General features: G+C 70.3%; 50 protein-coding genes and 14 pseudogenes (1 of these 64 running past the window's edge). 30 read left to right on the top strand and 34 right to left on the bottom strand.

Annotated features, from left to right (window positions below; all coding sequences use genetic code 11):
- Both ACZ7KF_RS36645 and ACZ7KF_RS36640 read right to left on the bottom strand, forming a co-directional pair.
- Positions 1–1,382: the 5' portion of an AbfB domain-containing protein gene (locus ACZ7KF_RS36645; RefSeq protein ID WP_471085429.1), read on the bottom strand. The gene continues 910 nt to the left of window position 1, outside the view; 1,382 of the gene's 2,292 nt are visible here — the first part of the coding sequence; the start codon lies at positions 1,380–1,382; its stop codon lies beyond the left edge, outside the window.
- A 137-nt stretch (positions 1,383–1,519) separates the two neighbouring features.
- Positions 1,520–2,734, bottom strand: coding sequence for a S1 family peptidase (locus ACZ7KF_RS36640; protein ID WP_471085267.1), 1,215 nt, complete (start codon positions 2,732–2,734; stop codon positions 1,520–1,522).
- Positions 2,735–3,114: 380 nt separating this feature from the next.
- Here ACZ7KF_RS36640 and ACZ7KF_RS36635 point away from each other — a divergent pair, with 380 nt between their 5' ends.
- Positions 3,115–4,047 (top strand): LysR family transcriptional regulator, encoded by a 933-nt coding sequence (locus ACZ7KF_RS36635; protein WP_471085265.1) that lies wholly within the window; start codon positions 3,115–3,117, stop codon positions 4,045–4,047.
- 142 nt (positions 4,048–4,189) lie between these two features.
- Here the strand turns inward: ACZ7KF_RS36635 and ACZ7KF_RS36630 are convergent, their stop codons facing one another.
- From ACZ7KF_RS36630 to ACZ7KF_RS36605, 6 genes and pseudogenes are all read right to left on the bottom strand, one after another.
- Entirely contained in the window at positions 4,190–4,738 is a 549-nt protein-coding gene (locus ACZ7KF_RS36630; RefSeq protein ID WP_471085262.1) for an NIPSNAP family protein, read from the bottom strand.
- Complete coding sequence (locus tag ACZ7KF_RS36625) at positions 4,735–4,908, bottom strand: hypothetical protein (protein WP_471085260.1); 174 nt, start codon at positions 4,906–4,908, stop codon at positions 4,735–4,737. The genes ACZ7KF_RS36630 and ACZ7KF_RS36625 overlap by 4 nt, the downstream gene beginning before the upstream one ends.
- A gap of 105 nt (positions 4,909–5,013) precedes the next feature.
- Complete coding sequence (locus ACZ7KF_RS36620) at positions 5,014–6,003, bottom strand: aldo/keto reductase (RefSeq protein WP_471085426.1); 990 nt, start codon at positions 6,001–6,003, stop codon at positions 5,014–5,016.
- A gap of 119 nt (positions 6,004–6,122) precedes the next feature.
- Positions 6,123–6,299 (bottom strand): annotated as a pseudogene (locus ACZ7KF_RS36615) (IMP dehydrogenase); the annotation flags it as partial.
- A 39-nt stretch (positions 6,300–6,338) separates the two neighbouring features.
- Complete coding sequence (locus tag ACZ7KF_RS36610) at positions 6,339–6,740, bottom strand: (R)-mandelonitrile lyase (RefSeq protein WP_471085257.1); 402 nt, start codon at positions 6,738–6,740, stop codon at positions 6,339–6,341.
- Between the two features lie 31 nt (positions 6,741–6,771).
- Positions 6,772–7,095 carry a carboxymuconolactone decarboxylase family protein gene (locus ACZ7KF_RS36605; RefSeq protein ID WP_471085254.1) on the bottom strand — a complete coding sequence of 108 codons (324 nt, stop codon included), beginning with the start codon at positions 7,093–7,095 and terminating at the stop codon, positions 6,772–6,774.
- 224 nt (positions 7,096–7,319) lie between these two features.
- Here ACZ7KF_RS36605 and ACZ7KF_RS36600 point away from each other — a divergent pair, with 224 nt between their 5' ends.
- Positions 7,320–8,360 (top strand): helix-turn-helix transcriptional regulator, encoded by a 1,041-nt coding sequence (locus tag ACZ7KF_RS36600; RefSeq protein ID WP_471085251.1) that lies wholly within the window; start codon positions 7,320–7,322, stop codon positions 8,358–8,360.
- 82 nt (positions 8,361–8,442) lie between these two features.
- Positions 8,443–9,372: a helix-turn-helix transcriptional regulator gene (locus tag ACZ7KF_RS36595; RefSeq protein WP_471085248.1), complete on the top strand. Its 930-nt coding sequence runs from the start codon at positions 8,443–8,445 to the stop codon at positions 9,370–9,372.
- Positions 9,373–9,554: 182 nt separating this feature from the next.
- Here the strand turns inward: ACZ7KF_RS36595 and htpG are convergent, their stop codons facing one another.
- Positions 9,555–11,465: a molecular chaperone HtpG gene (htpG, locus tag ACZ7KF_RS36590; RefSeq protein ID WP_471085245.1), complete on the bottom strand. Its 1,911-nt coding sequence runs from the start codon at positions 11,463–11,465 to the stop codon at positions 9,555–9,557.
- Positions 11,466–11,698: 233 nt separating this feature from the next.
- Between htpG and ACZ7KF_RS36585 the strand changes: the two genes are divergently transcribed.
- From ACZ7KF_RS36585 to ACZ7KF_RS36565, 5 genes are all read left to right on the top strand, one after another.
- Positions 11,699–12,598, top strand: a complete 900-nt coding sequence (locus tag ACZ7KF_RS36585) for a DUF6424 family protein (protein WP_471085242.1) — start codon at positions 11,699–11,701, stop codon at positions 12,596–12,598.
- A gap of 9 nt (positions 12,599–12,607) precedes the next feature.
- On the top strand, positions 12,608–13,732 hold the full coding sequence (locus tag ACZ7KF_RS36580) for a DUF2235 domain-containing protein (RefSeq protein WP_471085239.1): 1,125 nt from the start codon (positions 12,608–12,610) through the stop codon (positions 13,730–13,732).
- A gap of 68 nt (positions 13,733–13,800) precedes the next feature.
- Positions 13,801–14,508 (top strand): hypothetical protein, encoded by a 708-nt coding sequence (locus ACZ7KF_RS36575; RefSeq protein WP_471085236.1) that lies wholly within the window; start codon positions 13,801–13,803, stop codon positions 14,506–14,508.
- On the top strand, positions 14,502–14,714 hold the full coding sequence (locus ACZ7KF_RS36570) for a hypothetical protein (protein WP_471085233.1): 213 nt from the start codon (positions 14,502–14,504) through the stop codon (positions 14,712–14,714). Before ACZ7KF_RS36575 ends, ACZ7KF_RS36570 begins: the two co-directional genes overlap by 7 nt.
- Before the next feature lie 284 nt (positions 14,715–14,998).
- Positions 14,999–15,505, top strand: coding sequence for a GNAT family N-acetyltransferase (locus ACZ7KF_RS36565; RefSeq protein ID WP_471085230.1), 507 nt, complete (start codon positions 14,999–15,001; stop codon positions 15,503–15,505).
- Between the two features lie 358 nt (positions 15,506–15,863).
- Here the strand turns inward: ACZ7KF_RS36565 and ACZ7KF_RS36560 are convergent, their stop codons facing one another.
- Positions 15,864–17,102 carry an alginate lyase family protein gene (locus ACZ7KF_RS36560; protein WP_471085227.1) on the bottom strand — a complete coding sequence of 413 codons (1,239 nt, stop codon included), beginning with the start codon at positions 17,100–17,102 and terminating at the stop codon, positions 15,864–15,866.
- A 355-nt stretch (positions 17,103–17,457) separates the two neighbouring features.
- Between ACZ7KF_RS36560 and ACZ7KF_RS36555 the strand changes: the two genes are divergently transcribed.
- The 3 genes and pseudogenes from ACZ7KF_RS36555 to ACZ7KF_RS36545 all read left to right on the top strand — a co-directional run bounded on the left by ACZ7KF_RS36555 (position 17,458) and on the right by ACZ7KF_RS36545 (position 20,185).
- Entirely contained in the window at positions 17,458–17,913 is a 456-nt protein-coding gene (locus ACZ7KF_RS36555; protein ID WP_471085224.1) for a septal ring lytic transglycosylase RlpA family protein, read from the top strand.
- Between the two features lie 5 nt (positions 17,914–17,918).
- Positions 17,919–18,005, top strand: a pseudogene (locus tag ACZ7KF_RS36550) (chitinase); the annotation flags it as partial.
- Between the two features lie 251 nt (positions 18,006–18,256).
- Positions 18,257–20,185, top strand: a complete 1,929-nt coding sequence (locus ACZ7KF_RS36545; RefSeq protein WP_471085221.1) for a glycoside hydrolase family 5 protein — start codon at positions 18,257–18,259, stop codon at positions 20,183–20,185.
- On the opposite strand, the gene ACZ7KF_RS36540 is transcribed toward ACZ7KF_RS36545, so the two are convergent.
- The 9 genes and pseudogenes from ACZ7KF_RS36540 to ACZ7KF_RS36500 all read right to left on the bottom strand — a co-directional run bounded on the left by ACZ7KF_RS36540 (position 20,124) and on the right by ACZ7KF_RS36500 (position 27,032).
- Entirely contained in the window at positions 20,124–20,465 is a 342-nt protein-coding gene (locus ACZ7KF_RS36540; RefSeq protein WP_471085218.1) for a hypothetical protein, read from the bottom strand. The genes ACZ7KF_RS36545 and ACZ7KF_RS36540 overlap by 62 nt on opposite strands.
- Positions 20,462–20,767: pseudogene (locus tag ACZ7KF_RS36535) on the bottom strand (gfo/Idh/MocA family oxidoreductase); the annotation flags it as partial. The pseudogene ACZ7KF_RS36535 and the gene ACZ7KF_RS36540, both read right to left, overlap by 4 nt.
- Positions 20,768–20,900: 133 nt before the next feature.
- On the bottom strand, positions 20,901–22,049 hold the full coding sequence (locus tag ACZ7KF_RS36530) for a MalY/PatB family protein (protein ID WP_471085215.1): 1,149 nt from the start codon (positions 22,047–22,049) through the stop codon (positions 20,901–20,903).
- Between the two features lie 24 nt (positions 22,050–22,073).
- The gene (locus ACZ7KF_RS36525) at positions 22,074–22,394 is read right to left on the bottom strand and encodes a hypothetical protein (RefSeq protein ID WP_471085212.1); all 321 of its coding nucleotides are present in this window, start codon (positions 22,392–22,394) and stop codon (positions 22,074–22,076) included.
- A 1-nt stretch (position 22,395) separates the two neighbouring features.
- Positions 22,396–23,637, bottom strand: a complete 1,242-nt coding sequence (locus tag ACZ7KF_RS36520; protein ID WP_471085209.1) for an MDR family MFS transporter — start codon at positions 23,635–23,637, stop codon at positions 22,396–22,398.
- On the bottom strand, positions 23,634–24,749 hold the full coding sequence (locus ACZ7KF_RS36515; protein WP_471085206.1) for a PLP-dependent cysteine synthase family protein: 1,116 nt from the start codon (positions 24,747–24,749) through the stop codon (positions 23,634–23,636). The genes ACZ7KF_RS36520 and ACZ7KF_RS36515 overlap by 4 nt, the downstream gene beginning before the upstream one ends.
- Positions 24,750–24,859: 110 nt before the next feature.
- Positions 24,860–25,291 carry a hypothetical protein gene (locus tag ACZ7KF_RS36510; protein WP_471085203.1) on the bottom strand — a complete coding sequence of 144 codons (432 nt, stop codon included), beginning with the start codon at positions 25,289–25,291 and terminating at the stop codon, positions 24,860–24,862.
- 234 nt (positions 25,292–25,525) lie between these two features.
- Positions 25,526–25,693: pseudogene (locus tag ACZ7KF_RS36505) on the bottom strand (fumarylacetoacetate hydrolase family protein); the annotation flags it as partial.
- A 382-nt stretch (positions 25,694–26,075) separates the two neighbouring features.
- The gene (locus ACZ7KF_RS36500; protein ID WP_471085200.1) at positions 26,076–27,032 is read right to left on the bottom strand and encodes a hypothetical protein; all 957 of its coding nucleotides are present in this window, start codon (positions 27,030–27,032) and stop codon (positions 26,076–26,078) included.
- Between the two features lie 460 nt (positions 27,033–27,492).
- Here ACZ7KF_RS36500 and ACZ7KF_RS36495 point away from each other — a divergent pair.
- Positions 27,493–27,732: pseudogene (locus ACZ7KF_RS36495) on the top strand (hypothetical protein); the annotation flags it as partial.
- 42 nt (positions 27,733–27,774) lie between these two features.
- Here the strand turns inward: ACZ7KF_RS36495 and ACZ7KF_RS36490 are convergent.
- A complete protein-coding gene (locus tag ACZ7KF_RS36490) occupies positions 27,775–29,901 on the bottom strand; it encodes a protein kinase domain-containing protein (RefSeq protein WP_471085197.1) in 2,127 nt (708 codons plus the stop codon).
- A 322-nt stretch (positions 29,902–30,223) separates the two neighbouring features.
- Between ACZ7KF_RS36490 and ACZ7KF_RS36485 the strand changes: the two are divergent.
- Positions 30,224–30,478 (top strand): annotated as a pseudogene (locus ACZ7KF_RS36485) (IS5/IS1182 family transposase); the annotation flags it as partial.
- A gap of 15 nt (positions 30,479–30,493) precedes the next feature.
- Here the strand turns inward: ACZ7KF_RS36485 and ACZ7KF_RS36480 are convergent.
- Positions 30,494–31,327 carry a transposase gene (locus ACZ7KF_RS36480; RefSeq protein ID WP_471085194.1) on the bottom strand — a complete coding sequence of 278 codons (834 nt, stop codon included), beginning with the start codon at positions 31,325–31,327 and terminating at the stop codon, positions 30,494–30,496.
- A 350-nt stretch (positions 31,328–31,677) separates the two neighbouring features.
- On the opposite strand from ACZ7KF_RS36480, the gene ACZ7KF_RS36475 reads away from it, so the two are divergent.
- Positions 31,678–32,058, top strand: coding sequence for a hypothetical protein (locus tag ACZ7KF_RS36475; RefSeq protein WP_471085191.1), 381 nt, complete (start codon positions 31,678–31,680; stop codon positions 32,056–32,058).
- A 310-nt stretch (positions 32,059–32,368) separates the two neighbouring features.
- Here the strand turns inward: ACZ7KF_RS36475 and ACZ7KF_RS36470 are convergent.
- A pseudogene (locus tag ACZ7KF_RS36470) lies at positions 32,369–32,494 on the bottom strand (IS5/IS1182 family transposase); the annotation flags it as partial.
- Between ACZ7KF_RS36470 and ACZ7KF_RS36465 the strand changes: the two are divergent.
- From ACZ7KF_RS36465 to ACZ7KF_RS36445, 5 genes are all read left to right on the top strand, one after another.
- Positions 32,490–32,879: a hypothetical protein gene (locus ACZ7KF_RS36465; RefSeq protein ID WP_471085188.1), complete on the top strand. Its 390-nt coding sequence runs from the start codon at positions 32,490–32,492 to the stop codon at positions 32,877–32,879. The pseudogene ACZ7KF_RS36470 and the gene ACZ7KF_RS36465 sit on opposite strands and share 5 nt — an antisense overlap.
- Positions 32,840–33,505 (top strand): hypothetical protein, encoded by a 666-nt coding sequence (locus ACZ7KF_RS36460; protein ID WP_471085185.1) that lies wholly within the window; start codon positions 32,840–32,842, stop codon positions 33,503–33,505. The genes ACZ7KF_RS36465 and ACZ7KF_RS36460 overlap by 40 nt, the downstream gene beginning before the upstream one ends.
- A complete protein-coding gene (locus tag ACZ7KF_RS36455; RefSeq protein ID WP_471085182.1) occupies positions 33,502–34,155 on the top strand; it encodes a hypothetical protein in 654 nt (217 codons plus the stop codon). The genes ACZ7KF_RS36460 and ACZ7KF_RS36455 overlap by 4 nt, the downstream gene beginning before the upstream one ends.
- A 415-nt stretch (positions 34,156–34,570) precedes the next feature.
- On the top strand, positions 34,571–34,816 hold the full coding sequence (locus tag ACZ7KF_RS36450; protein WP_471085179.1) for a hypothetical protein: 246 nt from the start codon (positions 34,571–34,573) through the stop codon (positions 34,814–34,816).
- Positions 34,817–34,861: 45 nt separating this feature from the next.
- Positions 34,862–36,616 carry a site-specific integrase gene (locus tag ACZ7KF_RS36445; RefSeq protein ID WP_471085176.1) on the top strand — a complete coding sequence of 585 codons (1,755 nt, stop codon included), beginning with the start codon at positions 34,862–34,864 and terminating at the stop codon, positions 36,614–36,616.
- On the opposite strand, the gene ACZ7KF_RS36440 is transcribed toward ACZ7KF_RS36445, so the two are convergent.
- Together ACZ7KF_RS36440 and ACZ7KF_RS36435 are read right to left on the bottom strand one after the other, a co-directional pair.
- The gene (locus tag ACZ7KF_RS36440) at positions 36,537–37,166 is read right to left on the bottom strand and encodes a class I SAM-dependent methyltransferase (RefSeq protein ID WP_283975017.1); all 630 of its coding nucleotides are present in this window, start codon (positions 37,164–37,166) and stop codon (positions 36,537–36,539) included. The genes ACZ7KF_RS36445 and ACZ7KF_RS36440 overlap by 80 nt on opposite strands.
- Before the next feature lie 271 nt (positions 37,167–37,437).
- Positions 37,438–38,163 carry a dienelactone hydrolase family protein gene (locus tag ACZ7KF_RS36435; RefSeq protein ID WP_471085172.1) on the bottom strand — a complete coding sequence of 242 codons (726 nt, stop codon included), beginning with the start codon at positions 38,161–38,163 and terminating at the stop codon, positions 37,438–37,440.
- A gap of 453 nt (positions 38,164–38,616) precedes the next feature.
- Here ACZ7KF_RS36435 and ACZ7KF_RS36430 point away from each other — a divergent pair.
- The 3 pseudogenes from ACZ7KF_RS36430 to ACZ7KF_RS36420 form a co-directional block, all read left to right on the top strand.
- Positions 38,617–38,842: pseudogene (locus tag ACZ7KF_RS36430) on the top strand (transposase); the annotation flags it as partial.
- A 17-nt stretch (positions 38,843–38,859) separates the two neighbouring features.
- A pseudogene (locus ACZ7KF_RS36425) lies at positions 38,860–39,097 on the top strand (transposase); the annotation flags it as partial.
- 950 nt (positions 39,098–40,047) lie between these two features.
- Positions 40,048–40,515, top strand: a pseudogene (locus ACZ7KF_RS36420) (IS5 family transposase); the annotation flags it as partial.
- Between the two features lie 107 nt (positions 40,516–40,622).
- Here ACZ7KF_RS36420 and ACZ7KF_RS36415 read toward each other — a convergent pair.
- Genes ACZ7KF_RS36415 through ACZ7KF_RS36405 form a run of 3 tightly spaced genes read right to left on the bottom strand, consistent with a single transcriptional unit; the run spans position 40,623 to position 43,536 of the window.
- Entirely contained in the window at positions 40,623–40,982 is a 360-nt protein-coding gene (locus ACZ7KF_RS36415) for a hypothetical protein (RefSeq protein WP_471085169.1), read from the bottom strand.
- Positions 40,983–42,143, bottom strand: a complete 1,161-nt coding sequence (locus tag ACZ7KF_RS36410) for an ImmA/IrrE family metallo-endopeptidase (RefSeq protein WP_471085166.1) — start codon at positions 42,141–42,143, stop codon at positions 40,983–40,985.
- Positions 42,136–43,536, bottom strand: a complete 1,401-nt coding sequence (locus tag ACZ7KF_RS36405; protein WP_471085161.1) for a hypothetical protein — start codon at positions 43,534–43,536, stop codon at positions 42,136–42,138. The genes ACZ7KF_RS36410 and ACZ7KF_RS36405 overlap by 8 nt, the downstream gene beginning before the upstream one ends.
- A 498-nt stretch (positions 43,537–44,034) precedes the next feature.
- Between ACZ7KF_RS36405 and ACZ7KF_RS36400 the strand changes: the two are divergent.
- The 5 genes and pseudogenes from ACZ7KF_RS36400 to ACZ7KF_RS36380 form a co-directional block, all read left to right on the top strand.
- Positions 44,035–44,819: pseudogene (locus ACZ7KF_RS36400) on the top strand (IS5 family transposase); the annotation flags it as partial.
- A gap of 64 nt (positions 44,820–44,883) precedes the next feature.
- Positions 44,884–45,561, top strand: a complete 678-nt coding sequence (locus ACZ7KF_RS36395; RefSeq protein WP_471085158.1) for a hypothetical protein — start codon at positions 44,884–44,886, stop codon at positions 45,559–45,561.
- A 167-nt stretch (positions 45,562–45,728) separates the two neighbouring features.
- Positions 45,729–46,232 (top strand): N-acetyltransferase, encoded by a 504-nt coding sequence (locus tag ACZ7KF_RS36390; protein WP_471085155.1) that lies wholly within the window; start codon positions 45,729–45,731, stop codon positions 46,230–46,232.
- A 269-nt stretch (positions 46,233–46,501) separates the two neighbouring features.
- Positions 46,502–46,762, top strand: coding sequence for a transposase (locus ACZ7KF_RS36385; RefSeq protein WP_471085423.1), 261 nt, complete (start codon positions 46,502–46,504; stop codon positions 46,760–46,762).
- Positions 46,680–47,158 (top strand): annotated as a pseudogene (locus ACZ7KF_RS36380) (transposase); the annotation flags it as partial. The gene ACZ7KF_RS36385 and the pseudogene ACZ7KF_RS36380, both read left to right, overlap by 83 nt.
- Before the next feature lie 69 nt (positions 47,159–47,227).
- Here ACZ7KF_RS36380 and ACZ7KF_RS36375 read toward each other — a convergent pair.
- The 3 genes and pseudogenes from ACZ7KF_RS36375 to ACZ7KF_RS36365 form a co-directional block, all read right to left on the bottom strand.
- A complete protein-coding gene (locus ACZ7KF_RS36375) occupies positions 47,228–47,833 on the bottom strand; it encodes a hypothetical protein (protein WP_471085152.1) in 606 nt (201 codons plus the stop codon).
- Between the two features lie 142 nt (positions 47,834–47,975).
- Positions 47,976–48,179, bottom strand: a complete 204-nt coding sequence (locus ACZ7KF_RS36370) for a hypothetical protein (RefSeq protein ID WP_471085149.1) — start codon at positions 48,177–48,179, stop codon at positions 47,976–47,978.
- A gap of 198 nt (positions 48,180–48,377) precedes the next feature.
- Positions 48,378–48,501, bottom strand: a pseudogene (locus ACZ7KF_RS36365) (transposase); the annotation flags it as partial.
- A gap of 117 nt (positions 48,502–48,618) precedes the next feature.
- Between ACZ7KF_RS36365 and ACZ7KF_RS36360 the strand changes: the two are divergent.
- Positions 48,619–49,359 carry a class I SAM-dependent methyltransferase gene (locus ACZ7KF_RS36360; protein ID WP_471085146.1) on the top strand — a complete coding sequence of 247 codons (741 nt, stop codon included), beginning with the start codon at positions 48,619–48,621 and terminating at the stop codon, positions 49,357–49,359.
- Positions 49,360–49,423: 64 nt separating this feature from the next.
- Here ACZ7KF_RS36360 and ACZ7KF_RS36355 read toward each other — a convergent pair.
- From ACZ7KF_RS36355 to ACZ7KF_RS36340, 4 genes and pseudogenes are all read right to left on the bottom strand, one after another.
- Positions 49,424–49,604 (bottom strand): annotated as a pseudogene (locus ACZ7KF_RS36355) (IS5/IS1182 family transposase); the annotation flags it as partial.
- Positions 49,605–49,847: 243 nt separating this feature from the next.
- Positions 49,848–51,365: a hypothetical protein gene (locus ACZ7KF_RS36350; RefSeq protein WP_471085143.1), complete on the bottom strand. Its 1,518-nt coding sequence runs from the start codon at positions 51,363–51,365 to the stop codon at positions 49,848–49,850.
- Between the two features lie 112 nt (positions 51,366–51,477).
- Positions 51,478–52,182, bottom strand: a complete 705-nt coding sequence (locus ACZ7KF_RS36345) for a hypothetical protein (protein WP_471085140.1) — start codon at positions 52,180–52,182, stop codon at positions 51,478–51,480.
- A gap of 194 nt (positions 52,183–52,376) precedes the next feature.
- Positions 52,377–52,787: a VOC family protein gene (locus ACZ7KF_RS36340; protein ID WP_471085137.1), complete on the bottom strand. Its 411-nt coding sequence runs from the start codon at positions 52,785–52,787 to the stop codon at positions 52,377–52,379.
- Between the two features lie 93 nt (positions 52,788–52,880).
- Here ACZ7KF_RS36340 and ACZ7KF_RS36335 point away from each other — a divergent pair, with 93 nt between their 5' ends.
- Both ACZ7KF_RS36335 and ACZ7KF_RS36330 read left to right on the top strand, forming a co-directional pair.
- Positions 52,881–53,870 (top strand): helix-turn-helix transcriptional regulator, encoded by a 990-nt coding sequence (locus ACZ7KF_RS36335; RefSeq protein WP_471085134.1) that lies wholly within the window; start codon positions 52,881–52,883, stop codon positions 53,868–53,870.
- Positions 53,871–54,172: 302 nt separating this feature from the next.
- Positions 54,173–54,520, top strand: coding sequence for a hypothetical protein (locus tag ACZ7KF_RS36330; protein ID WP_471085131.1), 348 nt, complete (start codon positions 54,173–54,175; stop codon positions 54,518–54,520).
- Positions 54,521–55,088: the final 568 nt, after the last annotated feature.

Raw genomic sequence — 55,088 nt, 5'->3', positions numbered from 1 at the left:
CGCGAGGGGTCGTACGCCTTGACCATGTCCGCGATGCGTGCCTGGTCGTACTGGCCCCAGCCCTCGTTCTGGTCGACCCACTGGACGAGCGCGGGCGAGCTGCGGTGCTGGTCGATGACGGCGCGGTACTCGCTCTCCCACTGGGTGCGGGAGGCGCCGGCCGGTGACGTGCCGCTGTCCATGGACGGCATGTCCTGCCACACCAGCAGCCCGAGCCGGTCCGCCCAGTAGAACCAGCGCTGGGGTTCGACCTTGATGTGTTTGCGGACCATGTTGAAGCCGAGGTCCTTGTGTTTCTGAAGGTCCGACCTCAGGGCGTCGTCGGTGGGGGCGGTGTAGATGCCGTCCGGCCAGAATCCCTGGTCGAGGGTGCCGGTCTGGAAGACGAACCGGCCGTTGAGGACCGGTCGGCGGACGCCGTTCACGTCCTTCACCGCGATCGAGCGCATGCCGGTGTAGCTGCCGACCCGGTCGCCGCCCGGGCTGTCGGTCAGCTGGGCGGTGACGTCGTAGAGGAACGGATCGTCGGGCGACCACGGGCGGGCGTTCGGCACCGGTACGGCGAACTCGGTCCCGACCGTGCCGGTGCCGCTGCCGGCCGTGGTGCCGCCGGTGGAGACGGTGACCTTCACCGCCGCGCCGTCGGCTCCGCTGCCGCGCACGGTCACGTGCAGGGTGCCGTCCTCCAGGCGCGGGACCATGTCGAGCCGGGTGATGTGTGCCGCGGCGGTCGGCTCCAGCCAGACGGTCTGCCAGATGCCGGAGGAGGCGGTGTAGACGATGCTCCGGCCCGCGTGCGGGGTGACGTCCTGGACGCGCTGCTTTCCGATGGCCTGGCCGCCGGACTCCGTCGGGTCGTACACGGACACGACGACGGTGTTGGTGCCGCCGTTCAGCAGGGGCGTGATGTCGTACGAGAAGCCGTCGTAGCCGCCGCGGTGCACGGCACCCGCCTGCCGGCCGTTGACCCGGACGGTCGTCTCCCAGTCCGAGGCGCCGAAGTTGAGCCGGACGCGCCGGTCGCTCCAGTCGGCGGGCACGGTGAAGGTGCGCCGGTACCAGAGCCTGTCGTTTTCGGTGATCTTGCGCTGGATGCCGGAGAGCGCCGACTCCGGCGCGAACGGCACTCGGATCTGCTCGCCGAACGTCGTCGGCTGCGCGGCGTCGCGGGAGGTGACCGCGAAGTCCCAGATGCCGTTGAGATTGGCCCAGTCGGGCCGGGTGAGCTGCGGGCGGGGGTACTCCGGCAGGGGGTGGTCCACGGAGACCTGGTTCGTCCACGGCGTCGACATCGGTGCGGGTCGGGGCGTCCAGGCCCCTGCGGCCCGCGAGGGGGACGCGCCCGCCGCGAGGAGGGTGGTGACGGCCAGCGTCGCCACCACGACGGCGGTCACGAGGTGTCGTAAGGCCTGTCTCGGCACGGTGTCTGCTCCCTGATCGGTGCGGCGTCGCGGGCGGGGGCCCGCCGCTGTGCGCACGGACCCCCTGTGCGACCACGTGTGGTCGGTACGCGTGCGGGTCAGCCGGTGTAGGTGTGCAGGGTCAGGCCGTACCGGTTGAGGATCTCGTTGACCGGCTGGAACCAGGTCTCGCCGCCGCTGGAGCAGTTGCCCCAGCCGCCGGAGGTGACGCCCTGCGCCTGGTCGCCGGTGATGAAGGAGCCGCCCGAGTCGCCGGGTTCGGCACAGGCACTGGTCTTGGTCAGCTGGTGCACCGCGCCCTGGCTGTAGTTGACGGTCTCGTTCGTCGCGAGCACCGTGCCGCAGTGCCAGTGCGATGTCGATCCCGAGCGGCAGACGGAGGAGCCGACGGGCGCCACGGCCGAGCCGCGCACGAGCTGGTCGGACACCGTGCCCCAGCCCAGTACGACCGGCACGGTCCACCAGCCGCTGCCCACGCTGACCCAGGCGTAGTCGTTGTCCGGGAACGAGGAGCCCTGGAAGGTGCCGATGTAGGAGCCGTCCCAGCCGCTGACACCGGCGCCCGGCTGTCCGCAGTGCCCGGCGGTGACGAACCCGCCGTACACCGAGAAGCCTATGGAGCAGCGGGCGTTGCCCGTGTAGTAGGGGTCGCCGCCCACTGTTCCCGCGGCGAAGGTCCGCGGGGCGGCGGAGACGGTCCTGACGGTGACGGGTCCCGCCGCGCGGGCCTGCGCCACGAAGTGCTGGACATCGTTGTCAGAGCGGTTGCTCCGCACGACGTCCACGACGACCGCGCCGGCCGCGGGGTCCACGTGCCAGCCGCTCACTCCCGAGGGGGCGGACAGCCGGTCGAGGCGCGTCTTGACGGCGTCCAGTTGCCGGGCGCTGTGCGCGACCGTGCGGACCCCGGCGCCTGCCGCCTCGATCGTCCCGCGTACGGCCGTCGAGGCAGCAGGGGTGAGCGCCACCGTCAGGCGCCCCTTCGCGGCGTCGAACCAGGAGCCGGCGTAGGCGTTCCCGGCCGCCCGGCGCACCTTCGGAGCGAGCGTCGCGGCGGTCCGCTCCGCCGCGATCCGTGCCTCGGCCTGTTTCCGGGTCAGGCCGAGATCGTGCTGCATGGCGCTCACGATCCCGTCGGCGGCGGGCTTGCCGGCCGTGGCGGTCGCGGGCGCGGTGACGCCTGCGGTCGTGGTCGCTCCGACGGCTCCTTCGGCGGAGCCGGTCGCCGCCGCGGGGATCGCTCCTGCGGCGCTCGATCCGCCGAGGACCAAGAGCGTGGCCACCGCGGCATGCACAATTCTTCTGCGTCTCATGGGACGTGCCCTTCGTCGTTCCAGTTGTGGGGTGGAACAGCCGATTTCTGAGAGCGCTCTCTGGCGTGGCGGGGCAGAGCCTAGCCCTTCGGAAGCGTCAGGTCCATGCCAATGCGTCGAGTCTTGCCGAGGCGGCCCGGACAGCCGTCGTGGGCCGCGCCGGTGACGCGCCGGTGAGCGCGGCCGGTGCGCAGGACGGCTTCGGCCGGGGTCGGCCGGGGTCCGCACGGGTGGGCCGGCGCTGCGACGAGGACGCACCCGAGTCCCTGGGCCGGCGCCCGGGACGGGAGCGCCGCGAGAAGCGTTCACTCCCGCGGCGCCGGACATCCCCCATCCATGAATCCTCCGGAAGTCCGGCAAGGCTAGTATGCGCAATCATCATGGACTTCACGGATGTGTCACTGACCGCGCTGCGCGTCTTCCGTGCCGTGGCCGAACAGGGAACCTTCACCGCGGCCGCCACCTCCCTCGGCTACACCCAGTCGGCGGTGTCCCGGCAGATCGCCGCGATCGAACGGGCGGCAGGCTCGGAGTTGCTGGAGCGGCGGCGCGACGGAGTGCGGCTCACACCGGCGGGCCGCGTCGTCATGCGCCGCGCGACGATCGTGCTGGACGAGATCGAGGCGACCGCCCGGGAGCTGTCGGGCCTGCCCGGGCAGGCCGGAACGGTCCGCCTGGGCTGGTTCCCGAGCGCCGGCGCCGTCCTCGTGCCCCGCGCCCTGGCCGCGCTGCGCCACACGGACCCCGGCCTGCACGTCGTCGGCCGGGAGGGCACCACCCCGGCGCTGGTGCGCGCGCTGCGGGCCGGCAGCCTCGACCTGGCCCTGCTCGCGTCGGCGCCGCCGTTCCGTCCGCCGGACACCGAGTCGCCCCCGCTCGCGCTGCGGACACTCACCGAACGCGCACTGTGTCTGGCGGTGCCCGCCGCCCACCCGCTGGCCCGCGGCGACTTCGTGGACGTGGCCGACCTTCGCGGGCAGCGCTGGATCGCGGGCTCCTCCTCGGGCGAGGACCGGCTGATGGGGGTGTGGCCGGGCCTGGACGAGCGGCCCGAGATCGCCCACACCGCCCGCGACTGGCTGGCCAAGCTCCACCTCGTCGCCGCCGGCTGCGGGCTGACCACCGTGCCCGCCGCGCTCGCCTCGGCCGCGCCGCCGGGCGTCCGTGTCCTCCCGGTCCGCGGCGGGCCGCAGGAACAGCGGCGTCTGCTGCTGGCCCGGCTCCCCCATCCGCCGACCCAGCCGGTCACCCGCGTGGCAGCGGCCCTGCGTGCCGCGGCCCTCGACATCGACGCGTCGGCTCCGCCGACGTGACGACGGAGCCGCGCGGTGCGCCGGACACAGCCCCCTCGCCCCTGCCGCGGAGGCACACGCCGTCCACCGGACGCAACCCCTTGGTGACGGCGACGGAGGAACACGCCCGCCGGACGCCGTTTCTGAGGGGGTGAACGCGTGGCTAGTCCCTCACGGGTGCCAGCCGTAGCCGCCGGATCGGCCAGGGGGGTGGCTCGGCCGGGCCGAACCAGACCCGGACGTCCTCCCCGGTGCGGACGGGCAATCGGGGAAAGTCGTTCTCGGCGTGCTCGGTGCGGTGCACCGCATGGGCCGGGCCCAGGTGCCGGTCGGCGTACGCGGCGAAGGCGGCCTCGTCCGGCGGCCGGCAGATCGTCGCGGTCACCTCGCGGGTGCCTGGCTCCGCCGCGAAGCCCGGGCCCCGCAGCAGCAGGACGTCATCGCTGTCGACCATGGTGGCGTTGGCCGCGTCGCGGTGCTTCCGCCAGACCGGGCCGGTGTAGAACGCCTCCAGTGCGCGCCGGCGGTGCGCCATGTCGGGGAAGGCGCGAAGCCAGACGAATCGGTCCGGGTCGTCCAGGTCCCGGAACCGTCCGCCGACGGTGATGCCGACCGTCTGCTGACCGGTCACGAACTCCCGCTCGAACAGCTCGATCAGCGTCTCCCGGCCGCCCGGATGCAGGGTGTACTGCCGGAATTCGACGATCCTCATGCGCCCACCCGCCCGGTGCGGGTGAGGTCCATGATCCAGTTGAGTTCCCCTGTGCGGCCGCCGTCGGCGGAGAACTCCTGCTGCCAGCGGGCGCTGTCCGGGCCGAGGGGCGCGTCGAGACGGCGGTTGGCCACGTCCCAGGAGCCGTGCAGGAAGGCGAAGTCGTCCATGCGCCGCAGGCTAGGGGCACTCCACTGACACCCACTGTCAGTGTGGGGCGGCCGCGTCGTTCTCGGCGACGCGGTGCCTGGTCGGGCGGCTGCCTCGTCGCCGTGCTACCAGGCGTACGCCTCGGGGGCCTCGCCTCCGGGGCCCGGCCAGATCGCGTCGAGTTCCCGGAGGGTTTCGGGCGACAAGGACAGGTGCGGGGCTCGCAGCGATTCGTTCAGCTGCTCGGGGGTGCGCGGTCCGACGATGGTGGTGGCGACCGCCGGGTTGTGCAGCAGCCACGCGAGGGCGACGTCAGCGGGGCGCTCGCCGAGGTCCGCGCACAGGGCTTCGTAGCGTTCGAGCTGCGGCCGGTACTGCTCGACGGTGGCCAGGAAGTCGGGGGACGAGCGCCGGCCGCTGTCGGCCTGGTGCAGGGCGCCGCCGAGCAGGCCGCCGCCCAGCGGGCTCCACGGGATCAGGCCGATGCCGTAGTGGCGCAGGGCGGGGATCAGTTCAAGTTCGACGGTGCGGGCGTTGAGGTTGTACAGGCTCTGCTCGGAGACGAGCCCCAGGAAGTGCCGCCTGCTCGCTTCCTGCTGCGCGGTGGCGATGTGCCAGCCGGCGAAGTTGCTGCTGCCGACGTAGGTGACCTTGCCCTCGCGGACGAGTTGCTCCATGGCCTGCCAGATCTCGTCCCACGGCGTGGAGCGGTCGATGTGGTGCATCTGGTACAGGTCGATGTGGTCGGTCTGCAGCCGTCGGAGGCTGGCCTCGGCGGCCCTGCGGATCTTGTAGGCCGACACGTACTTGTCATTCGGGCCGGTGCCCATGGGCTGGTAGAGCTTGGTCGCCAGCACGATGCGGTCGCGTCGGCCGCCGCCCTGGGCCAGCCAGCGGCCGATGATCTCCTCGGAGAGCCCGTAGCCCTGCTCCATGTCGGGTGACTGCGGTCCGCCGTACACATCGGCGGTGTCGATGAAGTTGATGCCTTCCTCGACTGCCCGGTCGAGGAGGGCGAAGCTGGTGGGTTCGTCGGTGACCCAGCCGAAGTTCATGGTTCCCAGGCCGAGCTTGCCGACCTTCAGACCGGTCCGGCCGAGATGGTGGTACGTCATCGCCATGGGTGGTTCGTCCAATCCGGTAGGGCAGTACGCCGGGTATCTGCAGGAAGGCGACGCACGGCGGTCGCACCGGGCCGCGGCGTGCCATGCCGGGAACCAGTGCACCCACCGGCTCAGGGCTTGAGGAGGGCCTTGATGGCGCGCCGTTCGTCCATGGCCTGGTAGGCGTCGGCGACCTGGTCGAGCGGCAGGGTGAGGTCGAAGACCTTGCCCGGGTCGATGGGGCCGGAGAGCACGCGGTCGATCAGGTCGGGCAGAAACTCACGGACGGGGGCGGGGTCTCCGCGCATGACGGTGCTCCTCACGGGTTGTCTCGGCCGAGCCTGGTTTCAGCGGCGGGTGCTGGTGCGCGGGCCGCCGTACTCGTCGTCACCGACGTGTTCGAGCCAGGCGACCTCGTCGGTCTCCCACAGCGCGATGTGCGTCATGAAGTGGTCCGGGGCGGCGCCGTGCCAGTGCTCCTCGCCCGGCGGCGTCCAGATCACGTCGCCCGGGTGGGCTTCGAGGATCTCGCCGCCGCGGGACTGGATCAGGGCGATGCCCTCGACGATGTAGAGGGTCTGCCCCAGGCCGTGGGAGTGCCAGGCGGTCCGGGCGCCGGGCGCGAAGCGCACCGCGTTCGCGCGGGCGCGGGAGGGTTCCTCACCGCGGTGGATCACATCGGCCCACGCGTCGCCGGTGAACCACCGAGCGGGCAGCTTCGTCGTCGGCTGCTTGTTCAGCAATTCCATGGGGTGGTGCTCCTTGCCGTGGATCGCCTGGTCAGGCGGTGGCCTGCTCGTCGGCTATCTGCTTGAGCAGGGTGATCGCGGTCATGGCGTTCGGCCATCCGGCGTAGAACGCGAGATGCGTGATCGCCTCGGACAGCTCTTCCACACTCAGCTCGTTCTTCAGCGCCACGCGCAGGTGGTGGCCGAGCTGCTCGCCGCGGTAGAGCGCGGCCAGCACGCTCACGGTGACCAGGCTGCGATCCCGCGGGGAGAGGCCGGGCCGCTCCCAGACGTCACCGAAGAGGACCTCATCGGTGACCTCGACAAGCTTGGGCGCGATACCGGCCAGCTCCTCGGGTGCGGACTGCTTCGCCACAGGGCGACTCCTTCGCTCGCGAACGTGGGGGAACCGGGCACTTCCCCTCCGTGGTGGGGTGCCCGCGCCGGCGGCCCGGAGCCTCTCGTCCGGGGTGTCCGCCAGCAGCCGCAGCAGCGGCCACTACCGAGGTAACCGCAGGTCACGCGCGTGGGGAAGGTACGGCCGTTCCAGGTACCGACAGAACCCCCCTCGTCCGCGCCGCCCCCCTTAGCCTGGAGAACGTGAGTACGGAGAGCGACATCCGCGAGTTCCTGGCCTCCCGCCGCGCCAAGATCACCCCGCAGCAGGCCGGGCTGCCCGCCTACGGCGGCAACCGGCGCGTGCCCGGGCTGCGCCGCGAGGAAGCCGCGATGCTCGCCGGCGTCAGCGTCGACTACTACGTCCGCCTGGAGCGCGGCCACCTCGCCGGAGCCTCCGAGGAAGTCCTCGACGCCGTCGCGAGCGCCCTGCAGCTCGACGAGGCCGAGCGCGCTCACCTCTACGACCTCGCCCGTGCCGTCGCCAGACGCCCCGCCCGCCGTACCAGACGCGTCCGCGGCCCGCTCCCGGACAGTGTCCTGCGCGTCCTGGACTCCATGACGGACTCCCCGGCCTTCATCCGCAACGGCCGCCTCGACATCCTCGCCGTCAACCGTCTCGGCCGCGCCCTGTACTCTCCGCTGTTCACCGAGGACGCCCCGCGCCCGGTCAACATCGCCCGCTTCCAGTTCCTGAACCCGCGCGGCCGGGACTTCTTCCCCGACTGGGAGCAGTCCGTGAACACGACCGTGGCCCTGCTGCGCACCGAGGCCGGACGAGCGCCCGGCGACAGCGACTTGACCGGGCTGATCGGCGAGCTCGTCACCCGCAGCGAGGAGTTCCGCACCGCGTGGGCCAAGCACAACGTGCGCCTGCACCACTCCGGTCGCAAAGCCTTCCGGCACCCGGTCGTCGGCGAGATCACCCTCGACTTCGACGCCATGGAACTGCCCGCACAGCCCGGCCTGACCCTGACCGCCTACAGCGCCGCCCCGCACACACCGGCCCACGACGCGCTGCAACTGCTGGCCGCCTGGGCCGCCACCGTGGACGCCTCCGCAACCGCGGACCCCCGGGCAGGTGGCCCCGGTCTGGCTGATCGGGCCACGCCCCAGGAGCGCGGCCTCCGCGGACGGCCCGGGGGAGAAAGCAACGCGTCAGCGCACTCGGCCAACCCCCCGATCGGCCAACCACCGGCCGGCGACACGGCGGACCGCGAAGCGTCACCACTTCCGGACCAGTGAGGATGCCAGGGCACCCGGCCACCTGACGATCGACGTCACGGGGCACTCCACTGACGTCCCCTGCCAGGGGATACTGGGCGCCATGCGCGCAAGCCGACTGGTCAGCCTGCTTCTGCTGCTCCAGAACCGGGGCCGGATGACGGCCCGGCAGCTGGCCGGGGAACTGGAGGTCTCCGTCCGGACGGTCTACCGGGACGTCGAGGCGCTCGCCGCGGCCGGTGTCCCGCTGTACGGCGACGCGGGACACGCAGGCGGCTACCGGCTGGTCGACGGCTACCGGACCCGTCTCACGGGACTGACCCCGGACGAGGCCCAGGCCGCGTTCCTCGCCGCGCTGCCCGGCACCGCCGCCGAACTCGGCCTGGGCGAGGCGCTCGCGACCGCCCAGCTCAAGTTGCGCGCCGCTCTTCCGGCGGAGCTGCGCGAGAGCGCCGGGCGGATCCAGGAACGCTTCCTGCTCGACGCCCCCGGCTGGTACGGCGACGCCGACCGTACGCCGCACCTGGCCGCGGTCGCCGCCGCGGTGTGGGAGTCGCGGGCGGTGGTGCTGCGGTACCGGCGATGGCGGGCACCCGAGGAGATCGAGCGGCGGATCGAGCCGTACGGGCTCGTGCTCAAGGCCGGCCGCTGGTACCTGGTCGCGGGCGGCCCGTCGGGAATCCGCACCTACCGGGTCGACCAGATCCTCGGACTCCGGTTTCTCCAGGAGGAGTTCGAGGTCCCGGACGGGTTCGACCTGGCCGCGCAGTGGCACGGCTCTCTGGCCGATTTCCGGGCCCGGCTGCACACCGGCGAGGCTCTGGTACGGCTCACCCCGGAGGGCGCCCGCCGTCTCGGTGTGACACCCGCGGGTGACGGATGGACGGAGACCCGGGTGCCCATCGAATCGATCGACCACGCCCACGGAGAGTTCCTGCGGCTGGGCGGCGATGTCGAGGTCATGGCGCCGGCCGAACTCCGCGACCGCATCGCCGAGACGGTACGCACCCTGGCGGCCCGCTACGAGGGGTGACCGGGGGCGGGCTCCGTCGCACCGGGTGCCGGCCGGCCCGGAAGGCAACGAAGCCTGTGTCGGAGCCGCCGGCGGGACCGGCCAGGCTCCCGCTCCGCGGTGGCGGCCACGCCCGGCCGCCGGACCGGCCTGCCCCACCCACACGGGCGGGAGGGCAGGCCGCCGGCGTCAGCCGGATCGCGTCACAGCGCGCGTTCCAGACGGTCCGCCATCAGCTTGACGAACCGGGCCGGTTCCTTGGGCTGGCCGCCCTCGGCGAGCACGGCCAGGCCGTGCAGCAGCTCGGCGGTCTCGGCCAGTTCCGCACGGTCCTCGCGCTCCTTGTACGCCTCGTTGAGGCCCTTCACCAGCTGGTGGCCGGGGTTGAGCTCCAGGATCCGCTTGGCGCGGGGCACCTCCTGGCCCATCGAGCGGTACATGTTCTCCAGGGCCGGGGTCAGGTCGTGTGCGTCGGAGACGACACAGGCCGGGGAGACGGTGAGGCGGGAGGAGAGGCGCACCTCCTTGATGTCCTCGTCCAGCTGCTCCTTCATCCAGCCGAGCAGCCCGGCGTACTCCTCGGTCTGCTTCTCCCGCTCGTCGTCCGAGGTCTCCTCGTCCTTGGCGTCGAGGTCGATCCGGCCCTTGGCCACGGACCGCAGCGTCTTGCCCTCGTACTCGCCGACGGCATCGGCCCACACCTCGTCGACGGCGTCGGTGAGCAGCAGCACCTCGATGCCGCGCTCCCGGAACGCCTCCATGTGCGGGGAGTTCTCGATGCTCTGCCGGGACTCGCCGGTCAGGTAGTAGATGTCCTCCTGACCCTCCTTCATCCGCTCCACGTACTGCTTGAGGGTGGTCGGCTCGGAGTCGTCGTGCGTGCTGGCGAACGACGCGACGGTGAGGATGGCGTCACGGTTCTCCGAGTCGGTGATCAGTCCTTCCTTCAGGACCGTGCCGAACTCCCGCCAGAACGTCGCGTACCGCTCCTGGTCCTTGGCCATCATCTCCTTGACCGTGGACAGGACCTTCTTCGTCAGCCGCCGCCGCATCATCTCGATGTGGCGGTCCTGCTGGAGGATCTCGCGGGACACGTTGAGCGAGAGGTCCGCCGCGTCGACGACGCCCTTGACGAAGCGGAGGTACGGCGGCAGCAGCGCCTCGCAGTCGTCCATGATGAACACGCGCTTGACGTACAGCTGCACGCCGCGCTTGGAGTCCCGCGTGAACAGGTCGTGCGGGGCGTGCGCGGGGAGGAACAGCAGGGCCTGGTACTCGAAGGTGCCCTCCGCCTGGAGCCGGATCGTCTCCAGGGGGTCACGCCAGTCGTGCGCGATGTGCTTGTACAGCTCGTGGTACTCGTCGTCGGACACCTCGTCGCGGGGCCGCGCCCAGAGCGCCTTCATGGAGTTGAGCGTCTCGGGCTCGGGGGCCTCGTCGCTCTCGTCGGTCGACGCGGACGCCTCGGGCACCATCCGGATGGGCCAGGTGATGAAGTCCGAGTACCGCTTGATGATCTCCCTGATCTTCCACGGGGAGGTGTAGTCGTGGAGCTGGTTCTCCGGGTCGGCCGGCTTGAGGTGCAGCACGACCGAGGTGCCCTGCGGGGCGTCGTCGACCCTCTCCAGCGTGTACGTGCCCTCGCCGCGGGACGTCCAGCGGGTGCCCTGGCTCTCGCCGGCGCGCCGGGTCAGCAGGGTGACCTCGTCCGCCACCATGAAGCCGGAGTAGAACCCGACGCCGAACTGGCCGATGAGTCCCTCCTCCCCGGCCGCGTCCTTGGCCTCCCGCAGCTCCTTCAGGAACTGCGCGGTGCCCGAGTTGGCGATCGTGCCGATGAGCTGTCCGACCTCGTCGTACGTCATCCCGATGCCGTTGTCCCGCACCGTGAGCGTGCGGGCGTCGTTGTCGACGTCGATCTCGATGTGCGGGTCGGACACATCTGCGTCGAGCGAGTCGTCCCACAACTTCTCCAGACGCAGCTTGTCCAGCGCGTCGGAAGCGTTGGAGACGAGCTCCCGCAGGAAGACATCCTTGTTCGAGTAGACCGAGTGGATCATCAGCTGCAGCAGCTGACGGGCCTCTACCTGAAACTCAAACGTCTCAGTCGACATGTTCGCGAATACCTCATAGGTCCTATCGCCGGAACTGGTGCCAGCCACTGTAAAACACCACGTCAGGGCGGTGGCCGGAATGCGAGGTCGATGGCTGGATCCGCACCCTTCATCTCCGGTGTCCGCCACGGTCCCGGCTCGCGCGCTCCCGCCCCGAGGCGCACGATGAACACAGGGGGTGACTCGGCACCGTGGGCCGTACCCCGGGCCGCGGGCGGCACGAGGAGGCCATCATGACCCGCGCCGGCACCATGACCAGGTCGCGTATGCCCGACACGCTCAAGCCGGGCGGCACCGAGTCGGAGAACCATCCCTGGAGGATCCGGCTCGTCGAGCATCCGAAGCGCTTCGAGTCCCCGTTCTTCAAGGCCGCGAAGCGCACGGCGCACAAGATCCTCGACCGGATGGACGACGCGGACCTCCCCTACGGGCCCCGGCCCGTCGCGCCGGATCACTGGGAGATGCACCACGGCGGCAGCCTGTGGGTGATGACGGAGAGCGGCTGGCGGATGTACCGGGCCCGGGTGGGCATCGAGTGGAGCATGCAGTTCTGCGCCGAGCCGTCGCGGGTCGACCGGCTGCGCCGGGACGCGGCCGACCTGCTGGCGGGTTTCCCCAGGACACTGCCCGCCCTGGCGGAACTCGGCTACGAGGAGGCCGAGGAGCTGCTGCGCGCGCCGATCGAGGACGCCGACGGTGTGGAGGCATGGACCGACTCCCTCTTCAACGCCTGCGTGCCGATGAGCCGGGGGAACCATCAGGGGATCCTGCCGAAGGTGCCCGGTGAGCACCACTACCCGTGGCCGGTGAAGGGCGCGGACTTCTTCCGGTACGACGACTTCCAGCTGTGGGTGACGCTGCCCGACGGTACGCACGGCGCCGTGACACCGGTGGACCGGCGCGGTTCCGGTGACGGGCACGTGCGACTCGTGCTCGCCCCGGAGGGCAGTGAGGTCGCGGGCACACTGGCCGACGCGCAGGAGCACGGGCTGATGGCGGTCCTGCCGCCCAACAGCTCTGCGGCACTCCAGGCGTTCGCCGGGCAGCTGGAGCCGGGGCGGCGCACCGCGTCCGGGCCGCCGGCGAAGCACCGGGCGCGGGGGAACGGCCGTAGCGGCTCGACTACTCGTTGAGAGGTTCTCATGCCACGCAGGATCGTTCTCTGCCTCGATGGAACCAGCAACCAGGTCGGCGCCTCGTACCCGACCAACGTCGTCCGGCTGTTCGAGATGCTGGAGGCGGACGACCCCACCCGCCAGCTTCTGTACTACGACCCCGGTGTCGGCACCATGGCGTCGGCCGGGGCCCGCAGCCCGCTCGGCCGCAAGCTCTCCCGGCTCTGCGGTCTCGCCTTCGGCACCGGGCTGAGAACCAATCTCGCCGAGGCGTACACGTATCTGATGCAGCACTGGGAGCCCGGAGACCATGTGTACGTCTTCGGCTTCAGCCGTGGTGCCTACACCGCCCGCGCGCTGGTCGGCATGCTCAACAAGCCCGGCCTCATGCGCCCCGGCTCGGAGAACCTGGTCCCCTACGCGGTCGCCAAGTACGCCTTCAACCACGACATCGACAGGAGCGAGCGGGAAGTCGCACGCTTCTCGCACGCGTTCTGCCGGCGGACCGAGCGCGAGCCGCTGTGGGCGGAGGTCAAGCGCAACGCTCCGCGGCAGGTCTCCCACCACGCGCTGCCCGTCGCCTACCTCGGGGTCTGGGACACGGTCAAGGCGGCGGGCATCCTGCGCCTGGGCACCCTGCACTGGCCGTACACGCACCAGCTCCCCAACGCGGCCCGCATCCGGCACGCCGTCTCCCTGGACGAGAAACGGCGCCCGTACCGCGAGTTCCTGGTGACGCGCCGTCCGGAGCCGTTGCGGGAGACGGCGCAGGAGGTCTGGTTCGCCGGCGTGCACTCCGACGTGGGCGGCACCTTCGCGCACGCGCAGGGCGCTCCCCTGCTGTCGGCGATCACGCTCAAGTGGATCACCGACGGCGTCGCCCAGGACCTGGTGTTCCGCGCCGGCGCGTACGCGGAGGCCTGCGCGGTGACCGAGGACTTCGCCGACGCCGCCATCCACCCCAACGGCCCGCTGTGGGTCATGGCCGGCCGACGCTCGCGCCCCCTGCCCGCGGACGCCGTGGTGCACGCGAGTGTGCGGCTGCGCCGGGAGCGGGACCACCACTACCGTCCGGACCTGCCCGATCCCGCGGAGTCCGCCCGCTGGACCGACCCGGACTGGACCAAGCCGACACCCACGCCGGGTGGTTGACGGGCGGGCACGTGCTCCCCGCCGGTCCGCACACTTGCTCCCGCCGGCCCGCCGATAGGCTGCCCGGCATGTCCACAGCAACGCGCAGTTCCGTCGTCGGCGCCGCTGCTCTCGTCGTGGCCTGCCTGGCCGGCGTCACCGGCTGTTCCTCCGGATCGGGGCAGAGCGAACACGAGGGCGCCTCCCCGCTGCTCAAGGGGCTGGGCACCCTGGCCGACGACAACGGCGGGGGCCCGGTGACGTATCTCGACGCCGCCACCGCGCGCCGGCTGGGCAAGGACGACACCAAGCGGTTCGCCGCGATCGGGCGGCCGAGCAACAGCCTGCTGAACGCGTACCGTCCCGGGCCGTGGGCGGGGCACCTCAAGGCGGACCAGATCGACACCGCGGTCGACGCTCAGGGGGCGGGCCACTGGGAGGGCTCGTTCGACGAGGCGGCCATCACCGCGTCCCTGAAGGCGAACGGCTACACCCGCGGCGACGAGGACGGCGGGCGGACGTGGACCCGCCCCCACGGCAAGGGCGTGGCCCTGGAGGTCTCGAAGGACACCCCTCCTACGCCACCCCGGGCACCGCCCCCATGTCGGCCGTCCACCCCGCAGAGGGTTCCTCGCTGGCCGACACCCCGGAGTACCGGCGCGCGGCAGGCTGTCTGGGCGACGTCTACCGGGCCGACTTCAACCCGCTCACCGCCACCGCGCCGGTTCGGCTGTCCGCGCTCGGCCAACGAGCCGATTCCACGGGCCGGAACACCGAGGTGCTGTGCGTCGTGGTGAAGGACGAGGCGACCGCCCGGCACCTGTCGGACAGGCTGCGCTCGGTCGTCCGCGACAGGTCACCGCGGTACGACGGCACGAAGGTGACCGTCGAGAAGGGCGAGCAGCCCCTGGTGCGGGCCGCCGTGCCCGACAGTGCCGCTCAGCGGCCCGGCCGGCTGGTGCTGACCGACCTGGACCTGTGGATGGCCGTCGTCAAGCCGTGAGCGGGACGTGCCGCGAGGACGGGGCCGCCGCGCCGCCGTCCGGGTCGCGGCCGAGGCCCGGTGCGCGGAGAGGGGTCCTGTAGCATCGGGGGCGTACGTGTCGATGAGGAGCAGAGAGAAGAGGGAGGTGGGGTTGATGACCGCGCTCAGGGCCACCGTGCGCAGCGCCCGGGCCTCCCTCACGTCCCGGGCCGTGGCCTGACCTCGTCCTGTCCGACCTCGCCGGGAGCGTGAGCTCGCGAGGGCCCACACGTGCACACTCCTGGAACGGATCTTCATCCATCATGCGCGACTGGATCACGCGCGCCGAGACCGGCGCCGACGTCCCCGCCGTCCACGACATCATTCTCGCCGCGTTCGACACCTCCGCGGAGGCCGACCTGGTCGACGCGCTGCGCGCCGACCCCTCCTGGATCGCGGGCCTGTCGCTCGTCTCCACGGACGAGGAGGGAACACCCGTCGGCCATGCCCTGCTGACGCGCTGCCACATCGGCGACGCCCCGGCCCTGTGCCTGGCTCCCGTCGCCGTGCTGCCCGCGTACCAGCGCACCGGCGCCGGGTCCGCGGCCGTCCGTGCCGCGCTGGCGGCGGCCAAGGACAGGGGCGAGCACCACGTTGTCGTTCTGGGGCATCCGGCGTACTACCCGCGGTTCGGCTTCACCCGGGCCTCCGGCCACGGCATCGGTCTGACCATCGACGTCCCGGAGGAGGCCCTGATGGCCCTGTCCCTCGACGCCGGCCACCCGCTGCCCCGCGGCACCGTCCGCTACGCCCGGCCGTTCGGTATCTGACCCGCCGCCGGGCGGCGGCGCCTTCGGCGCCCCGCCCGGTATCTCCCCGGCACCGACCTCACGTGACCGGCCCGCCGCGCCGCGAGCCGCCGGCCGCTGTGCGTCGTCGCGGGCTCGACGCACCCCATGCCGGGTCCTCCAGCCGACGCGCGCGTTCCCGTAACGACAAGGGCCGTTTCGCCGGTTCCTCGGGCGGCTGGTCCTGGAGGTGCGGCGCACCCCGCCCCAACCGGCGTCGTTGGGGAGCCTGTTCGCGTTCCACGCCCTGCACAACGACGGAGCGGCGCCCAGGAACCGGAACCGACGCACAGCAGTGGTTCCGGTCCGCCGCGGCGCCTCGGGGACCGGAGCCGGCCGGTCAGTCGGGGTTGTCCCCGTGCGTGAGGGTCTCCCACGCGACGAAGAGGTTGTTGCTGCCCGCCGGACGGTTCTGTTCGGTCAGGGACTGGGTGTTGGTCATGGCGATGCCCAGCCGGTTGTGCAGGGCGTTGTAGCCGACCTCGGTGACCGGCCCCAGTCCCCGGTTGACGGTTCCCCCGCACAGCCAGCTCGGGACGGCGGTGCCCAGTTCGTACTTGGCCTGGAAGCCGAGCGCCTGCCGCAGCCGCTCACCGACGTCGGTGCCGTAGAGGTCCTGCCCCTGGATCCGGCTGGTCTCGGCGACGTGCGAGATGGCGGAGATGCCGTATCCGGTGTGGGTGAAGTCGCGGCAGGTCTCCTGGGTGAGCCCGGTGACGAAGGTGGACTGGCCCTGCCAGTAGGAGACGATCTTGTCGCGGGTGTTCAGGTTCTGGCTCGGCACGGTCTTCGGCAGGTCGCCGTCGGACGCGAGGTACACGTAGGCGGCGGTGCGGGTGCGGAACTTGGCCATGGCGGTGTCGTACGACGCCTTGTCGTCGAGGAAGACGGAGATGCCCACGGCCGCCTCCATCATCGACAGTTCCCAGTTGCCGTTGGAGTTCGAGCCGTTGATGATCTCGGGTAGATAGACGTTGCGGAGCATGGTGGCGAACCGGCCGGAGTCGGCCCACGTCCCGGTGTACGTGTACTTGATGATCTCGGCGGCCTTCGGCCAGGAGGAGCCCGCCCAGCCCGTCTGGAGCGGGGCGTTGCTGTTGGTGTGGTCCTTGAGCACGGCGGACCAGGCGTCCATCAGCTCGATCGCCTTCTTGGCGTAGCGCTCGTCGCGGGTGAAGTACCAGGCGAGCGCGTCGGTGTAGGCCGCTATCGCGTCCTCGCGTTCGTCCGTGCAGCCGTAGTTGGGGTTGGAGTACGAACCGCACTCGACGACGGCGCGGGGCTGGGGCGTGCGGCTGAGGGACGCGTACTTGCTCGCCATCATCTGGTCGTACGCGCTCTTCCAGGGCTGGGCACCGGCGAGCACCTTGGTGCGGGCGAAGTCGAGCTGGGCCCGGGAGACGGTGACCCCGGGGTGCGCGAACGTGGTGGGAGCGGCCTCCGCCCGTTGGGCGCCCGGCCAGGAGAGGAGTCCGGTGGCGAGCATGGTGGTCGCCGCCGCGAGGGCGAGAGCGGAACGCGGGGACGTGCGGCGGCGCCGGGCGGGTGTGTCCTTGTCCTGCATCTGGTCCGTCCTCATATGTGAACGCCATGCGGCTTCTTGAACGTTCGATTGCCGAGGACCATAGGTACGGACCAGACCGCCGTCAATAGGCGCGAAGGGGCTCCGCCCCATGGTGACGACCGGGCGCTTCCCCCTCACCGACATCAAGCGTTGAACGCCGACCGAAAAGCACCGCCACCGGGACGCCGGCCCGTGTTCAAGGCCGAGGACGGTCAACTCCGTCCCAGGAGTGCCTTGTTCGGCTCTTGACGGTGCTGGTTCAGACCACTTACGTTCCCGGGTGCCGGGTGGGCCTCCGCGCACGGCAGGTCCGGCCCGGCGAGGTCTTCCCTGTCCTTTCACCGACCGCGAAAGGCTGTGATCTCCGCCCGTGGCCGTTCAACCCCCCACTCCCTCGGCTCTGTTCCGTACCGCGCTCGGTGCCGCCGTCGCCGTGTCGGTCGCCCTGCTCGCCGCGCCCCCCGCCCAGGCCGGGGCCCGGCACGCATCCGCCGTACCGGTGGGCGAGCAGTGCTGGGCCACGCACTACGGGCCCCAGCCGCCCGGCGCCCTGACCGCCAGTGGCGAGGTCTTCGACAACAACGCCGACACGGCGGCGACCTCGCTCAGCCGTCAGCCGCAACTCCCGTTCGGCACGCGGCTCCAGGTGACGAACGTCGCCAACGGCCGTTCCCTGGTGGTCCGCGTCAACGACCGGGGCACGTTCGCGCAGACTCCGCAGGAGCCCAAGTGCCTCGACCTGACCGACGGCGCGTTCAGCCGGCTGGGCGGCAGCCTGAATCCCGACGCCGGGCACATCGTCGTCACGCAGACCGTCCTCGGCTGACCGCCCCCGCGCAGGTACAGAGCCGCGTCGACGCCTACCAGCGGTTCGCCCAGATCCTCGGGGTCCCACCGGGCGGCGACCCGTACTGCTGAGATCCCCCCACCACGCACCCGGCGGGTGAGCCGCGTGAACGTCGGCCCATCCGCCGGGGGCGCTCCGTGCACCGGACGCATCGACGATCCGTCAGGTCTGGAGACGACGGCCGCACAGGCGAAGAAACGCTCTCCGGTCGCCCCGGCTCTTCCCCGTCCCGTGTCCGGTGGTGGAGACTCCGCCCAGCCGGGCGGTGCCGTCGACCGGTCGCCCGCTCCCCCACGCCTCCGAATCCCCAAGGGCTGCCCTCATGCCGAAGTCACCAGCCGTGCTGCGACTCGCCGTCACCACCGCGGTCTTCCTGCTCGCGACCGCGGCGGCCACCGCGACCTCCCCGGCCTTGGCCGCCGCGCCACCACGTTCCGCCCCCACCCGGATCGCCGAGGACGCGAAGGACGAGGCCACCTGGTCCGCGCCACTGTCCACCCAGGGCCGCTACATTGTCGACGCCCACGGCGACCGGTTCCGGCTGAGAGGCGCCAACTGGGACGGCGCGCAGGGCTCGTGGACCGGCAGCGGCAGCGCCGCCGACCCCGCCGCCCACCACGCCGGGCAGGACTCCCACGGCATACCGCTCGGCCTGGACCGCACCCCGCTGGACCGGCTTCTGGCGGACTTCCACCAGTTGGGGGTCAACACCGTTCGGCTGCCGTTCTCCAACGAGATGATCCACAGCACGACGCCCGTACCCGACAGCGCCGTGACGGCCAACCCGCGACTGCGCGGCAGAACTCCGCTGGAGATCTACGACACCGTGGTGGACGCGCTCAGCCAGAGCGGTTTCGCCGTCATCCTCAACAACCACACCAACACGTCCCGGTGGTGCTGCGGCATCGACGGCAACGAGCGGTGGAACAGCGGACAGTCCACCGCCCGATGGGCGGACGACTGGGTGTTCATGGCGCGCCGCTACGCCTCCGTCCCCCGTGTCGTCGGCGCCGACCTGTACAACGAGGTCCGGCGCGATGTGCTGGACGACCCCAACTGGGGCCTGGGAGACGACCACGACTGGTACGGCGCGGCCCAGCTCGCCGCCGACCGCATCCTCACCGAGGCGAACCCGCGCCTCCTCGTCGTGATCGAGGGGATCAACTGGACCGGTGTGCCCGTGGACGGGCTCCCGCACGGCCGGCCGGTCCTCACCCCGGCCCGCACGCTGTCGCACACCCTCGTGGACTCCCGCAAACTGGTCTACTCCGCCCACTTCTACGGCTACACCGGTCCGCACCACAGCGGCGCCACGGGCATCGGCGAGACCCACGACGCCCGCTACCAGGACCTGTCCCGGACCGAGCTGGCCGCCGCCCTCGACGACGAGGCGTTCTTCGTGGAGGAGACGGGCAGGCACTACACCGCGCCCGTCTGGGTGAGCGAGTTCGGCATCGGCGCGAACGAGACGAACCCGGCGGCCCGCACCTGGTTCGGCAATGTCACCGACTACCTCGCCGACCATGACGCCGACTTCGCCTTCTGGCCGCTGGTCGGCTTCGAGGGCCACGACGACTGGGCCCTGCTGCGCTACGACGGCGCGGGACACCGCTCCGGCATCCTCGATGGCGACGACTGGCGGGCCACCGCCTGGCAGCACCTCGTGGCGGCGCCGGGCCGGACCGGCCCCGTGGCGTCCGTTCCCGTGTGGCGCATGCTCAGCACCGACCACGGCGACGCGGTGGAGTCGCTGCGGACACGCGCCGCGGGAGACTGGGACGCGGGAGCGTACAAGGCGGTCTGCCCCGACGGTTCCCGGCTGGCCGGGCTCAGCCACACCGGCGGGCGCGGCCTGTGCACCGACGCCGGCGCGGGGGATCTGCGTGCCGCCGACGCTCGCCGGACGGTCGTCACCGACGAACGCCATGTCCCGGCCGGCGGCGACTGGGCGTCCGGCTACACCAAGTTGCAGTGCCCCACCGGGGAGTTCCTCATCGGCTACAGCCTGCGCGGCGAACGCGTGTCGGCGGCACTGTGCGTCCCCGCCCGGGGCACGCTGTCGGGCACCGGGCGCACCGTGTGGTTCGACCGCTCCGACAACCGTCCCGGCGGCGCGTCCGGCGGGGACTTCGCGAACGGCGCCTACAAGGGGCAGTGCGCGACGAACGAGTACGCGGCCGGGATCGCCTTCACCACCCGCGTGGGCAGCCGCCCGGGCCCGGCGGCCCTGCTGTGCCGCACGCTGCCCTGACGGCCGCCGACACGCGTTCGCCGCGCGGGCTGTGGCCAAAGGGAACGTTCTTGATGATCGGCCCGGTGAGAACGCGGCCGACCTGGTCCGCGAACCGCATGAGCGGGTCCTCCTGCAGCGCCTTCAACGAGAGCGTGACCTGTCCGGAGCGTGTCTCGGTGATGATCACCTCAGCGGTGATCCGCTGGCCTGCTTCGACTGCCTCGCGGAGGATCTCGGTGCCGTTCGGCGCCTCGACCGCGAGGTGCTCGCCGTGGACATGGCCGACCCGGATGCTCATGCGCGCTCCTTCGGGGCCCAGTCGGGGTGGTTGCCGTGCATGGCCGTGGAGTAGGGGTCGCCGGGGCCGATCTCGCCCGCGTTCACCGGCTGCCCGGTGAACGCCGCCTTGTACAGGGCGGCGGCGAACTCCAGGGCGGCCCGGGCGTCCTGGCCGCTGCCCGGGGACCGTACGCCCCGGTGGTAGGCGTCCAGGAGGGCGCCGAGCTGCGCGGTGTGCGAGCTGGGCACGTCCTGCGCGGGGGTGCGCCAGGCGGTGGCGCGCCCGGGTTCGAGGTGCGGGGCCGGGGTGTAGACCCAGTCGTAAGCGCTTGCCGCCCTCCGCGGACGACCCTAGGGAGCGGGTAATTGTCAGGACAACCCCTGTGCGGGGAAACCGGCCGGTGCGAAACCCCCTGGCCAGGGGGGCGACGCGCGGGAAGCGGGGACGGGACGCTCAGTCCAGGGAGTCTCGGATCCGGCCCAGGATGTCCCGCAGAATCTCCTGGGACGTCCCGAAGTTGAGCCGGACGAAACCCTCGCCTCCCGGCCCGAACGCGCGGCCGTCGTTCAGCAGGACCCGGGCCTTGTCGAGGAAGAAGGTGTACGGGTCGGTGTCCAGCGCCAGATCACGGCAGTCCAGCCAGGCGAGGAAGGTGGCCTGCGGGATCCGGTAGCGCACGCCGGACGGGAGTTCCTCACGCACCAGGGCGGCGTTGTCGGCCAGCACCGGCCGCAACCGCGACAGCCAGTCGTCCCCTTCCCGCCAGGCGGCCAGGGTGGCCGCGACGCCGAAGGTGTTCGGCTCGCCGTACAGGTGGCCGGGCCACGCCAGCGCCTCGCGCACCTCGGCCGCGCCGACGTGGGCGACGGCGCAGCGCACCCCGGGCACGTTGAACGCCTTCGTGGCCGAGGTCATGGTCACGGTGCGCGCGGCCACCTCGGCCGACAGCGAGGCGAACGGGATGTGCCGGTGGGGTGCGTGGACGAGGTCGGAGTGGATCTCGTCGGCGACGACCAGCAGGTCGTGGCGGAGGGCGAGCCCCGCCAGCGTCTCCAGCTCCTCGCGCCGCAGCACCCGGCCGGTGGGATTGTGCGGGTTGACGAGCAGCAGCACCCGGGAGGCCCGCTTCCCCAGCTCCCGGTCCAGCCGGTCGGCGTCGAACGTCCAGCTGCTGTCTCCGTCCGGCGTGTACGGCAGGGAGTCCAGGCGCCGGCCCATGCTCGCGATCGTCTCCAGGAACGGCGGGTAGGTGGGCGTGTGCACCACGACTCCGTCGCCGGGCCGGGTGGCGACGTTCAGCACGGCCTGGAGACCCTGGTTGATGTCGGTGAACTCCCGCACGCGGGCGGGGTCGAGCACCCAGCCGTGGCGGTCGCGCATGCGCTCGGCGAAGGCGGTCCGCAGCGGGTTGTCCGCGTGCCGGCCGTCCCAGGAGGGATAGCCGAGGTCGTCCTCCACGCACCGCAGCAGGGCCTCACGCACACAGGGGGCCGGCGGGAAGTCCATCTCCGCGATCCACGCCGGAAGGACGTCCGGTGCGGCTCGGTGCCATTTGGCTCCGGGGCGGCGGTGCAGCGCGCGGACGTCGAGGTCGTCGAACATGAAGTGCCTTTCTGCCGTCGTCCGTCATTCCGGGTGGGCGGTCGGGACGGTCCGGAGGTGTGCACGGGCGACGGTCTCCGCCGCCGGTGCGGTGCCGAGGGCGATGACCTGGCCGATGCGGTCCGCCCAGCTGCGCTGTCGGGTGAGGTCGCGGCGGCGGACAGGGTCCAGGCCGGTGAACGGGGCCGGCGCGCCGGTGTCGAGGGCCGTGTCGAGGCAGCTGAAGCCGCGCAGTCGCTGATCCGTCGGGAAGGCGGTGACCTGGGCCTTCATCGCCGTCGTCGCCGTCGCCAGGAACCGGCCGGCCGGCGCGGCGAGCGTGCGCCCGCCCCTGTGCGGCGGCAAGTCATCCTGGCACGGCAACCGGGCGCTCCCGCAGGTGTCCGGCCCGGTGCAGGCGCGCGACGAGACCGGCGCAGCCGAGTCCGGTCGCGGCCAGCACCGCCCACGGCAGCCACGGCACGCCCGTGTCGAACAGCGCCCCGACGGCCAGGTTGCCCAGCGAGATCGCGACGCCGGAGGCGGTGTTGTAGGCGCCGTAGTACGTCGCGACGAGCCGGTCGCCGGAGAGCCGTACGACGGTGTCCATCTCGAAGGGATAGAGCAGCGCCCCGCCCCAGGCCAGCAGGACCGCGCACACCGTCAGGGCCCCCACCCCGGCCGGGGCGCCGTACGCCGGGGGCAGCAGGGGCAGGAAGGCCGCGCCCATGACCGCCAGCCCGCACGAGACGGCCTGCGGCCCGGACAGGGTGCGCTGGGCCCACGCGGTCAGCTTCAGCTGTCCCGCCAGGGCAGCCAGCGCCGAGGCCGCGAAGATCACCGCCGTGACCGGCCCGGTCTGCCGGCCGAAGAGTGCGCGGGCGTGCAGCGGGAGGGCGAGATAGACCTGGAACGCCAGGACGTAGGAGCCGCTCATGGCGGCCGCGAAGAGGACGAAGGGGCGGTTGGCGGCGACGGTGCGCCAGTCGGCGGCGACCGCCTTCCAGGCGGGTTCGGTGCCACGGCCGGCCGGGGGCCGCGCGGGCAGGGCGCGGGACTGGAGCACGGCCAGGGCGCCGAAGATGAGCGCCGCGAGCGCGCACACCGCGCTGAAGTCCCAGGCCAGCAGGGCGAGTCCGGCGAGCGGTCCGACCAGGATGCCAGCCTGGTAGAAGACGTTGAAGGCGGCGAACGCCGCCACGCGCCGCTCCTCCCCCGCGTCCGCCGCGAGATACGCCCGTACGGCCGGGTTGAAGAGCGCACCCGCCAGACCGGTCAGCGCCGAGGCCGCCACCAGGGCGGGGAGCGAACTCGCCACCGCCAGCAGCCCGAAGGCGACCGACCGCAGCGCGCATCCGGTCAGGATCATCGGCTTGCAGCCGTAGCGGTCGGCGAGGGTGCCGCCGACGAGGAACATGCCCTGCTGGGAGAAGTTGCGCACGCCCAGCACGAGCCCGACGGCCCAGGCGGCGAGGCCGAGGCCGTGGGCCAGATGGTCGGCCAGGTAGGGCATGAGCATGTAGAAGCCCAGGTTGATGGCGAACTGGTTCACCATCAGCAGCCGGGCCGGCCGGTCGAAGGACGCCACCTGGGCCCGCAGCCGCCTCACCGGGCACCCGCCTGGGCCAGATGGCGGGCGAGCGGATCGCGGACCCGGGCGCACCGGGTCCACCGCGTCACCACGCGTGCGTCCGGCTCGGCGATGTCGTCGGGCTCCGTCGGCGGGGCCTGCCCGAGGAGCGCGTGTTCGCGGCACCAGGCGTCGTCGTAGACGGTCTGCAGATAGCGATGCGGACCGTCGGGGAAGACGGCCGCGACCCTGGTCCCGGCGGGGTACGTCCGCGCCGCCCACCCGGCCACCAGCGCCACCGCCCCGACGCTCCAGCCACCGGAGGCGTAGTGCCGGCGGGCGAGCCGGCGGCAGGCCCAGACCGCCTCGGCCGGAGCCACCCAGTGGACCTCGCGGAAGGCCGCGTAGTCGACGTTGTCCGGATGGATGCTGGACCCCAGGCCGCGCATCAGCCGCGGGCCCGCCGGCTGGCCGAAGATCGCCGAGCGGACCGAGTCCACGCCGATGAGCGCCAGCCGCGGGAAGTCCTCGCGCAGCACGGCGGAGACACCGGCGGAGTGGCCGCCGGTGCCGACCGCCGCCACCAGCACGTCGATCCGGCCGAGCTGGGCGATCAGCTCGGTGGCCAGGGGCCGGTACGCGGCGACGTTGTCGGGGTTGCGGTACTGGTCGGGGCAGTACGCGCCCGGGGTGCGGGCCAGCAGTTCGGCGACCCGCTCGCGGCGCGCCTCCTGCCAGCCGCCCCCGGGGTGCGGCGCGGTGACCTGGACGACCCGCGCCCCCAGCGCGGTGAGCAGGCGTGCCATGGGCGGTTCCATGCCCGGGTCGGTCACGACGGTGACCGGATGGCCATGGGTCAGCCCGGCCAGGGCGAGGCCGAGACCGAGGGTGCCGCTGGAGGACTCGATGATCGGCGCACCCGGCGCGAGATCGCCCCGCCGGCGGGCCTCGCGCACCATGTGCAGGGCGGGCCGGTCCTTGAGGCCGCCCGGATTGGCGCCTTCCAGCTTGGCGTAGAAGCCGCGGCCGGGCGGGGCGAAGGGTTCGTCCACCCACAGGACCGGGGTGTTTCCGACGAGATGGGCGGGGCGTCGCGCGGTCAGCGGCCGGGGCGTGCGCGCCCCGTACGGTTCGGGCAGGGAGACAGGCATGGGTGTACGACTCCTTCGCGCCCGGCGGTGCGACGGGCGCCGTGCGAGTGGGCGGGGCGCGCGGGGCACACCGCGGACCACGGACCGGGCCGGGGCGTGCGGGCACGCTCCTACTGCCGCAGAACGCAGGTCACCGCGCGTGAGGAGCCGTTCTCACAGGCGCGGACGACACCGCCCGGCAGGCGCCGAGGGGTGTGCGCGAAGCGCCCGCCGGACACGGTGGGCAGGAGCGGCTGGTGCGCCTCGTCACCGAGCCCGGTGTCGTCCAGGGCGGCACGCGGCCGGTCCGCCGTGTGGTCGAGGTGGCCGTCCGCGGCGTGCCGGTGACCGGGCTGCGGCCGGCCCGGACGCGTGTGACCGGTTCCGGTGGCGACGTGCGGGACGTCCCGAGCCACCACGGGGCTCGGGTCCGGCCCGGCGTAGGCGCAGGCGTGCACCGCGCCGGTGAGATGGGCGGCGATCACGAGGACCAGCCCCAGCAGCAGGGCGGCGCGACGGGAACGCCCCGCGCGCCGGCCTCCGCTGCACCATGCCCCGATCACATGCGTAGCGTAATGACGTTGTGACGCTGTGTCATAGGGCCGACGGTGCGGGTCACCCGCCCGGGTGACTCCGCGTCACCCGGTGGTCCGCACCACCCGGGCGACCTCGCGCACCCGACTCCCCGGCCGTCACGGCGGGTAAGAAAGACCGACCTCACCCTCAGCGTCAACTCGCTGTCCGCGCCGGGGGCGAGACGGCCCTGGGGGCTCACCTCGTACCCGTCGACCTCGGCACGCCGCGGCGAACGCCGTACCGACCTTGCCCAGCCCTTCGACGTGGGCGCTGAACTCGTCACCCGGTGCGGCGTCCGCCATCGGGCCGAGCGCACCGGTCAGGACGATGTCACCGGCCCGCAGCGGGTGGGCCCGCAGCGACGCTCCGCTCGACGGGGAGCCGACGCACCGCTTAGGCGGCCTCGACGTCCCCCTCGGGCAGGAGAGAGCGCACCGGGGGGGCGGGGCACGCCGCTACGGGCGGCTTCGGCCAGGACGGCCGCCACCTTGGTCCCGGCGCCGGCGGAGTCGCGCTGCATGCGGGTTACCTCCCGAGAGGGGGACGAGAGGCACCTGGGTCCGGGCCGGCGAGTGCGGTCACGGCGGCGCGCCCCGGGTTCGGACGTCCTGTCCCAGGGTGGGCAGAACTCGTTCCCCCACGCGGAACAACACGCAGGGAAGCCCGGCCGAAAAGGCGGGCGGCCGTCGGAACCGTCACCGGTCGCCTCCGGCCGCCCGCACACCCCGGGTGCGCACCCCTCGCATACGGCGGTCGAGCCGAGCGCACCGCTCAGAGGCCGACAGCCGTTCTGCTCTGCGCCTGCTCGAACTCCGTGAGCGGGTCGCCGCCCGTCTGCCAGGGCCAGGCGGTCACGAGCCCGCCCACCGCCTCGAACACGGCGCGGGCATCGGCACGACGGTCGCCGGCCATGAGCGCGTAGGCGAGGAGATTCAAGTCGGCGATCGCCTTGGCGTGCCGGAGGAAACCGGGCTGCACCCAGGTGTGCGCCACGCGGTCGAGTGCCTGGGCGGCCATCCCCTGGGACCAGTGGGTCCGTGCCACCAGTGCCTCGTAACCGCCCCGGCCGAGGATGGCCTGGTACTGGAAGACCTGAGCGGTGAGTTCCGTCGCCGCGCAGGGGGCGTTGGCAGGCATCCGGGCGCCCAGCGCGTCCACGAACTCCAGGACCTGGAGCCGGGAACCCCCTTCTTCCGGCGAGAGATAGGCCAACATGTTCATGTACGCCTCGCGGTTCCACCGGTCACGCGCGAGCACCTCGTTCCACACCCCGAACATCTGGGGCTGCTGCCAGCGCTCCCAGCGTGCCACTCGGAGCAGGGCCACCCAGGGGGTGGGGTCGTCCGGCGCGAGGTCGGCGGCACGCAGACAGCTCTCCACGGCGCCGGCCGTCTCGCCCCGCCGGTCCTCGGCGCGGGCCAGCGCCACCTGGGCCCAGGCGTGCAGCACGAGCGCGGTCGCGTTGCGGGGCTCGCGTGCGGCCCACGCTCCGGGCAGCTGCGACGCGGCGAGGAAGTCCGCCAGGACGCTGATGCGGTGGGTTCGGCGGTCCCAGTCGTCCAGGTCCTGGTCCAGGAGCCGGGACATCTGCGCTATGCACAGGTCGGTGGTGGCGATGGTGCCGGTCCTGGCGGTGGCCCGCAGGGACTTCAGCAGCCTGCCCAGCTCCTGGTCGTCGAGTTCAGGAGCGAGACTGGCCCGTTTGCGGCGGCGTGTAAGAAATCCCATGGTCGGAGGCTAAAACGGATCACACCACCCACAAGGGCTGAGCCGAGATCGTTATCGAGAGTCATCGTACGGATACACACCTCGATGGAGACGAGCCGCCGACCGTACCCGTTCGTGACCGGCCTCCCGGAAACCGCGGCGACTGCCCCGCGGTGATCGAGGGCACCGGGGCGGCCGACGAACCGACCGAGGTCCCGCCCGCTGTCTTGCACGCGTGTGGCACGGACAGCTGATGACAGACCTGGACACGTCGCCGCACGAACACGTCGCCCTGGCCGGCGAGGACGGCAGCGATGAGACGTCGCCGGCGGCGGGGCGCCTCCTCGCCGACGCAGATCGACACCACCCGCCTGGACGTCGTCGCCTTGTTCCACGACGGGACGTTGCCGGCTGGTTCGGCGCCTGGAGCGGCAGCACCCGCACCGTCACCGGCGCGTACGTGAGAGCGGCCGACTAATGGGACAAGCTGCCCGTGCTCGTCGCGTGCAACGTCTATAACCACGATTACTGCGGCGGGTACTCCGGGGACGGCGCCACCCTGGCCCAGCGACTTCACGGCGCCGGCCTCAAGCAGGCCCGCGGCTTCTCGCTGAACGTCTCCGACTACTGCACGACCGCCGAGAACACCGCCTTCGCCAACGCCATCAACGCCGCGCTCAGCGCCCGCTACGGCTACACCAGGCAGGTCGTCGCGTCCACGCCACCGCCTCCGGGCGCTGCGGCGGGATCCGGGAGCGGGCGGCTACGACGGGCCGGCGTCGAGGACGGCTCTGAGGGCGTACACGTCGTGGTCCTGGCCGCCGACGTACACGACCCCGTCGGCCACCTCCGGCGACGACTGGACACCGCCGCCGGCGGGGTGGGCCCACTTCTTCTTCCCGGTGGCCGCGTCCAAGGCATACACGTGGCGGTCGGAGCAGCCGACGTACACGACTCCGCCGGCCACCGCCGGTGTGCCTTCGACCTTGCCGCCGGCGTGGAACGCCCATCGCGTGTCCCCGGTCACCGTGTCCAGGGCGTACACCCGCTTGTCGCTGCAGCCGGCGTACACGACGCCGGCGACCACCGTCGGCGCCGATCTGACCCAGTCGTCGGTGTCGAAGGACCAGCTCTTGTCCCCGGTGGCCGCTTCCAGGGCGTACACCCGCTTGCTGCTGCCGATGTAGACGACCCCGTCGGCCACCGCGGCCGCCGTGAAACCCCAGTCGTCCACGGTGCTGTCCCACTCCACCGCCCTGTCAAAGCCCCAGTCGTTCGCGCCGCGCGCCCATTTCTCCTCTCCGGTGGCGGCATCGAGGGCGGAGAAGGTCTTGTAGCCGGCGATGTACACCACCCCGTCGGCCACGGCCGGCAACTCCAGGCCGGAATCGCGGGCGACGGCCCATCTCTTCTTTCCCGTGTCCGCGTCCAGGGCGGTCACCTCATGGCTGCCTCCGATGTACACGTGCGCGCCGGCCACCGTCGGCGCCGCCGCGGCCTTGTCGCCGGTGGGATAGTGCCATTTCTTCTTCCCCGTGGCGGCGTCCAGGGCGTACACGTTGCCGTCGGCGCTGCCCACCCACACCGTCCCGCCGGCCACCGCCGGCGCCTTCTCGATCGTGCCGCCGGTGTGGTAGCGCCACTTCTTCTTCCCCGTGGTGGAGTCGAGCGCGTACACGCTCCCGTCGGCACTGCCGACGTACACCACCCCGGCGGCCGCCTTCGGCGCGGACGTGACCGCGGCTCCGGTCGTGTAGCGCCACCGGAGTCGCGGGTCGGGGGTGGCTGCCTGCCGGCGTCGGGCCTCGTGGGTGTCGCGGTCGTACAGAGTGAAGGCGGCGGTGGCGATGCCGGCGCTGGCGGCGGCGCCGATACCGAGCCGCAGTGCCGTGCGGCGGCTCACGCGCCCGGTCGGCTCCCGTGTCCCTGCGGTCTCCACGGGCATGGGCGCCGACGCGGCGGTCTCGCCGAGGCCGGGGCCGGAACCGCGGTGCGGGGCGGTGACGGTTCTCGCCTCCGCGCCGGACCGCAGGTGTCCACCGATAGGCCGAGCGGGCGGGGCGGGCTGGCCGGGCGGAACGGCGGAGAGTTCCCGGAGGCGATCGCGGACCTCGGCGGCCGATGCGGGGCGGTCGTCGGGGTCCTTGGCGAGGAGCGCCATGACCAGGTCGTCCAGGGCGGTGGGGACACCCGGGCGGGTCCGGCCCGGCGGTTGCGGGGGCCTGTTCAGGTGGGCGGCCATCAACGCGACCGGCTCGGCGGCCTGGAACGGGGGGTTCCCGGTGAGGAGTTCGTGGAGCACGCAGCCCAGGGAGTACAGGTCGGAACGGGCGTCCCCCGAGTGGTCGCCGAAACGCTCGGGCGGCATGTAGGCGAGCGTACCGATGACTTTGCTCGACTTGTGTGTGGACGCCATGTACCGGGCGATACCGAAATCGAGGATCTTGATCCGGTCGTCCCGGGTGAGCATGAGGTTCGCCGGCTTCAGGTCCCGGTGCACCACCCCGGCCGTATGCGCGGCGTGCAGCGCCGCCGCGGCCTGTCCCGCCCAGCCGACGGCGACGGCCACCTCCGGCACGCCCTCTTCGCGGAGCACCGTGTCCAGGTCCCGGCCGGTGACGAACTCCATCACCAGGTACAGGGCACCGTCGTCGGGATCCTGACCCAGGTCGAAGATCGTGACCACGCCCGCGTGGCTCAGGGCGCCCGCGGTGCGCGCCTCTCGGAAGAACAACTCCGCCCCGGTGTCGTCCCGCCGGTCGTGCGGCAGCAGCTTGACCGCGACGCGACGCTCGATGAGCCGGTCCCGGCCCTCCCAGACCTCTCCCATACCGCCCCGGCCGACGAACGCGACCAACTCGTACCGGCCGCCCAGCACCCGCGAAGCCATCCACATCCCCCGTCCGGACGCCTGCGAGATCACCTGCGTCACGCCAGACCCGCCCCCGCAGGACCACACCGACGATCCCACACCCACCACCTGCCCGCCGACGGCACGACGGAATCGGCCGTCGGCTCCCAGGAGGCGGGTGGGTGAAGGCCCGGGGGTCGCGGCGCTCCTGCTGCCGGGAGTGCTCCGGATCCCACGGGTTGCTCTCGCCCGCCACCGGTTCGAACGGGCCCGTACCGCACCGCTTCGCCGGCTCCTGTGGTCGTACGTACTCCACCAGGGCGAACCGGTACGCACCGCCGCGCAGTCCGTTCCTGGCAGCCGCCTGCGGCGCCGGGGAATCCGAGCGGTCATCCCGCAGCCGTCCGACCAGCTCGGCCACCGCCAGCCCCGAGGCCGCCGAGGAGGCCGCCCGCCAGGCTTCGACCGGGAGGCTTACAAACAGCGGAACACAGTCGAGCGGTGCATCAACCGGCTCAAGCAGTGGCGCGGCCTGGCCACACGAACCGACAAACTAGCCATCGCCTACCAGGCCGCACTCCACCTCGCCGACATCCTCCTCCGGACCCGACGCTGACCAAAGAGACAGAACCTAAAGGCTGTCCCGTAACTGATCTTGTTGCCCCTGCGAACGGTGGAGCTCGGGCTGATTGGTGGCCCACGCGGCCTGAAGCAGGTTGTGCAGACGGGCGATGCCGAGCATGGCAGTGTGGACGCCGTCGCCTTTCAGGCGGCAGTCGCGGAGGATCTTCCAGGTCTTCATCCGCGCGAAGACATGCTCGACGCGGGCGCGGACCTGCTTGTGCGAGTGGTTGTGCTCCTTCTTCCAGTCGCACAGCTCGCCGCCGGCCGGGCGGCGGTGCGGGATGACAAGTCCGGTGCCCTGGTAGCCGCCGTCAGCGATGATGGTCGTCTTGCCCACCACGGCGGCGGCACCCGACTCGGTCCACGCCTTGCAGTCGTTGCGATTGCCTGGCAGTGGGCGGCCCACGGCAACGACCAGGCGAGTATCAGCGTCGACGACGACCTGGTGGTTGGTCGAGTAACGATAGTTCTTCGACTGTGCGGCGATGGAGCGGTCCCGGGTGGGCACCAGCGTGCCGTCCACGATCAGCACGGTGCCCGGGCGGAACCGGCTACGGGACTTGAGCGCGAGCAGTGGGCCGATGTGCTGCAGCATGCGGTCAGCAGCCGACTTGGACACACCGAAGAGCGGTGCAAGCTGTCGCAACGTCAGGTTCGTCCGCCAGTAGGCAGCCACCAGTAGAACCCGGTCCTCAAGCGACAGGCCCCAGGGGCGTCCCGGATGAACTCCATCGGCGCCCTCGCGTCGCAGCGCCGCGATTAACGTGCGGAATTCCCGCGGAGACAGCCCGGTGAACGGGAGTATCCACGAGACTTCCGATGCGGTGATCACACGAGACATCCCGTGATCTTCGCATCGGCCGGCAAGGTCTTCCCGGTCCCGAGACAGGCGGCGGGGTCCCGGACGCCCCTGCGGGGGACGTCCTCGCCCTCTGGGATGCTGCGTTCATGGCTCTTCCTGGCTCCCGCACGAAGACGACCGATGTGTGGTCGCTACCCGAAGACGAGCAACTCATCGGGCAGCGCATCAGCGAAGCCCTGCCACGATCCGGCTGGCTGTGCAGTCACCCCGGCCCAAGGGGCCTTCACCAGGTGCATCTGCATCGCTCACTCGGGGAGGCTCTGAGCTGCGGTGGTCGGCAAGCGTTTCTGCTTCTGCCAGATGGGTCTCGCGCACCTGAAGATGTCCTGGTGGACAACGCATTCGCCCCCAGATCCGGCATCGGGCACTCGGCCGTCGTGCAGTTCCTTTGCTCACGTCGCGTTCAGGACGGCGAGGGCGAAGTCTTCGAGGCTGGCCGTCTCGCAGTGCGCTGGTTCGAGCAGCAGGTGGGACCTGAGAGACATCAGCTCCTGACCGAGGAGACGAGCCTTGTCTGGAAGGCCCTGCGAGCGGCGACCCGGCCGGCCATCGTCGAGAGCACGCAGGGCCGACGAATCTCCGGCATGAGGATTGGCCCTGCCGCCCATGACCTCGTAACCAGCAGCGGGTTGCTGCTGACACGCGGCGGTGTCCAACGTCTGCATCTGGCCGCCTCGCCGCCAACCGGTCAGATGCGGGACGGGCTTTAGTCGCCGCATGCCTCACCACTGGGTTACTCGGCCCGCTCATTCCGCGCCTACCTGCGCCGACGCGGAATCAAGGCGACCATCCCGAACATGTCGACCAACTCGCGGGGCGGGCACGGCGACGCGAACGGCCATGTGGCTTCGAAGCGCCGTCTACTGGCGCCGCAAGGTCGTCGAACGCTGCTTCCATCGGCTCAAGCAATGGCGCGGCACTGCCACCCGCTACGACATGCGGCCCGACAGATACCGCGCCGCGATCACCCTGGTTACCGGGCCTTTTATGGACCGCGGTCACGTCATGCAGAGACCGTCGCAACGCTCCTGCCACAGGTCGCCGCAACCCGTCGGCTTGACGGTGCACCGCCCACCGGATCAGCCGCTTGTGCGCGGTCTGGAACGAGCCGAGCTCCTCAGGCAGGTCACGCCGAGGCGCGTTGGTCCACCGACTCGCCAGCGAGTGGCTCGCCTACCGCTACCACCGCTGGCCAGCATCGACGAACCCCTGTCTTCTCGTCGGTCAGAAGACGGCCCTCGACCCGGATCATCCGGTGGTCAGCAGAACATCGCTTCGCAGGACCCTCCCCAAGAACGTCACACTCGTCGGCCTGCGGCAGGACCGCGTGCTCAACGAGGCGTTTGTCACCGGTGATCCCCTCCAGCTGATGCGGCATTTCGGGATCACCGCGCAGACCGCCATGCGCTATGTCAACGCCGCCTGCCCGGAGCGCACCGCGAAACTGCCAGGTAGCGGGCCCGCTCCGAGCCCGATGCCAGCTGAAAGCCCGTGGCGGTGCAGCAGTGGGTCCGGCATCATCCCCATGTGATGGTGATGCAACCCGTTCTGGAGATCTCCGCCGCCGACGATTTCGCGCTCTGGCCGGTTGGCGAGCAGGAATCGTACGGTTACCTCGTGCTGAACGGGGAGCTGACTCCGGCGGAGGTCGGCACGGCGGTTATGCAGATCGCCGACTGCAACGACTTCGAGCCGGAGGAGGAGCACGGGCCGTGCCCGACCGACCCGCTCGGCGCATTCCTGCACGGGCTGCTCACCATGCCTGATCTGTTCGCCGCCGGAGGGTTCCGGGTGACCGACAACGTCACCGACACCGTCTTCATCGAGCCGGGCTGCTGCAACGGCCTGGAGACCTGGCGGGACTGGCTGGAAGTGCTCGACGGCACCGGCTGCTCCTACTTCGGCCACGATCCGTCGTCGGTGGCCGAACGCGTTGGCGACATGGTCCGGCTGACGTTCGACGCTTACGGGACGGACGGCAGCCCGGTGATCGAGCTGTCGGTAGACCAGGCACGCAAGCTCGTCGCGGGCGCCCAGCAGGATTTGCAGGACTTCCTCGGTCTTGCCGGAAGCTGGGCTGAACGACACCTGCCGGCACACGCCGCCGCCGTCACTGCCGCCCTGGCACGGGCACTGGACCTTGCGCCCCCACCATGACCAGCTTCCTGACCCACCGTGCGCACGTGCACGACGCCCGCCTTCCCCTGCGCCGCCGGCACAGCGCGCTGCGGACCTGCATCACCCTCTTTGCTCCGTACGGCTTCCGGGCGACGTACCACCACCTCACACTCAGCGCCGCGATCCCCCGGCGGCTGGAGGCGGACCCGGACGCGCTGGTGCGGGCGGTGGAGGAGCTGTATGAGGGGCGGGTGTTGTGGCTCGCACGGGCGGAGGAGTACGCCGCGCAACGCAGGGCGGACAAGCAGGCCGGGAGGCGGACCGTTCCGAACCCGCGACCGTGGTGGCTGCGGAGCAGGTGGGACGGCCCGGATCGCGTCTGGCACCAAGACCCGTTTCGCCACCCGCCGCTGCGACTGTCCGAGTATGTCCGGCGGCAGAACGCGATTCTGGACGGCGCTGAGCCGCCCGGCTGCCCGGCTTGCGGGGATGAAGGACCGCGGGAGCTGACCTCGACCGGGCACGGCTGGATCGAGCTGTGCCGTGAGTGCGCGTGGGTGCTGGCACCATGTCCGTGTGGGCAGTGGCACCGGCGCGTGCCGGAGATCCCGTTCAGTTGGAACCGGATCTGGCAGCGGGCGCACATGAGCGATGACGGCATGCCGAACCCACATTGGCCTGCGGGCTAGTGTTCTGCGACTGAAGTTCGCAGGTGGTTTTCGCGGGTAGTTCCGGCAAGGCAGCCAACGACCAGTGCGCTTGGACGGTGGACGAGACCGAACGTCAGCAGCGCAGCGGATCTCTGGCGCAAGACACTGGTAGTCCAGCGTCAGCGTCGGGATAGTCTCGGACTTCTCGTAGTCGAGCAGCGGGCGACCCAGCAGCGACCTCGTCCCGTTGCGGGAGATGGTGAACGGCACGCACTGCAAAGCTTTGTAGACCTTGACCCTCTGGATGTGGCCGCCGATCGAGTGGGACGTCTCGGCGTCAACCATGAAGGCCAAGGCCCTCACACGTTCCATGTCGAACGCGCCCGAGCGAATCCCGTCCGGGCCCCGCAGGTTCTCCAGGACGACTTCCCGCGCTTCTCCGATCTCATCGCCGATGATCGACAGCACCTTCTCATCGTGTCCTTCGCCCCTCCATGAAGAGGCGGGGCTGAAGGTGAACCTGCCGATGTTCTTGTCGAAGCGCAACTTCCAGATCTTGAACTCATTGGTGGTCCAGTCGTGTCCCGCCAGGAGGAAGAAGGCCGCCGGAGCTTCCCACAACTTGGACGGCACGTCCTTGTGCTGGTCGAGCTTCAAGTTGATGGCTCAGCTTGAAGCGATGGTCGAATCTGCCACGTGATCCTCCAAGGTCGGGCGTGATGCCCTGCACTCCCTGGCCAAGATCGTGGCCGCCAAGGGCGGCACCTTGGCGGACATCACCGTCGGCGACGCCGTGGAGTATCTGGCCGCACTCAAAGCGGCGAACAAAACCGCGAACGTCAAAGTGCGCGACAACACCCTCTTCTACGCCTGGCTGCGCGAGTTGGGCACCCTGCCCGCAGAAGCCCCCAGTTCCTTGCGCTACCTGGCCAACACCAGTGGGCAGGTGTCGGTGGAGCAGCTCGTCGACCGCTTCGGTGTCCGCTGCCGCCCTGTCCGAGATCTCTTGGTGGACTATCTCAAGGAGCGGCAGCCGGGTCTCGACCACACGTCCCGGAACAATTTGTCCCGGCACCTGGCCAGCAACTTCTTGGGTGATCTGGAACAACATCATCCAGGGATCGACTCTCTCCACCTGGCGCCCGAGGTGAGCGCGGCCTGGGAGCAGAGATGCCAGGCCCGCATCGAACGGCGCCGCCAGCCAGACGGCAACGTGCGTGAAGTAGTGACCGGACGCGCCAATGTCGCCAGCATCATGCTCTCCGTCCGGGCGTCCTATCTCGACATCGCCCAGTGGGCCATCGACAGGCCGGCACGCTGGGGGCCTTGGGCGGTGCCGAGTCCGATCAAGGACGCTGATGTCGCTGTCGTGAAAGACAACAAGCGGCGCAAAGCGCGAAAGTACCACCGGACGAGGGAACGACGTCCGGCTCTGCCCGTCGTCGCCCGAGCGGCTTCATCATGCCTGAACGAGGCCAAAGCCCGACTACAGGCTCTGATGGACACCCCGCCAGGCGGTCAGTTCTCTTTCGCGGGCGACACCTTCCAGGCGGCCAGCGAAGGACGGCACGACCTGGGCGGTGAACATCGCCGCCGGCCGGCGCGTCGACCTGGCCCTCTCCGAGAGCCGCGCGTTCTGGGCCTGGGCGATGCTCGAGTTTCTTCAGCACACCGGTGTCCGCATCGAGGAGATGCTGGAAGCCAGCCATCACAGCCTGATCCAAGGGGACGGCACCGGTGCGGGGGTCGCGACTCAGCCGGACACCCCTTGGACTTCTCGCCCCATGACTTTCGGCGGATCTTCATCACCGATGCCATCCGCAGCGGCCTTCCCCCGCACATCGCGCAGGTCATCGCCGGGCACACCAGCCTCAACACGACCATGGGATACAGCGCCATCTACCCCGGCGAGGCCATTGAAGCCCATCGCGCGTTCATCGCCCGGCGCCGAGCACTCCGCCCGAGCGAGGAATACCGGACCCCCACCAACGAGGAACGGGATGCATTCCTCGGGCACTTCGAGCGACGCGAACTGTCCATCGGAATCTGCGCTCGCGCATTCGGAACTCCCTGCATCCACGAACACGCGTGTATTCGATGCTCCATGCTCCGACCGGATCCGGCTCAGAGACACCGCCTCGTCGAGATCCGCGACAACCTGATCGCCCGAATCACCGAAGCGGAACAGGAGGGATGGCTCGGTGAGATCGACGGACTCCAAGTCAGCCTCGCCAGCGCAGAGGAGATACTCATCCAGCTCGATGCAGAGCAAGCCCGTCCACGCCAAGTGATCGATCTGGGGATGCCCAGCTTCAGCCAGATCGCGACACGAATCAGTACGGCAAGAGGACCTTCAAGTCAGCCGCGCCTCATCCACGCGAATGATCTACGCCACCCCGGCGCAGGCCACGACCCTCGCTCTACGGGCGGCGGGCCAGCAAATGAGTGTCGAGGAAACCCCGCTCGGAAGCTGGGTCGTGGAGCAACCGAGCAAATGTGACGAGACCGGCCCCGGCCAGCAACTCGGCAAACTGCTCCGCCGGCCAGCTATAGGCGGGCGTCACCTTGTGGTCGAAGCGAACCGGCTCCGGTCCCTCAGTCCCGAAGAAGGACACCAAGAGCAGGCCCCCTGGTGCCAAGGCACGCACCTGCTCGGCGAGCAGCGCGGGCAATTCTCCAGGTGGGGTATGGATCATCGAGTAGTGGGACAGCACTCCGCCCAGCGCACCGTCCTCGACCGGCAGGGCCTCCATCCGCGCTTCGTCGAAGCGCAGCGCCGGATGGGCCCGCCGGGCGTGGGCGACCATGGCTGGGGAGAGGTCGAGCCCGAAGGCGTCCAGCCCCAAGTCATGCAGCATCGCCGTCACATGACCGGGGCCGCACCCGACGTCGGCCACCCGCAGGTTCCCCGTGCCACGCACGAGCTCGGCGAAAGTGCCGATCATGTTCCGCGCGAACGGGTGCGTCTCCAACCCATTGGCGAACATCGACGCGTACAGATCGACGACCCCGTCGTAAGCCGCCCTCGTCTCGTCCTGGTGTCCCAACACGGGAAGGAAACTAACACCCGCGCCGTGCGCAGCCGTTCTCCGGCCCCACACGGTTCCCTCAGGACTGATCGTCCCGTCACCTGATCACGGGGCGCTCTCGTTAGTTCAGAGAAGAGTTCACCGTCGTCCTGGCACTGCCTGCCGGGAGCCTGGAGCAGCGCCTCGCGCAACTGGTCCGGATGCTGCACACGCCGGTCCTCCTGGACGACGGCCGCGCCGGTGGCGGTCGACTGCCTGGTCCGCGGCACCGAAATCGCGGTTGTCGACCAGCTCACTCCGTCACGGTCAGGCACTCGGCGAGCAGGTCGACGACGTCGTGCCAGGCTCGCTGCGCATGCCGTGGGTGGTAGCCAACGCCGGGGACCACGGGGTGGTCGACCGGCGGGTGGTGGAAGGCGTGCAGGGCGCCGCCGTAGACCACGAGGCGCCAGTCGACGCCCGCGGCCTGCATCTCGGCGGTGAACGCGCCCCGTTGCGCGGGCGGCATGATCGGGTCTTCCGACCCGACCCCGGCCCACACCGGGCAGCGAATGCGCGCCGCCTCGCCCGGTCGGCCCGTGGTCAGCGCGTTGACTGTCCCGATCGCGCGCAGGTTGGCGCCGTCGCGCCCGAGTTCCAGCCCGACGGCGCCCCCGGTGCCGTAGCCGACGGCGGCGATCCGGTCGGGGTCGGTCCGTGGCTCGGCGCGCAACACGTCGAGCGCCGCATGACCGATGCCCCGCATCCGGTCGGGGTTGGCGAGCAACGGCATGCAACGGGCCAGCATCTCCTCGGGGTCACTTAAATAGCGCCCGCCGTGAAGGTCGAAGGCCAGCGCTACGTATCCCAGCTCGGCGAGAGCATCGGCCCGGCGGCGCTCGACGTCGCTGAGCCCCATGCCTTCCGGCCCGAGCAGCACCGCGGGCCGGCGATCGACTCCGGTCGGGAGTGCGAGGTGCCCGATCATCGTCAGACCGTCGGCCGGGTACTCGACCGTGCGCGTTGTAATCGTCGTCATGCGACTGGACAGTAGTGATCGTCGAGTCCGGTCGGGCCGCTGTTCTGCCGCTGGCAGAACAGCGCGGGTGTTCCTCTGAAATGCGGCGATGGCTCACGATCCGCCACAACCCCCGTTCCTGCGACGGCGGTTTCGGATCACCTGCCCTGGCCACGGTGCTGGAGGTGGACCTGCCGGTTCTTCCGCCCGGGGCATACCCGGTGCCGGACGAGCAGCCATCGGATGCGCCTTCGGTCGCTACAGGGCGCACGCCCTCACAAAATTGCTGGTCACCGGCTCTGGCAGCTGGGGTGTCGCCGTGAGGGAGCACATGCAGGACCACCTTCCTCGCGCACCAAGAGGTCCCAACAGAAGCTGTTGATCATGTGACTGTCGGTCTGGCTGCTCGTCGGTCTTGTCGTGGGGAAGAGGGGATCGCGGCCGTGGATCGTCTCGGACGAACTGTGGTCGCTGATGGAGCCGTTGCTGCCGGTGCCGGGTCCGAAACTGGTGGAGGGTAGACCGCGGGTCCCGGACGGGCAGGCGTTGTGCGGGATCGGGATCCTGTTCATCCTGCACACGGGCATCCAGTGGGAGTCTTGCCGCAGGAGCTGGGCTCCGGTTCGGGCATGACGTGCCGGCGGCGGCTGGCCGCGTGGAACGAGGCCGGTGTGGGGACGAACTGCATCTGGTATTGCTCACGACCACGACAGGTAGCGGCGTCTGCTGTGGCAGCGCGGCATCCGCCCGGTCATCGCCGAACGAGGCGTAGCACACTGCTCTGGCCTGGGCGTCTTCCGCTGGGTGGTCGAGCGCACCATCGCCTGGCTGCACGGCTTTTCGCCGCCTGCGGATCCGCTGAGAGCCCCGTGACGACATCCACGAGACCTTCCTCAGCCTCGCCACCTGCCTGATCACCCACCGCCCCGTCCAACGCCTTTCTCAGGAGCTCTGAAGGGTGCCGAATCGTGATCGTTTTCTTGGTCCGGAAAAGTGCCAGCGGTCTTACCGATCTCCTGGCCCGAGCGCTCCACGACCGCGGCCGCGAAGCCGTGGTCGAGCACCTGCACATCCATCTGCCGCACATCCTGAAGACGCCTGCCAGCCCCCGCACCCTCAACCCCGAGCAGAGGACCGCCCGATGATCCGTCGCTTTGCCGCTGCAGCCACGGTTTTGGCGCCCTCACCTCGAGGACCAGGCCGTCGTCGATCGGTTCCGCGCGATGCTCGCCGCCGTATGGGCCCCGGAGCCCTGGAGGCCGGCCGCGTCCTGATTGCCTTCACCACCGAGTCGGTCCGTTCCAGTTCATCACGGCCACCAAGCCGGCCGTCCTCAGCGGCCAAGGCAGCGATGAGCAGGCGCTGCGGTACCTCCTCATGCCGGCCCGTCTCACCAGCTCACGCCGTGCGGTACGGCTTCAACAGGGTCCTGTCCTCCAGTCACCGGAGGACAGGGCCCTTCTCGCGTTGCGGCCTGTCCGCCCGGCGCCAGCCCTACTAGCCCTATCGCGGATTGTTGAGGGCCGGGGCAGGACACGGTGACTCGGACCGCCAGCGGTCGGTGATGACGACGTAATCGGCATCCTCACCGCATCCGCGCGGCTATCAGGCGGTGGCCCGAACCGCGCCGCCGGGCTGGTACTTCGTTTCGACGATCATGCAGTTCGTAGGGGTCCTCATGACCAGGGCTGATGCGTTCTCAGGCTGCGAGATGAAGCAGGTCGAGTGCGTGCGCGGGCCGTGACCGGACCACCGGGAGAGATCCCCGCCTTGGCGCCGCTGCTGGACCCACCCGCTGCTGCGCGAATCACCGGCAGAGCTCCCTGGTCTTACAGCGCCTAACACAATGAGGTGAGGTGGTGTCGCAGGCCGTGCCTGTGCGGCCGATTGGACCGTTGCCGGTGTATGGGGGCATTGCCGTGGATCGTGTCGGATGAGTTGTGGGAGCGGATCGAGCCGCTGCTGCCGGGGAGGGAGCGCCGGTTCCGGTATCCGGTCCGGAAGCCGTTGCCGGACCGGCAGGTGTTGTGCGGGATCCTGTACGTGCTGCACACGGACGTCCAGTGGGAGTACCTGCCCAAGGAGCTGGGGTTCGGTTCGGGCATGACGGACTGGCGCCGGCTGAGGGACTCGAACGAGGCCGGGGTCTGGCAGCGACTGCACGAGGTCCTGCTCGCTGAGCTGAACGCGGAACGGAAGCTCGACTGGTCCCGCTGCGTGGTCGACTCCTCGCACGTCAGAGCGCTAAAAGGGGGAGCCACGCGGGCCCCGTCACCAGTCGACCGGGGCCGCGCCGGCTCCAAACACCACCTGATCACCGACGGACACGGCACCCCGCTCGCCGTCAGCCTGACCGGCGGAAACCGACTTGATGCCCGTTGGCAGCAGGGGCTCAAGCCGGGCCCACTGGCTGTTCGTCAGATCCCTACCTCCCACAGGACGTGATCATCAACGAACAAGATCCACTTTCGCAACGGACCCTAGCCGGGGTCCCGTTCCGAGCCGGACTGCCGGGGTTCCTGGCGCTCACGGTCGATGAGCTCGGTGATTCCCTCGATGCTTCCGTCGCTGCGTGACCGTCGCGAGCGGACGCGGCGTATCACCCCGCGGGTGGCCGACTTGAGGGAACTCGCGATGACGTCGGAGGCCACGCTGCCCGCGATGGAGAGGGCGATGGTGACGATCTCCGAGACGCCGAAGCCGTGTCCCTCCTCGACGGCCAGCACCTTGACGCTGATCCCGTGGTCGGTGAACTCGTGTCCTTCGACGTCGATCAGTGCCGGCCCGGGAAGACCGGAGTCGTGCGGGTCGATCTCCACGTCGAGCTCGATGACGGTCACTCATGCCTCCGGAGACGGGTCGAGGAACACGGACAAGACGTGCGCGACCGGGCGGTCGGCTTTCTCGGATGTCAGGGTGCTTTCCCAACGGGCAGCGCTTTGCCGTACGGCCTGCACGCTCGACGCTGCCAGTTGACGGCGCATGGACTGTATGACGTGGAGCCCGGCGCCGCCCAGGACGATGTCGGTGCTCGATGGGCCGGCGGATCGAACGAAGGGGTGGATCAGGGTCTGTCGTGGTGGTCCGGTGACTGCGAAGGTGCCTTCTTCGCCGGCCAGGCGCCACGCCAGCAGCTTCTCCACCGCGAGGATTTCGAACAGCCAGCGGATCGCCATCCAGATGTCGCCGACGGTGATGTTCTCGACGGGGTTCCTGAAAAGTACGTCGTAGGCGAAGCGATCGGCTTCGGCCTCCAGATCCGGACCTGATCTGCCCTCTTCGTGCAGGAGAAGGTGCGCGAACTCGTGGGCGATCATGAAGGTCATCTGGATCCGTGCGGCATTGACGGCTCCTCCCCCGGCCAGCTCTGAACAGACCCGCATCATGGGGATCTGGTCCCAGCGGACGTTGCGGTACAGCGGCAGCAGAAACGGAAGGAGGTCCTCGTAGGACGGATTCGGCAGCGCGGCGTTGCTGCCGATCGTGCGTATCAGTTCCTGCCGCACGCTCACAGCGTTCCAGAGGAGCAGGTCGATGGTGTGCCACAGCTGTCGGGTGACCAGCGACAACCGGATCTGGCGTGTCGAATGGTGTGCGCGGACGTACAAGCGAGGGTCGAGGGTGACGACGACCTCGATGTCGTCGACGTGGGGGAAAGCGGGACGAAGGTGATCGCGGACCCGCACGAGTGTTTCTTCGGCCCAGGCCGGCAGCGGCAAGGGATGTCCTTGTTCCATCCACCAGTACAGGCGTAGCGCGCGATCGAGAGCAAGCCGCCGCCACTGGCGATGGGCCTGCACGGCCGCCTCGTCCGCTCCGGATCCGAGGATCGCCACGGACCGCAGGACGAAGTAGATCAGTGTCTGGCGCTCACGGACCTCTTCCCACGGCGAAAGATCGGGGATGGCCCCTGGAGGGAAGGGGGGTTCTGCCGACCCGTCCGACAGATAGTTGAGGTAGGAGTCGTTGTCGAGACCGAGCGCGGTGAATTCCTCAGGCATAGGTGACGCCGAGATTGTCCAGGTGAACGAAGAGGGCGAGTTCGTAGTCGGCGGCCATGTGCCCCGCTGTCGTGGCTTGCGTACTGACCCCGTTGGCCATCAGATGTCGCCCGATGCCATCGGCCACACCAGTGAGGACGTCGGCATAGGAGTCACGCGGACCGGTCGTGGAGAAGAACGCCTTCAAACCATCGAGCGTCCAGGCGAAGCGCACGAGTTCGTCGCTGTTCACGGTCCTGCCCGAGGGCGTCCGCAGGCCGTCGAACGTCGTCGTGCCGGCAGGGATCAAGAGGGCGCACCGTCGAAGGATCACCACGGTCAGAAGGTAGTCGTACACCGAGCCTTTCGAAACGGCGCGGTCGTAGGCCCTGAGCGCCAGGTCGAGCAGCAGCCAGCCGGCGAGCTCGGGCAGCCGATAGGGCGTGAGACGCGATTCCACGAGCGCGATGTAGCTGAGCAGCTCATGTGCGTAGCCGCCTACGCGTATCCGCTCTCCCACGAGGATGACGAGGTTCTGGAGCCGGTGCTCGGACTCCACCAGGTCGGTGGATGCGGCCACAGCACGTGCCAGGGCCGCCACCGTGTCGTTCAACGAGTCGAGATCGCCGACGAGACGGTACCGGGCGAGATGGGCGAAGCCGAGATTCGACAGGTACGGCATCATGGACGGCCCGTTGAAATCCGCCTCGGCGACGGCTCTGCCGAGGAGGGCGACCGCCTCGTCCAGATCTTCCGGGGAGCGGTCTCGTTCCCCGCGGAGCCGCAGGGCACGCCCCAGCAGGTAGCAGGCTTCAGCGGCGTCCAGCCGGGGGCCGGTGAGGGCGGACACGGCTCGGCGCAGCGCCGTGACCGCCTCGCTCAGGGACCCCGGCACGAGAGCCAGCTCGTAGTGCATGAGGAGGCCTCGGCCCATGGTCTCGACCAGCCGGCCCTGCTCGCTGCTGCCGTCCATCGCCGACTCGGCGAGGACCCGTGCGATGCCCGAGACCGTCAGCCAGTCCTCCGCCGAACGGGCGGGTGCTGTGGATTCGGTCAGCGAGGCTCGGATCCCGTAGGCGGTGAGCCGGGCCTGCTGGACGTCGGCCCGAGTGAGCGCTGCCGGGGAGCGCGCCATGGTGTCTTCCATGCGGCCGATGGCCCTCGACAACGCCCCCGAGTCACCCAGCGCCAGGCATGCGCTGGTCTCCACGTGCACGAGTTCCAGGAGCGGCAGCAGCGGATCGGGGACGGCCGGGTCGCGCAGGACGGCTTCCCACAGGGCAACCGACTCTTCGAGTGCCCGTGCATCCCTGCCGGCCAGGGCTTGTTCGGCCAGGACTCGGGCGGATCGGACCCGTGTGGCGGAGCGTCCCCAGACCGAGCCGTCATCGGAGCCCGCGCGCAGTAAATCCATCACCGTGTCAGTATCCGTCCGAACTTGGCATGAGCACCCCGGAACGCCGTAGTGCTCTCACCCGTGGAGAGCTGCTGGACGACCCGCACCGAACAGTGCGCTGGCCCTCGTCCCGCCCCTCCCCGGCAGCGGGCTCAGAGGCGGCCCGAGCGGAGCGAGTCCAGGTGCTGCCCGGCTGCCTCGGTGGCCGAGTGGACCAGTCGGTGATCCCCGTGGTCTCCTCGGGCGCGCAGCCGGCGAAGAGCGCGCCGTGCCGGTCCTGGAAGCGCCGGCAGAACCGGCATGCGCTGCCGTCTCCAGCCGGTCGAACGCTCCGCCCGCCGGGTGCCCGTCGAGGGCATCGCCCTCCACGACCGTGGCACCTCTGCTCCCCGTCGCGCTGCAGCAGGACCGACTCACCGCTGTAACAGCAGCTAACACAATGAGGTGGGTTTGCGCTGACGGCAGTGTCTGGCTGGTGAGTTGGGCGTTGTCGGATGTGTGGGGGCATCACCATGGATTGTGTCTGATGAGCTGTGGGCGCGGATCGAGCCGCTGCTGCCAGGGAGAGAGCGTAGGTTCCGGTATCCGGGTCGTAAGCCGTTGCCGGACCGGCAGGTGCTGTGCGGCATCCTGTACGTGCTGCACACGGACATTCAGTGGGAGTTCCTACCCCAGGAGCTGGGGTTTGGTTCGGGCATGACGTGCTGGCGCCGGCTGCGGGACTGGAACGAGGCCGGGGTCTGGGAGCGGCTGCACGAGATTCTGCTCGCCGAACTGAACTCGGAACGCAAGCTGGATTGGTCCCGCTGCGTGGTCGACTCTTCCCACGTCAGAGCGCTAAAAGGGGGCTCGCGACGGGCCCGTCGCCGGTCGACCGGGGCCGGGCCGGCTCCAAACACCACCTGATCACCGACGGGCATGGAACCCCGCTCGCAGTCATCCTGACCGGCGGCAACCGCAACGACGTCACCCAGCTCCTGCCCCTGCTCGACGCCGTCCCACCCGTCCGCGGCCGGGTCGGCCTGCCCCGCCGTAGAGCGGTCACGCTCTACGCAGACCGTGGCTACGACCACGACAGCTACCGCAGACAGGTCCGTGCCCGCGGCATCGTGCCCGCCATCGCACGCCGCGGCACGGCGCACGGCTCCGGCCTGGGTATTTACCGGTGGGTGGTCGAGCGGACCTTTGCCTGGCTGCACGGCTTCCGCCGGTTGCGCGTGCGCTGGGAACGACGAGCAGACATGCACCAAGCGTTCCTCAAACTCGCCGGCTGCCTGATCACTCACCGACAACTCAAGTCATTGTGTCAGCCGTTGTTAGGGCACGATGAAGCCCTGCGCCGAGCAGAGCGGACCGGGGGGCTCCATGACCGCTTCAGAGCCGAGTGAGGCAGAGGCCGGGCAAATGGCTGCGCCGGATGACGAAGCGTCTGCCGCAGTCTCCCGCCGGGAGAGCCAGTCCGCGCCGTGGCGCTCGCAGGCAGTGATCATCGCCGTGATCACGGCGATCGCCAGCGTCGTCGCTGCTTGGCTCACCGCCACGGACGGATCATCTGGCGGCGACCAGCATGACAGGCAACCTTCAGCGGTGACCTCGGCCAAATTTGCACCCGCCGAACCCACCACAGTCTCCATCACATCGTGGACTGAAACTCCTGCCCCGGACGGCGGGAAGGTGTACGAGTTCGATGGCACGGTCAAGTCCCTGCCGACCGGGTTCACGATCTTCGTCATCATCCAGGACCCTGACCGCAGGCCGGAGGGTGCTGATCAAGGCCGGCGGTCCAAGAACTGGCTCGTCTCGCCCGAGGCCGAGATACTGAGAGATGACCGATGGCATGTGCGGTGGGTCATCAACCATCCACCGCGTCAGGCCCGTTGGATCGCTTTGGCTACCACTGAGGCTTGGAACCAGTGTGGCGACTGCACAGGACCCAAGCTGCCTCTTCGCGAGGTGGTGGCAATCTCAGGACCAGATATGGCATGGGCGATGAGTACCGCAGGTCCTGAGCTGAAGCACTCACCGAGTCCCCGCCAATCGTGATGTCCGTGACATAAGAAGCCGTTGCCATACCGATCATGGAGTCTGTCGATCGAACGGGAGTCTCGATCGGGTGATCGCGGGCCCTGCCCGGCATGAGAGCAGGGCCTGGCGGTGTACGGGGAAAATCCAGGGAAGCGGACGGCCGCGCGCTGCTACGGTCGGGCGCCATGAGCTGGCTTCCCGATGACTTCGTCCACCCCGTCCGGGTACCACTGCCGGACGGTGGTCATCACCTGCGGCCGATCCGGGAGGTGGACACCCCGCTCGACTATCCGGCTGTGATGGGTTCGCGCGAGCGGCTGTGGACCATCTTCGGCCCGGCCTGGGGGTGGCCCGCGGCCACCATGACCTACGAGGCCGACCAAGCGGATTTGTTGCGGCACGAGAGGGAGATCGCCGCGCACCAGTCCTTCAACTACGCGCTGTTCGACGCGGCGGAGACAGCTCTGCTCGGCTGTGTCTACATCGACCCACCGGAGAGGGCCGGCGCGGACGGCGAGATCTGCTGGTGGGTGGTGGACGAGCTGGTGGGCAGCAAGGTCGAGCTGGCCCTCGACGCGCTGGTGCCGCAGTGGATCGCCGCCGACTGGCCGTTCGAGCAGCCGCGCTTCCTCGGCCGCGAGATCTCCTGGTCGGACTGGCTCGCCCTGCCGCAGCATCCCGACTCGTAAGTGGTTGTTGGCCGTACCGATGGCGAAGGCTGTCGATCGAACGGGAGTCTCGAGCGGGTGACTGCGGCGGTTTCCGCGCGTGAAAGCAGGGCCTCCTGGGAGCTCGTGGGTGCGATCCCATTCCGAGTGGTTCCCGGAGGCACTGTTGTCTTTGTTACGTGCCCGAGCACGTTGACTTCAACTCGCCCGCCGTGCCGTGCGATTGCCTCGCGCATGTGTACGGCAACGCGGCCGACCATCCGGACCGGGTGCGCCGGTATCCGTCGGACATGACGGACGCGGAGTGGGCGTCCGTCCGGCAGTCGTTGCCGGTGCCTGCCTGGCTCCAGGGGCGGGGTGGACGGCCCGAGGGCTACTGTCATCGGCAGTTGTCGGGCGCGATCCGCAACCTGGTCGCGGGCGGGATCTCGTGGCGGGCGATGCCCACGGACTTCCCCGATTGGCGGCCGGGTCCACTCCTTCTTCCGCCGGTGGCGAGAGCACGGGCTGATCGCCGAGTTCGACGACCGGCTGCGCGGGACGGTCCGTGAGCGCCGGTCCCGCGGCGGACTGACCACGAAGATCCACCTTGCTGCCGACGGCCGCTGCCGGCCCCTGGCCTTCGTCCTCACCATCGGACAGGCCGGGGACGCGCCCGCTTTCGCCGCCCGCGCGGCCGGCCATCCGCAAACACCTGCGCAAACGAGGCATCCGCGCGGTGATTCCCGTCCCGGCGGACCAGCAAGGCCACCGGCTGCGGCGGGGCAGCCGGGGCGGCAGACCCCCTGCTTTCGACCGTGAGGCCCACAAGCAGCGCAACACCGTCGAGCGGTGCGTCAACCGCCTCAAACAGTGGCGAGGCATCGCCACCCGCTACGAGAAGACCGCGACGATATACCTGGCCGGAGCTCCACATCGCAGGGATCTTCCTCTGGTCCGCACGATGATCCAGACAGAGTCGGCCCAAGGTGCAGCGGGCAAGCGGGGCATGGCCCAGCTCGCTCTCCCTAGCACAGCTACTCCTCGTCGAAGTACAACGGCGACAGCCTGGCTCCCCGCTCCGAATCATCTACGTCAGGTGGCGTGACGTGGGCGAGGTCACCGTCGATCGGGATGTCGAACTTCCGGCCGATCTCAGCGATAGCAACTCCGACCCGACCGCGCAGCACGCCCAGCGCCTGAAGCCCGTACGCCCATTGGACCCGATCCCGATCCCTGGCCCACTGGATCGGATCCCGGCCACTGGGCGGGACATCCGGGTATGTTCTCTCGGTCAACCTGCGTGCTGACTCCACATCGGTCAGCCACTGCCTCACAGCGGCGCGCATCGCGCGCACCTGCTCCCGCAGTTCCTCGGACTCACACTGCTCGATCTGCTCGTTCAGATAGGTACGCAGCGCCTCGATGGATCCCCAGGACCCATTTTCCTCTTCGAGGTCATAAGGCGCATGGAGCACCCGGTGGTCCTCCAGGCGGAGCAGGATCGATCTTGCCCGCTCGCGCTCACTCTGGCTGAACTCCACGCTGGCGCTCTGCCCGAAGAACGAGAAGCTGATCGTCCGTAACCGACCGCGCCAGCGCCAGCGCCACTGCTTGAACACCCCCACCTCCAGCTCTGCCAACAAAAGCCAGCATTTCGCACTCCCAGTGGAGAGACCAGGCCGACCCTATTGGCCGGGGGTTGTGCAGTCAGTCCCCACCCGGGCTGCAGAGCTTCCGCACGTACGCACGAGGATCCGAACGAGACAACCTAGTAGCGCTTCGTCACGTCGGGTGATCTCGCCTGGTGGTGGGCATCTTCTCTGGTATGAGGCTGGGGGAGGTGGAACGGCTCCAGGGTGACTTATCGGAGTTCGTTTCCGGGCTGTCCAGCAGCCAGAGCAACGGTGTCGACACGATGCCCGCCACCGCGGCCACCATGACCGTGATCTTCCAGCGTTGCGACACGTCCGCCCCTCTCTCGTCCATCCTGACAGTCCTTCAGCCCACAACGTCCCCTGCCTCTCAACTCATGGCGCGGGCTCGGCCGAGCAGGCGACCCGGGAGAACCTCGGCGCCTCGCAAAACCTGCGTTTCTGCGACCACTGGTTGCGCCACCTCACCAGCGGTTGGCACGGCAGGCACGGCACCACTACCGACTTCCCCGCACGGCCGATGGCTCCGCTCGTCTCGCCAAGGCGAGTTGATGCGGTGCTTCCAAGCGATGACCTCAAGCGTGTGGCGGTGGTCGGCCCACCGCCATCCCCCCAACCGGATCCGCCGGCATCAGCGGCTCGACGCGGTTCCACATCGCATCAGACAGTCACCTCCGATCAATTGATGAACCCATCAAGGAGACAGGCTTTAGGCGAGGGCACCAGCCCTAATCGTGTTGACCGCCCCCGGCAGGCAGTGCTGGAGTCGGCACGTGGACAGCATCCCCGCCAACCGGCGGCTCTGGAACCAGATCAGCAGCGCCTACCAGCACAAGCACGACCCGCAAATCGGCGCCACACCCCGGCTGTGGGGCATGTACTCCATCCCCGACGCGCACCTGCACGCCCTGGGCGACGTCACCGGCAAGCGCGTCCTCGAGCTCGGCTGCGGCGCCGGCCAGTGGTCCAGGACGCTCGCCGCCGAGGGCGCCACCGTGGTCGGGCTCGACCTGTCCGAAGCCCAACTCGCCGCATCGTCCCGCGCGATGGGAGCGGCCCGCTACCCGCTGGTGCAAGGCGCCGCCGAACAACTCCCCTTCGCCGCCGACAGCTTCGACCTGGTGTTCTGCGACTTCGGTGGGCTCAGCTGGGCGCCCCCGCACCTGGCCGTCCCGCAGGCCGCGCGTGTCTTGTGCCGAGGCGGGCGCCTGGTGTTCAACGTCGCCAGCCCATGGTTCGAAGCTTGCTACGACGAAGCCGCCAGCCGCGTGACCACGACGCTGCAGCAGGACTACTTCGGGCTGAACACCATCGCCGAAGGCGACGGCGCGACCAGCTATCAGCTCACCTACGGCGACTGGGTCAAGGTCCTGCGCGGAGCGGGTCTCATCATCGACGACCTCATCGAGCCGCGGCCCGAACTCGGAACTCTCAACGGCTACAACGAAACCGACCCACCCGACTGGGCACACCGCTGGCCGGCGGAACTGCTCTGGGTAACCCATAAGCCGTAAGTTCCGCCGCGTAGAGACGTAAAGGCATCCCCTCGCCGGGCATGGCCAGGGCCTGCCCGGCTGATCACGGGCGGAGCCGGAGCCGGATCGAGGCGGGGGGTGACGGTCCCGTGGAAGACGTAGGCGCGTACGTCGTAGCGTGTGGCCGCGGCCCGGAAGATCCTGAGGGCGTTGTTCGTTCGCTCGACTTCGTTCCTGTGCTTGTGGAGCGTCTTGTCCAGACCTCCCGCGGTGGGCCGGCGGCCGACACACATACCCAACACTGCCCCCGCCCCCGCCGCGCAGCCGGACGGACGGGCTGGCTGGCGGCCTCGTCCCGACTGCCTGCGCGCTGACGTCCACCGGCCGCCTCACGACTGGTCACCCGCCGAGCGTGCGTCGCCGTGGCGGTGACCCTGGCGGGTGGCTGTGGTGCCGGCACCGGGCGGCGCCTGCGGAGCGGGCGGCGTCGGAGCACCGGCCCGAAGCCTTCTCGGCGGGCCGTACGCTCACAGCCGGCCCATCAGGTCCGACATCACGGCAGGCGACAGGGACGGGTTGGCTGCCGCCGCTTCCACCACCTGCCAGTCCGCGTCGGCGAGCAGCTCCGCGGTGACCGCCGGCGGAAGTGCCGGGTGGCCGGCGGCTGTGGGTCTCGCTCGTTCGTCCGCCAGGCAGACGAGCAGGGCCGAGGCCGTCGCCGCGCGATGCCGGGCAACCTCCCGGAACACCTTCCGCACCGCTGGTTCGTGCCGGACCAGGTCCTCCAGCAGTGCCGCGGGCGCGGCCGGGTTGGTCGACACTTTGACCAGGACACGGGCACCGTGTCGGTGGACCATGGCGCGCAACTGCGCTTCGGTGAGGCCCGGGTGCGGAGCGAGGGCCTTGACCACCTTCGCGTCGGGGTCGTCGGCCAGCCGGTCGAGTGTCTCGGGCGGCAGATCGCGTCGTTGGGCCAGGAGCATGCGGGCGGCCGGGTCCGGTGACGTGGCCAGCTCTTCGACCTCGGCGGGAGAGGAGGCGGCGATACGGGGCAGCAGGGTGGCGCCGATCTTGGCGGTTCGGGCCAGGCGGGTGAGCACGTCGAGCGGTACGCGGGGATGGTGTGCGAGTCTGCGGCGCACGTCGGGGTCCCGGTCGCCGGCCAGCGCACGGATCAGGGCGTCGTCGATCGCGGGATTCTCGGCGAGGTCGGCACGGACACCGGGAGTGGGGTCCGAGGCGAGCCGCGCGCAGACATGCCGGGGCAGGTCCTGGCGGGCGGCGAGTGCCCAGCGCAACACCATCGAAGGGTGGTCCACGAAACCGATGACGGCTTCGACCGGGGTGGCAGGGTTACGGAGTGCCGCCTCCTGCGTGTCGTGGACCGTGGACTCGTGGGAGCCGTCACAGGAGGCGCCCGGCAGGAGATCGCAGTCGAGCCGAGGGCACTGCGGATCGTGCACGAAGGGGGTCTCCTCGCGGTCACAGACCAGACAGCGTCGCGCCGCGGGCAGCCCCTCCCCGGTCACCAGGGCTGCCAGCGCGGCCGGTGGTGTCGCTTCGTTGCCCGCCACCGCGCGGCGGACCTCGGCGTGCGGATGCGCCGCGAGCTTCCCGGCCACGTCCGAGGTGGTCCCCGACGCGAGCTCGGCGATGACCCGTACGTCCGGGTCCACCGTGAGCGTGTCCACCACGTCGGCCGGGAGCCCGGGGCAGGCTGCCAGCTTCTCCCGGCGCTCACGGACCGGATCCCTCGCGAGGAGACGCGCCCATTCCGGGCGCCCGACACCCTGTTCGAGCAGAGCGAGTGCGGCATCCGGCCAGACGGAGGGATCGATGTCGGCGGCGGTCAGCCGACCCTCGGACGCGAGCTGCGCCGCGCTCTGGTCGCAGCGTTCGGCCAACGCGACCGCCTGAGCACGGCTGAGGTCCGCACGACAGGCGAGGTTCGTGGCGATGTCGTCGTCAGCGACGGATATCAGCCGGTCCACCAGCTCGGACGGCAGGGCCGGATTGGCGGCGAGCCCGCGCAGGATGTGATGCACATCGGTATCCTGCCTGAAAGGTGAACGATGCGTTCCGCAGTTCTGTTGCCGACAGCTCGCAACACCTGGCAGTCAGGGCCAGCCGTCGCCGTTTGCTCGGATGGTCTCTTGTTCAACGTGGGCCGCCCGGCGGGCGCAGTCTCTGACCAGTGAGCGCGTCCGCCACCTTCGCGAAGTCCGAAGAAGTGAAGTTCCCCCTGCTCATGGCAGCGTTTCGCGTCGAACGCGGACGCACCACGTTCTCGTACGTTCCCAGCTGCGGCACCGCCACCCGCCACGCCGAGGCCGCACGCCCGAGCACGATCGCCGCCCCACGCTCCACGGCACGTTGCACCAGGGCGAAGCCGTACGGCTGCGACGGCAGCGTGATGGGCAGGGGCTGCCATGCCTCGGAGTGATAACCGTGGAACTGCACCACCAGCACACGTCGGGCCAGGGCGTCATAGGAGTGGCCGAGTTCCAGCAAACCGCGGAGTGCGCGCCGCCACCACGCCCCTCCCGGCGTATCACTCATGTCCTCGGCCAGGAAGTGGATGGGAGCGCCCTCGGGCGATGCCGTGCCGGCCAGCGATCGCTCCGTGACCCCGTCCCGCGCGTACATGGCGGCGTCGCCCGGACTACGGCCCGGGTTGGCGAGGAGTACGACGAGGCGGGCGTCGTGGAAGCCCAGGAACGGCTCGGGCGGCAGGCTCAAGTCCAGGCGGTGACGTGGTTCGTGGGCCTTGAGCGTGGCATTGAAAGCCTCGAGATGAGGCAAATCGGCGGGGCAGCCGTACGGCGCGTGGGGGGATATCCGGGCCCAGGGATTGTCCATCATGCGGGGAGCCTAGGCAGTACCGTCCGGAACTGTCGGCCGTCGGCCGGAATGCGCCGCTGGCACCAGCGCAGGAGTGGGTGCTCGTGTCAGGGGCAGGCCCGCCACGAGGGAATGAACGATTGTGCCCCTGCACGACGGCACCCGCGAACTCCCCCGGAGCACAGGCACCCTGGCCCCGCCCGGGGTCGCTTACTTCAGCGTCCCACCCGTCGTGCGAACTTTTCGATGGCCGCTGGGGTGACGGGGGTGAAGAAGTTGACGAGGTTGCCGTCGGGGTCGCGGAACAGCAGCGACCGGTTGCCCCAGGGCATCGTGGTGGGCCCGGCGACGAATTCGGTGACGAAGCCGGTCAGGTTCTGGTGAACGCGGTCCACGTCGTCGACGAGGAACTCGGTGATCACACTGTGGTTGTCCGCCGGGTGGGCAGAGCCCGGGGCGAACAGCGGGACGGTGCGGGTGCCGGCGATCGCGAGGGTGGCGCCCGCGGTCTCGAGTTCGGCGAAATCGTCGGTGGCCCACGTCGCGCGTGCCCCTGTGGCTCGCTCGTAGAACTCGACGAGGCGCGCCACGTCGCTGGTGATGATGCGGATCGAGACGAAGTCCATGGGAATCTCCTTGGCCGTGCTGCAGAGGTGCACGTCGCAGGCTAGGAGAAATAGCGGACAGAACCGGTCCTGTATTCGCGTTAGGCTGCGAACATGTCTCGACCAACCGCCCGCGTGCTGACACTCCTGGAGTTGCTGCAGTCGGGCGGCACCCGGACGGTGGCCGAACTCGCCGACCGGCTCGGCGTCGAAGGGCGCACCGTGCGGCGGTACGTGAACCAGTTGATCGACCTGGACGTGCCCGTGGAATCGGTGCGCGGCCGCTACGGCGGGTACCGGCTCGCCCCCGGGTACCGCTTGCCTCCGCTGATGCTCGGTGACGATGAGGCCCTGGCCGTGCTCCTCGGCCTGGTCGCCGGCCGCCGAGCAGGGTTGACGACGAGAGAGCACACGGCAAGCGAAACGGCATCGGCGAAGATCCGGCGCGTGCTGCCCAAGCACATCGCCCATCGGCTCGACACGCTCCTGGAGGCTCTCGCCTTCACGGATCAGCCCGGCGAGTTCGACACCCCGGACGCCGAGGTCCTGCTCACCATCGCCGACGCGGTGCGCCACCGCCGGCCGGTCTCGATCCGCTACACCGACCGCGACGGACAGCGCAGCGAACGCACGCTGCATGCGTACGGGATCGTCGCCCATGCGGGCCGGTGGTACGTCACGGGCGAGGACACCCGGATCGGCGAGGACCGAACCTTGCGGCTTGATCGCATCGCGGACGCGCGGGCCCTGCCCGGCTCATTCGAAGCGCCCGTCGGTCCCGGTCCGGCACAGCGCGTGTTGTCGGCGTTCGCCACGGCCGAGTACCGGCATGAGGTGACCCTGCGGATCCACGGGACGGTCGGGCAGATCCGTGCCCGCCTTCCCGCCAGCGTCGCGAGCCTGGAGGAGTACGCGCCCGTGGCGGGCGAGGACCGGGCGACCGAGCGCTGGCTGCGCGTCGTACTGCGGGTGGAGCGGCTCGACTGGTTGCCTCCGGTACTCGCCTCACTCGACCGGCCGTTCGTCATCGAGCGCCCCGATGAGCTGCGCGACCTCGTCACCGCACTCGCCGATCGTCTCACGTCCTACGCCCGTCCGGCCTGACAGCGAGGAACCGATGTCACGCGAGGGCACACAGTCCTCCGACCGATCCTGGATTCCGGACAGCCGGTGGCTTGCGGAAGTGGGCCGACGTGGACGCAGCAACGGCGCGGGGCACGTCAGGTGCTCGGGCCTGCGAGATCGGTGCGTTGGAGCCGAGCGGGTCCGCTTAGATGGTGAATCGCCCGTTCGCCCGAAGGAAAACGATTCGGCATTCACCTTCGAGGGATGGTGCGCCTGGGTCCCGGACTGCCGGGGCATCGCTGGCAGTGACCGAACCCGGCAACCGACAGGAAGACGTCCCCGTGTCTCTTCGCTCCATCACCGCAGTCATCGGCGCCGCAGCCACTGCCTCCGTTCTGCTCCTGGCCGTGCCCGCCTCGGCCGCGACCGGCCAGTTCCGCTACACGTACACCACCGCCGACGGTTACGAGGCCGTCGGCTTCCTGAACAACCCCTCAAGCGGCACATGCATCACCCTCACCCCGACCGGTGCCGCACCGGGAGCCGCCTCACGCGCCCCCAAGAACTACACGGACGCCACCGCCACCGTCTTCCTCGACGCCGACTGCCAGGGCGACACCTACTACAGCCTGCTCCCTGGCAGGGGCGCCTCCGACCGCCTCCTCGTACGGTCCGTCGTCTTCTCCTGACATGGCGACAGCAGGCCGACCGGCAGGAGCCGCCGCGGCACCTCACTGGTCTGTCGCCAAGCCGGTTCGCGGGCGCCAGTTCACACTCCTGGACCGGCAGTAAACGCGTCGCCGGCCGTACAGCGCGCTGGACGGTCGGCGCCAGGGCAGGACCCTGAACGAGGCGTGCGAGAGCGGCGGCCCGCTGAAGCCGATGCAGAAGGTTCGGCATCATGCGGCAGACGGCCATGCGTCCGGCCGGCGCGGCCCATCGGCCCATCCGGAGCACGCGGGAAAACCGCCCAGGTAGCCGGCCGCCTGGCCCGGGCGGGGCACGTTCGGTAAGTCCCCCACCCGGGCCAGGCCCGCAACGGCGGAATCTTCACCAGTACGCCAGAGGTGCGGCGCGGCGCGCTTGGTGCCCAGGCTTCAGACGGGTACCCGGACCATCCCAGTGGCGGGGGCGGAGGGCGCGTGCCTACCGGGTGCCCTGGCACGGGGCAGGACGCCGTCGGGGGCCCGTCCGGCCGGTGTGTCACGCACGAGCCGTGCGCAGCGGCCCCGCAGACAGGAGGAGCAGGGTTCCACT

This window comes from Streptomyces sp. NPDC038200, from assembly GCF_055600785.1.
The sequence above is the reverse complement of the archived record's forward strand: the minus strand, read 5'-3'. Positions and strand labels throughout refer to the sequence as shown.

Excerpts from the sequence above, each read along its gene's own strand:
- ACZ7KF_RS36640 (WP_471085267.1), bottom strand. The coding sequence starts at position 2,734 with ATGAGACGCAGAAGAATTGTGCATGCCGCGGTGGCCACGCTCTTGGTC.
- ACZ7KF_RS36635 (WP_471085265.1), top strand. The coding sequence starts at position 3,115 with ATGGACTTCACGGATGTGTCACTGACCGCGCTGCGCGTCTTCCGTGCC.
- ACZ7KF_RS36630 (WP_471085262.1), bottom strand. The coding sequence starts at position 4,738 with ATGAGGATCGTCGAATTCCGGCAGTACACCCTGCATCCGGGCGGCCGG.
- ACZ7KF_RS36625 (WP_471085260.1), bottom strand. The coding sequence starts at position 4,908 with ATGGACGACTTCGCCTTCCTGCACGGCTCCTGGGACGTGGCCAACCGC.
- ACZ7KF_RS36620 (WP_471085426.1), bottom strand. The coding sequence starts at position 6,003 with ATGACGTACCACCATCTCGGCCGGACCGGTCTGAAGGTCGGCAAGCTC.
- ACZ7KF_RS36610 (WP_471085257.1), bottom strand. The coding sequence starts at position 6,740 with ATGGAATTGCTGAACAAGCAGCCGACGACGAAGCTGCCCGCTCGGTGG.
- ACZ7KF_RS36595 (WP_471085248.1), top strand. The coding sequence starts at position 8,443 with ATGCGCGCAAGCCGACTGGTCAGCCTGCTTCTGCTGCTCCAGAACCGG.
- htpG (WP_471085245.1), bottom strand. The coding sequence starts at position 11,465 with ATGTCGACTGAGACGTTTGAGTTTCAGGTAGAGGCCCGTCAGCTGCTG.
- ACZ7KF_RS36585 (WP_471085242.1), top strand. The coding sequence starts at position 11,699 with ATGACCCGCGCCGGCACCATGACCAGGTCGCGTATGCCCGACACGCTC.
- ACZ7KF_RS36580 (WP_471085239.1), top strand. The coding sequence starts at position 12,608 with ATGCCACGCAGGATCGTTCTCTGCCTCGATGGAACCAGCAACCAGGTC.
- ACZ7KF_RS36575 (WP_471085236.1), top strand. The coding sequence starts at position 13,801 with ATGTCCACAGCAACGCGCAGTTCCGTCGTCGGCGCCGCTGCTCTCGTC.
- ACZ7KF_RS36565 (WP_471085230.1), top strand. The coding sequence starts at position 14,999 with ATGCGCGACTGGATCACGCGCGCCGAGACCGGCGCCGACGTCCCCGCC.
- ACZ7KF_RS36560 (WP_471085227.1), bottom strand. The coding sequence starts at position 17,102 with ATGAGGACGGACCAGATGCAGGACAAGGACACACCCGCCCGGCGCCGC.
- ACZ7KF_RS36545 (WP_471085221.1), top strand. The coding sequence starts at position 18,257 with ATGCCGAAGTCACCAGCCGTGCTGCGACTCGCCGTCACCACCGCGGTC.
- ACZ7KF_RS36540 (WP_471085218.1), bottom strand. The coding sequence starts at position 20,465 with ATGAGCATCCGGGTCGGCCATGTCCACGGCGAGCACCTCGCGGTCGAG.
- ACZ7KF_RS36530 (WP_471085215.1), bottom strand. The coding sequence starts at position 22,049 with ATGTTCGACGACCTCGACGTCCGCGCGCTGCACCGCCGCCCCGGAGCC.
- ACZ7KF_RS36515 (WP_471085206.1), bottom strand. The coding sequence starts at position 24,749 with ATGCCTGTCTCCCTGCCCGAACCGTACGGGGCGCGCACGCCCCGGCCG.
- ACZ7KF_RS36500 (WP_471085200.1), bottom strand. The coding sequence starts at position 27,032 with ATGGGATTTCTTACACGCCGCCGCAAACGGGCCAGTCTCGCTCCTGAA.
- ACZ7KF_RS36490 (WP_471085197.1), bottom strand. The coding sequence starts at position 29,901 with ATGGCTTCGCGGGTGCTGGGCGGCCGGTACGAGTTGGTCGCGTTCGTC.
- ACZ7KF_RS36480 (WP_471085194.1), bottom strand. The coding sequence starts at position 31,327 with ATGTCTCGTGTGATCACCGCATCGGAAGTCTCGTGGATACTCCCGTTC.
- ACZ7KF_RS36455 (WP_471085182.1), top strand. The coding sequence starts at position 33,502 with ATGACCAGCTTCCTGACCCACCGTGCGCACGTGCACGACGCCCGCCTT.
- ACZ7KF_RS36450 (WP_471085179.1), top strand. The coding sequence starts at position 34,571 with ATGATCGACAGCACCTTCTCATCGTGTCCTTCGCCCCTCCATGAAGAG.
- ACZ7KF_RS36435 (WP_471085172.1), bottom strand. The coding sequence starts at position 38,163 with ATGACGACGATTACAACGCGCACGGTCGAGTACCCGGCCGACGGTCTG.
- ACZ7KF_RS36410 (WP_471085166.1), bottom strand. The coding sequence starts at position 42,143 with ATGCCTGAGGAATTCACCGCGCTCGGTCTCGACAACGACTCCTACCTC.
- ACZ7KF_RS36405 (WP_471085161.1), bottom strand. The coding sequence starts at position 43,536 with ATGGATTTACTGCGCGCGGGCTCCGATGACGGCTCGGTCTGGGGACGC.
- ACZ7KF_RS36395 (WP_471085158.1), top strand. The coding sequence starts at position 44,884 with ATGACCGCTTCAGAGCCGAGTGAGGCAGAGGCCGGGCAAATGGCTGCG.
- ACZ7KF_RS36390 (WP_471085155.1), top strand. The coding sequence starts at position 45,729 with ATGAGCTGGCTTCCCGATGACTTCGTCCACCCCGTCCGGGTACCACTG.
- ACZ7KF_RS36385 (WP_471085423.1), top strand. The coding sequence starts at position 46,502 with ATGACGGACGCGGAGTGGGCGTCCGTCCGGCAGTCGTTGCCGGTGCCT.
- ACZ7KF_RS36370 (WP_471085149.1), bottom strand. The coding sequence starts at position 48,179 with ATGGACGAGAGAGGGGCGGACGTGTCGCAACGCTGGAAGATCACGGTC.
- ACZ7KF_RS36345 (WP_471085140.1), bottom strand. The coding sequence starts at position 52,182 with ATGATGGACAATCCCTGGGCCCGGATATCCCCCCACGCGCCGTACGGC.
- ACZ7KF_RS36340 (WP_471085137.1), bottom strand. The coding sequence starts at position 52,787 with ATGGACTTCGTCTCGATCCGCATCATCACCAGCGACGTGGCGCGCCTC.
- ACZ7KF_RS36335 (WP_471085134.1), top strand. The coding sequence starts at position 52,881 with ATGTCTCGACCAACCGCCCGCGTGCTGACACTCCTGGAGTTGCTGCAG.